Here is a 55,764-nt window from a genome sequence, read left to right on the forward strand (position 1 = left end):
CTCGCGAAGCGCCTCGACAGCCGTCAAAACACTTCCGCCCGTCGTGGATGTGTCCTCCACCGCCAACACTCGACGGCCAGCCACCTCCGGTCCCTCGATCCGTCGCTGAAGACCGTGAGCCTTGCCCGCCTTGCGCACCACAAAGGCGTCCAGGGCCCGGCCGGTCGGAGCGGCGGCGTGCAGCATCGAGAGCGCGACAGGGTCCGCGCCCAGGGTGAGGCCCCCAACGGCGTCGAACTCCCAGTCGGCGGTGAGGTCGAGCATCACCCGGCCGACCAGAGGAGCGGCCCGGTGATGGAGCGTGACGCGCCGCAGATCCACGTACCAGTCTGCCTCGCGCCCCGACGAGAGCACGACCCGCCCGTGGACCACAGCCAGGTCGGTAATGAATTTACGCAGGTCGTCGTGGTCCCCCATGGCGATAGAGGTTACTGCGCAACTCTGAACGCCGTGTGCGGGGTCCACCCTGATCAGCCCCGAGGGGAACAGATGACTGGCGATGCTCGACTACGCTCAGCAACTGGCCCGACAGCGGCGCGCCAACGCCGTCCCACCATTCACCGGGGGTCGAGGGGGCGGTCGAAGCTCAGCGCTCGTCGCGACCGATCCGGCCGCGGGTGTCCCGCGCGACCGCCTGGAGCAGCCGCCGCGGCGCGTGTCGCATGCCGGCGACGACCACCTTGTACTTCCACGCCGGGATGCTGACCATCTTGCCTTTGCGCAGGTCACGCAGGGCTTCGTCCACCACATCCTCGGCCCGCAGCCACAGCCACTCCGGCGTCTTTGACATGTTGATGCCGGCCCGCTGATGGAATTCGGTGCGGGTGTAGCCGGGGCAGAGGGCCATCACCTGAACGCCGAACGGCCGCGCGGACTGCCCGACGGACTCGCTGAAGTTGGTCACCCACGCCTTGCTGGCGGAGTACGTCGATCCGGGCATGGCCGTACCGAAACCAGCGACCGAAGAGACATTTATCACTGCCCCATTTCGCCGTTCAGTCATCGGTCGGAGCGCCGCCAGGGTCAACCGCATGACCGCGTGCACGTTGAGTCGCAACAGTCGCGCCTCGTCCTCCGCCGTGGAGCGCAGGAACGGTTTGTTCAGGCTGATCCCCGCATTGTTGACCAGCAGGTGCACCGGGCTGCCGTCGGCGAGCCGCTGCTCCACGGTGGCGCAGCCGTCGTCGGTGGACAGATCCGCCGGGATCGTCTCCACCTCGCGTCCGTACGTGGAACCCAGCTCGGTGGCCAACTCGGTCAGCCGCGCCGCGTCGCGGGCAACGAGCACCAGGTGCCAGCCGTCGGCGGCCAGCCGTCGCGTGAACGCCGCGCCGATGCCGGCGGTGGCCCCGGTGATCAGGGCTCGGCGCTCAGCAGTCGTGGGGTCGAGCGTCACGGAGTGGTCCTCACCTGGGCGGGTACGGGGGCGTGTGTGGCGCCGACGGGGGCTGGTGCGGGGCGGGCGTGAACATGGGCGGTGCGGTTGGCGCGGTCGAGCGGTGGCGGTCGAACCAGCTGTTCGCCGCCGGCAGTGCCAGCAGCGTAGCTACTACAAGGTAACCGAGCGCCTGTGCGACGGAAAGCCCGGCGTTGAGCGGGATCCACCAGGACGGGTACGCGTCGCCGATCAGACCGAGCAACTCGGCGAGAGCCTGCTCGCCCGAGCCCAGTTGCAGTGGCGCGGACCGTTCGCCGACGACCACCGCCACGCTGCAACAGCCGGCGAGCAGGCCGAGCCCGCTGACCACCCAGGTCGCCACCCGGACACCGTTGCGACCGGTCAGCAGCCCCAGGGCCAGGCCGGCGAGCACCGGCGCGGAGAGCACCGCCACCACCGCCGACAGCACCGCGGATGCGCGGAGCAGAGTCACCACGTCGTCGATCTGCTCCGGGCTCGCCGAGGTGTCGCGGGCGGCGGAGCGGAACGCGTCGACCGTCCCGCCCAGCACCACCAGGTCGACCACTGCGTACGCGAGCGCGGCGACAGCCATCACCACCAGCACGGCCGCTGCCGACACGACGGCGGCGGGCCGGCGGGCCGGTGCCGATTCCGGGTACGACACGACGAATCCCTCCGGTAGGCGTCGGGTTGCAACCTACTCGGAGGGATCGTCGGCGTCGTGCTTATCGAGCCGTCAGCTGGTCGGCGGCGGGTTTGACCCGGGCCGGTCCGTGGGCGGCGTGTCGTCCGGCCGGTTGGCGGCCGGTGGCGGCGGGTAGCTCGGCTCCCCACTCGACGGATAGCCCGGCTCACCCGACGCCTGCGGGTAGCCCGGCTGACCGGGCGCCTGCGGGTTGCCCGGGTAGCTGGCGCCCGGGGTCGGCGGCTCCCAGGCCGCGGTCTGCTTGCGGAAGAACGGGTTCGCCTTCGGCAGCGCCAGCAGGACCAGCGCCGCGATCAGCGCGATCAGGCTGAGCACGCCGAGCAGGAGGCTGACCGGGGTGACCCAGGAGGGCAGGGCCTCCTCCAGGCGGCGCTGGATCTCCTCCGGGCTCGGCCCGTCGCTGGTGTTTCCGCCACCGGTGTTGAAACCGCCGGCCGCGTTGCTGAGCAGGCCACCGCCCACGCAGCAGACCATGATGCCGCCGACGATCCAGGTGGTGATCCGGGCGCCGTTGCGGCCCTGGTTGTTGAACAGGGCCAACACGCCCAGCACGACCGCGAGCAGCAGCAGGACGATGCTGCCACCGATGCCGACGACGGCGAAGACGTCCGCCACCTGGTCACCATCGGTGTTGCTGTCCGCGTACGCCGCACGGAGCGCGTCACGCGTCTTGCCGAAGGTGCTGAGCGTGATGATCAGACTGATCACCTGGAGCGCCAGGAACAGGAAGAGCAGGTAACTGGAAATCGACACAATGGATGGCCGCTGACGGGCCGGCGTGCTCTGGGAATCGACCACGATTCTCCTTCCCTAAGATCGCGCCCACACCGTATCGACAACCGGCCAGTTCGGCATGCCGTGACGAGCCCGGCGCGTCCGCCCGTTCCGGCTCAGCGGGCCTCAGGAACGGGGCGGGCGGATCCTCAGGTCGGCGGGGTCGAGCAGGTCACCGCGGGCGACCCGCCAGCCCTCTTCGCCGTACGCCTCGAAGGAGAGCCGCGCGGCGCCACCGGACTGGTAGTCGTGGTAACGCATCGTCCCGGTCGACGGCAACTCGGTCTCTCCGGTGGCTGTGTAACGCGCCTGCCCGGTCTCGGCCCAGGTGTAGCGCCGCCCGCCGAGTTCGATGGTCGGGGCGCCCGGGGTGACGGTCGCGCCCGGTTCGGCGGTCCAGAACACCAGCTCGAGTTCGGGGCCGTCCTCCACGGAGAGCCGGTGGCGGGTGCCGGAGTCGTCGTCGAGGAGGTGCTGCACCCAACTCCAGTCGCCCTCGACCAGACGGATCGTGGCACTCACCGCGTACTCCCGCTCGCGGATCCGCACGCGGTCGCCAGGGGTCAGGCGGAGCGGACCGTCGCCCGGTGGCTCCGCTGGCTGGCCGTCCGGCCGGCCCGTCGGCCGTCGGCGGGCCCGCACGACGACCACTACCACCGCGAGTACGGCAACAGCCGCCACCAGGCACGTCACCAGCGCGTCCACCCGACCACCTCCCCAGGTACGTCGGCGCAGACGGTAACAACCCTCGGCACCAGAAAGGCCCGCGCTGTGGCCGACAGCTCAGCTGACGGAGACCGTCGGGTGGGTCCTCCGGTGGCGTCGTCGGCGGGCCGGTCGGACGCGGCGCGGTGGCCGGCGGGCTCACGGCTCGCAACGTCCGGGGCGTTGTCGGCGACCGGCACGACCAATCGGGTGGCACCGACCGGCGAATTGATCATGCTGCGGCGAGCCGCCGACTGGCGTAGGTGCCCAGGGTTTCGCGGTCCATCACGCAGCCGACGAAGGTGGTGAACTCGCTCGGGTCGTCCCGCAGCGACGTCCAGGCCGCTCGGGCCGCCTCCGGGTCGACCCGCTCCAGCAGCGTGGCCGCGTACGCCCGGCCGGCGGGTGTGCCGTCGGCCAGCACCCGGTCGAGCTGGCGGCGTACCTCCTCGGGGTGGTCGCCGAGGGCCGCCTCGACCCGGTGGTACGCCTCGGTCACCGGCAACAGCGTGCCCGCGATCCCCACCCCACCGAAGGCGAGCGTGTCAGCCGCCACCAACTCGTCGACGGCCGCGCCCAATTCGCGCTCCCAAGCCTTGCGCATCCCAAACATGCCTCCACCCTTTCCCCGTCCGCACCCACTCCACCCCGTTAATCAAGAGGTTTGCGCCATGAGCGGACTCTCTCCTGACACAGCCACCGTGTTCAGGCGCCAGGTGGTGGGGTCAGTAGCCGCGCCACTCCGTGCGGGCGTAGTCGAGGACCCTCGGTTGGAGGAGGGTGCTGGGGGGCACGTTCAGGCGGGCGCGGTCGGGGGGAAAGGCCGCCGCCGCCCGCAGCACGCCCGGGTCGAGGAAACGCAGCCGGGGCGCGTCGGCCGGCAGGTCCAGCACCGGCGGGACGGTTCCCGCCGTGGCCAGCAGGAAACCCCAGTCGCCGAAGGACGGCACGTCGACGTGGTACGGCACGGTGGCGAAGCCGGCTTCCCGCACCGACGCGTCGATCGACCAGTATGAGCGGGGCGCGAAGTACGGCGAGCCGGACTGCACCACCAGCCGTCCCTGCTCGGCGAGCACCGACCTGATCAGCGCGTAGAACTCGACGGTGTAGAGCTTGGCGGTGGCCGTCTCGTCCGGGTCGGGCAGGTCGGCGACCACCACGTCGAAGCGCTCGGCGGCGGTACGCAGCCAGCCGAACGCGTCGGTGTTCAGCACCCGTACGCGGGGGTCGTCGAGCGAGCCGCCGTTGAGCGCCCGCAGCTGCGGCACGGTGCTGGCCAGCGCCACCACCGCCGGGTCGAGGTCGACCACTGTCACCCGGCGGACGTCCGGGTACCGCAGGATCTCCCGGACGGCGAGGCCGTCGCCGGCACCGAGAACCAGGACGTCGCCGCGCGGGCCGCGCATCGCCGGATGCACCAGCGCCTCGTGGTAGCGGTACTCGTCGACCGAGCTGAACTGGAGATCACCGTTGAGGAACAACCGCAGGTCGGTGTCGGCGTGGCCGACCTCCCGCACCGACCGGGTCAGCACGATCTCCTGGTAGCGGGAGCGTTCGGCGTACACCACCGGGTCCCGGTAGAGCTGCTGGCGGGCGGTCACCTCGAAGTCGGCGGCGGTCACCCAGGCGTACCCCAGGCAGAGCGCGACCACGACAGAGCCGGCGCCGAGGACGAGCCGGGCGCGGCGGCTCAGCTCCCGCCGGAACACCGTGCAGACCAGGGCGAGACCGGCCACCGCGTTCACGGCGCCGACCACCAGGGCACCCTTGAGCTGGCCGAAGACGGGGATCAACAGGAACGGGAAGGCGAGCCCGCCGAGCAGCGCGCCGACGTAGTCGGCGGCGAACAGGTCGGCCACCGCGCTGCCGGCGGCCTGCTCGCGGATGCGCTGCAGCATCACCATCAGCAGCGGAATCTCCGCGCCGATCAGCAGGCCCAGCACGAAGGCGGTGCCGACCAGCGCCGGGCCGTACAGGTCGAGCCAGGCGAAGGCGGCGTAGAGGCCGAGCACGGACAGACCGCCGAGCAGGGCCAGGGTCAGTTCGATCACCGCGAACGCGGCGGCGGCCCGGGGCTGCAACGGCTTCGCGGCCAGCGCGCCGACCCCCATCGCGAAGACCATCACGCCGAGCACGATCGACGCCTGCCCGACGGTGTCACCGATCAGGTAGCTGCCGAGCGCGACCAGGGCCAGCTCGTAGACCAGCCCGCAGGCGGCGCAGACGAAGACCGCGACCAGCACCGCCGCGCGGGCCAGCCGCCAGTGCGGTCGGGCCTCGGTGCCGCCGTCGACCACCGGCGGCGCCCCGGTGCTCATGACCGCCCCGGGTACGGCCGGCCGGCGCCGCCCGGTCGCGGACCCCCGGTCATCAGAGGATCGCGGCGGCGATGATCGCGCCGGTGGCCAGGTGCACCACGGCCGACACCCACACGGCGGGGTGCGGCTCCGGGTCGACCAGCAGCTCGCCGAGCCGGCCCGGGGTCACCGCGTCGAGCAGCAGGAACGCGGCGGCCATGATGACCAGGCCGACGATCCCGTACGCCGCCGCGCCGACCAGCCCCAGGGCGAAGTCGTCGTCGCTGGCGACGATCGCCGCGACCACGATGGTGCCGACGCCCAGCAGGTTGGACGCGAGCAGCAGCGCCGCGTTGCGGTTGCGCTCGGTCCAGATCAGTTCGTGGAGCTTGCCAGGAGTGGTCAGGTCGACCAGCGCGTAGCCGACGCCCATGAGGACGACGCCGACCGCGCCGAAGGCGAGGGTGGCCAGCAGATCGGTGACGAGGTTCTGCACGGAAGGGCTCCAGGTGAAGGGGTCGGGCGTCGGGCTACTTGCCGGTGCCGGGGCCGCCGCCCCGAACGCTGCTGCCGCGTCCCCAGCCCCAGTACGACCCGACGGTCGAGTGGTAACGGGGGTGAGCGGTGTCCATGTCCTCGAGCAGGATCACCGAGCCGGCGGCGATCGGCAGGATCACCACCGAGTCGTCGTCGTAGCGCAGGTAGACGCCGCTGCTGTCGGCGTACCGGTCGGACGGCTTCCACGCGTCGGTCAGTTCCTTGGCGACAGTGGTCGGTGACTTGGACGAGGTGTACGCGGTCGCTTCCCGGCCGATGTCCCGGCTGGCCGCTCGCGAGTACCTGTCCTGCACGTAGGCGCGCGGGGAGAAGGTGCCGTTGACGAGCGCGAAGGCCGCGACCAGCACGCCGACCACGGCCGCCGCCGCGCCCACCACGAACCAGCGTCGGTATGTCATCGCAGTGCCACCACCGTCTCGGTCAGGACCAGCTCATTGGTCTGGGGGTACGCGTGCCAGGTACGCCAGCCGACCGAGCCGTGGGGCAGGTCGGTGCGCACGGCCAGCGCGGTGACCGCGTCCGGGTCACCGGGAAAGACTCCGACCAGGGCGTACGGGTCGTCGGCCAGGTCGGCGCGGAGGCCGGCGATCCGGGTGTGCAACTCACCGTCGGTGGGACGCAGCACGCTGGCGGTGAAGCGGTAGCCGCCCGCCTCGTCGTGCAGGGCGCCGGGCAGGTGCGGTGGCCGACCGGGCAGGCAGGCGACCGTCTCGGTGAGTCCGGCCGCACCGCCGGGTTCGGCCAGCACGACCTGGTGGGACGCGCCGAGCAGGCGCAGCCGCAGCCGGACGTCCCCGGGCAGCGTGAGGTCGCGGACGTGCAACGCGGGCCGCTCCGGGCCGCCGAGTGCCAGGCTCAGGTCGGCGGCGCAGGTGTCGACGTACGGGGTGTGGAGGCTCACCAACACGTCAGCTGGCCTCCGGCCCGGCCTGCGGGTACACCATCACGTCGGCGCGGTGCAGCTGCTCGCCCCGGGCGGCCTCCCAGCCGGCCTGGCCGTACGCCTCGAAGGAAAGCCGTTCGCCGCCCTGCGCCCGGTAGTCGTGGTATCGAACGGTGCCACTGGGGTCGAGGCCGGTGCTGCCGGTGGCCGTGAAGCGGGCCTGACCGGACTCCTCGGAGGCGTAGCGGCGGCCGGCAAAGTCGAGGGTGGACGCACCCGGGGTGATCGTGGCGGCCGGCTCGGCGGTCCAGAGCACCAGCTCCAGGTCCGGGTCCTCCTCCACGGAGAGCCAGCGCTTGTCGCCCTCGACGGTGTCCAGCAGGTGCTCGGCCCAGCTCCAGCCGCCCTCATGCAGATGCACCGAGCCTCGGACCGCGTACGACACCCGGCGGATCTCGACGATGTCTCCGGGCTTGAGGCTGCGCGGGTCGCCGCGGAGCGCGTCGCTGTCGGTGTCCCGGAACGGGTCCGCGGGTGCCGCCGGCCGGGCGGCCTTGCGGCCCTTGCGCACCGCCACCACCGCCACCACGACCCCGGCGACTCCGATCAGACACCCCAGCGTCGTCACCAGGTACGCCACTGAACCATTCATGCCGACCACCTCCCCAAGTGCGTCGGCGGGAACGGTAACAACCCCGCGCACCTGGAGAAACACATCATTGTCTGGTGATGCGGCAGCTACGGAGCGTCCCGGTGGGGCGCCGGTGGGGGCGGAGAACGGGTCGGGCCGACCCCGCCTGCGAGGCGGGATCGGCCCGGGTGCGACGGATCAGGCGGCGGTTACGGAGAGGGTGTTGGTTTCGGTGGCGCGGTCCACCTTCACCGTTTCGCCGTCGCGGATCTGACCGGACAGGAGGGCCTTCGCCAGTTGGTCTCCGATTGCGGTCTGGACCAGGCGACGGAGCGGGCGCGCACCGTAGATCGGGTCGTAGCCGTGCTCGGCCAGCCAGTCCCGGGCGGCATCGGTGATCTCCAGCCCCAGCCGGCGATCGGCCAACCGCCGCCGCATCCGGTTCAACTGGATGTCGACGATGGAGCGGAGGTCGTCCCCGCGCAGCGAGGCGAAGACCACGATGTCGTCCAGCCGGTTGAGGAACTCCGGCTTGAAGTGCGACCGGACCACGGCCAGCACGCCCTCCCGGCGCTGCTCGTCGGCGAGCGTCAGGTCGCTGATCACCGACGACCCGAGGTTGGACGTGAGGATCAGGATCGCGTTGCGGAAGTCTACGGTGCGGCCCTGGCCGTCGGTGAGCCGGCCGTCGTCGAGCACCTGGAGCAGCACGTCGAAGACGTCCGGGTGGGCCTTCTCCACCTCGTCCAGCAGCACCACCGAGTACGGCCGTCGGCGTACCGCCTCGGTGAGCTGACCACCCTCGTTGTAACCGACGTAGCCGGGCGGGGCACCGACCAGGCGAGCGACCGAGTGCTTCTCGCCGTACTCGCTCATGTCGATGCGGACCATGGCCCGCTCGTCGTCGAAGAGGAACTCGGCGAGCGCCTTGGCCAGCTCGGTCTTGCCGACGCCGGTGGGGCCGAGGAAGAGGAAGCTGCCGGTCGGGCGGTCCGGGTCGGCGATACCGGCCCGCGCACGGCGTACCGCGTCGGAGACCGCGCCCACCGCCTCGGTCTGGCCGACCACCCGGCCGCCCAGCGACTCCTCCATCCGCAGCAGCTTGGCCGTCTCACCCTCCAGCAGGCGGCCGGCGGGGATGCCGGTCCAGGAGGCGACCACTGCGGCGATGTCGTCCGCGCCGACCTCCTCCTTGAGCATCGCGCCGTCGGCCTGGAGCTGGGCCAACTCCTCCGCGGCCTGCTTCAGCTCGACCTTCAGGGCGGGGATCCGGCCGTAGCGCAGCTCGGCGGCGCGTTCCAGCTCGCCGTCGCGCTCGGCCCGCTCGGCCTCACCGCCGAGGCGTTCCAACTCCTCCTTGGCGGTGGAGAGCTTGGTGATGTGGCTCTTCTCCGTCTGCCAGCGCTCGGAGAGCACTGTGAGCTGCTCGCGCTTGTCGGCCAACTCCTTGCGGAGTCGCTCCAGCCGCTCGGCCGAGGCGGCGTCCGGCTCCTTGGCCAGGGCCATCTCCTCGATCTCCAACCGGCGGACCGCCCGCTCGATCTCGTCCACCTCGACCGGACGCGAGTCGATCTCCATTCGGAGCCGGGACGCGGACTCGTCGACCAGGTCGATCGCCTTGTCCGGCAGGAACCGGTCGGTGATGTAACGGTCGGACAGTGTCGCGGCGGCCACCAGCGCGGCGTCGGTGATCCGTACGCCGTGGTGCACCTCGTAGCGCTCCTTGAGCCCGCGCAGGATCCCGATGGTGTCCTCGATGGTCGGCTCACCGACGAGCACCGGCTGGAAACGGCGCTCCAGCGCCGGGTCCTTCTCGATGTGCTCGCGGTACTCGTCCAGCGTGGTGGCGCCCACCATCCGCAGCTCACCGCGGGCCAGCATCGGCTTGAGCATGTTGCCGGCGTCCATCGAGCCCTCGCCCTTGCCGGCGCCGACGACGGTGTGCAGCTCGTCGAGGAAGGTGATGACCTGCCCGTTGGAGTTCTTGATCTCCTCCAGGACGGACTTCAGGCGCTCCTCGAACTGGCCCCGGTACTGCGCGCCGGCGACCATCGCGCCGAGGTCCAGCGAGATCAGCTTCTTGTCGCGCAGGGACTCGGGCACGTCGCCGGTGACGATCCGCTGGGCCAGGCCCTCGACGATCGCGGTCTTGCCGACGCCGGGCTCACCGATCAGCACCGGGTTGTTCTTTGTACGCCGGGAGAGCACCTGGATGACCCGACGGATCTCGGAGTCCCGGCCGATGACCGGGTCGATCTTGCCGTCCCGGGCGCTGGCGGTGAGGTCGACGCCGTACTTGGTCAGGGCCTGGTAGGTCTGCTCGGGGTCGGCTGTGGTGACCCGACGGTCCCCACCGCGGACGGTCGGGAAGGCGGCGACCAGGGCCTCCTCGGTGGCACCGGCGATCTTCAGCGCGCCGGACACCGCTCCGCCCACCCGGGCCAGACCGGCGAGCAGGTGCTCGGTGGAGGTGTACTCGTCGCCCAGCGGCCGGGCGATCTGCTCGGCGGCGCCGATGGCGTTGACGAACTCCCGAGCCAACGTCGGCTCGGCGATGCTGGAGCCGCGGGCGGCCGGCAGGTTGTCGACAGCGCGCTGGGCGGCCTGGCGCAGCTCGGTCGGGTCCGCCCCGACGGCGCGCAGCAGGCCGGTGGCGGTCGAGCCGTCGGTGTCCAGGAGTGACAGGAGCAGGTGCCAGGGCTCCACGGTGGCGTGACCACGCTGGTTGGCCAGCGCGACAGCGCCCGTGATGGTTTCGCGGCTCTTGGTGGTGAGTCTTTCGGTGTTCATGGGCTCCCCCGGATCGGCGTTGTCCATTGGGTTGGACACAACCAGAGTTGAGCGTATTCCGCTCAACCTTAGCGCGTGACGGCCATCACTCCCGGCGCCGCCACCGCCAGTCGAACTCGCCGGCCGCCGGGGGCGGGCCAGGCAGCGGGTCCGCGTCCGGCACCGACGACAGGCCGGCCAGCAAAACCGCGAGCTGCCGGCGGCGCAGTTGGCGGGTCCGCTCCGGATCGGGTACGCGGACCGCGGCGCACGCCTCCAACAACAACCCCAGATCGTGTACGACAGCGTCGGGGCGCAGCCGCCCGCTGGCGTGGGCCCGGTCGACCAGGGCGGTGGCCAATTCGCCGGCGCGCATCGCGTCCCGGCCCATCTCCTCGGTCGGGGTGAAGGTGCCGGCCAGATGGACGGTGAGCGAGTGCACGTCGGCGTCGACCACCCGGGTCAGGAAGTTGGTGAACGCGGCCCAGTCGTCCGGCTCGTCGAGGGCGGTCTCGGCCTCCGCGACGTACCGGCGCAACCCGTCGTGGCAGAGCTGACGCAGCAGGTCCTCCTTGCCCGCGTAGCGCCGATAGAGGGCGCTGATGCCGACGCCCGCGCGCTCCGCGACGGCGGCGATCGGGGCTTTCGGGTCGTCGAGGAAGACGGCGCGGGCGGCTTCGAGGATCACCTCGTCGTTGCGGGCGGCCTGGGCGCGGCGACCGCCCAGCGTCTTGCCGGAAGTCGTTGACATGCCCCCAGCCTAACAGTGGAACGGATCGTTCCGCTCTGCTATCGTGATTGCAGAACGAAACATTCCGTTCCGAAGGAGTTCCCGCATGAGCGACACCGCGATCCGCCCGTTCCGCGTCGAGATCCCGCAGACCGCCCTCGACGACCTGGCCGACCGGCTCGGCCGCACCGTCTGGCCCGCCGACCTGCCCGGCGCCGGCGACTCGTACGGGATGAGCAACGACCGGGTGCGCGACCTCGTCGACCGGTGGCGGGGGGAGTTCGACTGGCGGGCCGTCGAGGCCCGCCTGAACGCTCACCCGCAGTTCGTCACCGAGATCGACGGCGAGCAGATCCACTTCCTGCACGTCCGGTCATCCCGGCCGGACGCCACGGCGCTGGTGCTCACCCACGGCTGGCCCGGCTCGGTGCTGGAGTACCTCGACGTGATCGCTCCGCTCACCGAGCCGACCGACCCGGACGCGCCGGCCTTCCACGTGGTCGTCCCGTCACTGCCCGGCTTCGGCTTCTCCGGCCCGACCCGCGGCGTCGGCTGGAACCGGTTCCGCATCGCCCGCGCCTGGGCCGAGCTGATGGACCGACTGGGGTACGACAGCTACGGCGCGGTCGGCAACGACGCCGGCTCGATGATCGCGCCGGAGCTGGGCCGGATCGCTCCGGAGCGGGTGCTCGGCGTACACGTCACCCAGCTCTTCTCGTTCCCCTCCGGCGACCCGGCCGAGTTCGCCGGGCTCTCCGAGGCCGACCAGGCCGCGCTCGGGCACCTCCAGTGGTTCTACGAGAACAAGTTCTCCTTCAACCAGGTGCACAGTCAGCAGCCGCAGACCCTGGCATTCGCGCTGGCCGACTCGCCGGTGGGGCTGCTCGCCTGGAACGCCCAACTCTTCGACGAGAGCCTGGACGCCGACTTCATCCTGGCCAACGTGGCGCTCTACTGGTTCACCGGCACGGCCGCCTCGGCGATCCGGCTCTACTGGGAGGACGCACACGCGGGCGATCCGCCGACCGAGCCGACCACCGCTCCGACCGCGCTGGCCATGTTCCCCGGCGACTTCCAGTCCATCCGCCGCTTCGCCGAGCGGGACCACGCGAACATCGTCCGGTGGACGGCGTACGAGACCGACGTCGACGGCCGGGGCGACGTCGGCGGCCACTACGCGGCCCACCAGGCCACCGAGGTGCTGATCACCGACATCCGCGAATTCTTCGCCAGCCTCCGCTGACCACGGCGTGCCCACGTGCCCGCACCCGCTCTGCCGGGGCGGGCACCGGCGCATCCAGCCCCGACGCCCGGTGCCGCTTGGTCGAGGGCCACCAAGGCAAGGGCACGTACGTGGCCGAGAAGTAGATCTTGGTACGAAAGTGCCCCTGGAGGGGCCGGATTCGTCCAAGATCTCTGGCGCTGACCAAGTAATCGGATCGCCGGTCGATCACGTCAGGAGGTGTCGAGGATGATCTTCGTCCAGCGGCGCTCGGCCACCCAGCCGACGCCGAGCAGGATCCCGCCGTCCCCACCGACCGCCACGAGCGTGCCGTCGGTCAGCACGGACAGGCTGCGGTCGGGGCCGATCGGCCAGGGCAGCTCGGTGTAGCGACCGCCCCCGACCGCGCCAGCGCCCGCCGGGCCGGTCACCGCGAACAGCCCGCCGCCGATTGGCGCGACGGACTGGATCTGCGGCGGATGCCCGTCGGCGCCGACCAAATTCCACCCTCGGCGCAGTCGCCACAGCGCCGGAAAGGACCTGCGGTCTGGTCGCTGCCCGACCAGCCACGCCGTCCCGTCCCGCTCGACCACCGCCCGCAACACACCGACGTGCCCGTCGGGAGCCGGCACCGGGGTCTGCTGCCAGCTCCGCCCCCGGTCGAACGAGACCGCCGCGTACGGCTTCCCGTCCTCCGATCCGGCCGCGACCACCAGCAGGCCGTCGCCCGCGTCGACAGTGCTCAATCCGGGTACGCGCGGCTGCGCGGCCAGCGGGCGCAGCCGTTGGCCGTCCCACTCGCCGACCTGACCACTGCCCTCGATGAGCTGGAATCGACTCTGCGCGCCGACCCACTGCGGCGGTGGCCCGTCCAGCCTGTGCGTGAACGAGGTGCCACCGTCGGTCGAGGTCCACCAACCGTGCGGCTCACTCCGCAACGTCAGAACCCCCGGCGCGGCGTAGAGCTGGTGGTTCTCCGCCGCCGGGTGGGGATGTCGCAACTCCCGCCAGGACCGTCCGCCGTCGTCCGTCGCGAACAGTCGCGCCGGACAGTCGTCGCCGGGCGGCGGCTCGCCGCAGTTGGCGAAGAGGGCGTAGCCGTGCTCGGCGTCGACGAACTCGACGTACGGAGGGTCGTACCGCTGTGGAACGGCGACCCGGACACGGCGTACCTCCGCGACGGCGGCCGATGGAGACGGCGTGGTGACGGCCGCTCGGGACGACGGGGTCGGCGGCTTCCGGCGGACGTCGCCGATCGAACATCCAGCCAACATGAGTACGAGCAGCAGCACCGCCCGACCTGATATCCGTCCGATCATCGGCGTCTCCGACGCAGTAGTCTTGCCCGGGTGCGAGTACGTGTCGAGCAGACCGCCTTACCCGGGATCGGGGTACGTCACGATCTGGTGACGGAGTCCGGACGTCGCCTGGGCGTCGTTTCCCACCGCAATGGCCGCCGTGATCTCGTTCTCTACGATCCCGACGACCCCGACGCCTGCCAGTCGGACATTCCGCTGACCGATGACGAGGCCGAGGCCCTGGCCGACATCCTCGGCGCGTCGCTGATGCTCGGCCAGCTCTCCGGGCTCCGCGAGCAGGCCGCCGGTCTGCTCACCGAGCAGATCGCCATCACGGCCGGTTCCCCGTACGTCAACCGGAAGCTCGGGGACACCAAGGCGCGTACCCGCACCAGCGCCTCCATCGTGGCTGTACTGCGTGAAGGCGAAGTGATCGTCTCTCCACTCCCCTCCTTCCGCTTCGCGGCCGGCGATGTGGTGGTCGTTGTCGGGACCCGTAGAGGTCTCGACGGCGTGTCCGCCATCCTCGCCGACAGTGACCCGGACGGCTGAGGCGGATGCACGATTCCACCACTCTGCTCGTCGAAGTCGGCGCGCTGCTGTTGCTGCTTGGCGTCCTCGGTCGGCTGAGCCGCCGGGTAGGCCTGTCACCCATCCCCCTCTACCTGCTCGCCGGGCTGGCCTTCGGGCACGGTGGGCTGCTCCCTCTCGCCGCCAGCGAGGAGTTCTTCGCGGTGGGCGCCGAGATCGGCGTCATCCTGCTGCTGGTGATGCTCGGCCTGGAGTACTCGGCAAACGAACTGGTCGGCAACCTCCGGTCGGCGGCCCCGGCCGGGCTGATCGACGGCGTGTTCAACGCGCTGCCCGGTGCGGCCTTCGCCCTCCTGCTCGGCTGGGACTGGGTCGCCGCCCTGGTGCTCGGCGGCATCACCTGGGTCTCCTCCTCCGGCGTGATCGCCAAGGTCCTCGCCGACCTGGGACGACTCGGTAACCGGGAAACCCCGGTGATCCTGTCGGTCCTCGTGATCGAGGACCTGGCGATGGCGCTCTACCTGCCACTGGTCACCGCCGTGCTGGCCGGCACCGGCCTGCTCGGTGGCGGCATCGCACTCGCCGTCGCGGTGGGCACGGTGCTGCTCGTGCTGGTCGTCGCCATCCGGTACGGCCACCTCATCTCCTCCGCCCTGTCGGCGAAGGACCCGGAGGCGCTGCTGCTCGGCGTACTCGGCCTGACCCTGCTGATCGCCGGGCTCGCGGCGAAGCTCCAGGTCTCGGCGGCGGTCGGCGCGTTCCTGGTCGGCATCGCGCTCTCCGGCCCGGTGGCGCACCACGCGACCGAGCTGCTCTCGCCACTGCGGGACCTGTTCGCGGCGGTGTTCTTCGTCTTCTTCGGCCTGGTCACCGACCCACGGGACATCCCGCCGGTGCTGCTGCCGGCGCTCGCGTTGGCCGTGGTCACCATGGCGACGAAGACGCTCACCGGCTACCTCGCCGCCCGCCGGGTCGGCATCGCGGAACCCGGTCGATGGCGGGCCGGCCTGGCACTCGTACCCCGAGGTGAGTTCTCCATCGTCATCGCCGGTCTCGCGGTGGCTGCCGGGAGCGTCGAGCCGCGGTTGGCAGCGCTGGCCGCGACGTACGTCCTGATCACCGTGGTGACCGGGCCGATCCTGGCTCGACTGCCCGACTTCCCGTGGTTCAAGCGGTGGCTGCGCAACCGCGCGGCGGCCCAACGGCGGGAGCCGATCCCGGTCGTCGACTCACTGCACTGAGCTCCACCTGAACGCCGCAGCGGCATGGGTCGCACCCTCGCGAAGGTAGAACCGGTGCGCCTCGGTCCGGGCGAGGCCGGACTCCAGGAAGACGTAGTCGGCACCCTGTTCGCACGCCCACGCCCTGGCCGCTGTCAGGAGGCTGGAGCCGACACCCCGGGAGCGCCACTCGGGGTGCACGGCGAGGTCCTCGATCGAAGCCCGACGGCCGAAGCGCACCGAGAGGATGTCCACGTAGACGCTGGCGATGCCAACCAACTGATCTTCATCGGATCGCGCGGCGAAGAGTGCGACGTCCTCGTGGGCGAGCAATTGTGCGGTCCGCTCGACGGCGCGGTCGCGGTCCCAATCCCCGGGACGGCTACCGGGAGGGGCGAGAAGCCACTCCAGCCCCGTGACGAACTCGGCCTCGGCGCCTCGCTGTAACCGTCGAACATGGATTGTCATAGGGGCATCATCAGCTGCGCTGTCGATGCAATGGACCCGCCCGTGCCAACGGTTGCGGAATTGCTCCCCACGGGTACTACCGCAGCACCCGACGGCGGGTTACCGTTTCGCCCCAGCAGCCAGGGTCCGCAGGCAGCGTTGCCAAACGCGGGCGAGAGCGGAAGGTTGGCCGGTGAGCGTGCAGGAGTCGACGTTCCACGGCTTCGCCAACCCCGTCGATCCGACTCCGGCGGAGTTGCGAGCTTGGGCGTACAAGCCCGATTCGGTGCCGTTGGCCTCGATGCCACCCGACTGGGACCTGCTGGTCTCCGGCGACCGACTGGTGTTGACGCTCTTCGATTTAGCGATGGATCCCACCTGCCCGGCCCGACGTTTCGCGCTGCACTGCCTCTACATCTACGCGGCCGACGGCATCCGGACGAACTTCCGCGCCCACCCCAAGCGCCGCTTCCGCAAGCTCGTCGAACAGGCCGAGCGTGACGGCGACGAGCTGATGAAGGTCTGGGCGCACAACGGCCGGGTGCTGCTGGCCCGACCGGACCTCTTCGTCTACCGGGACTGGTGCGAAGGCGGCCTCGTCCGCGAGAACCGCCGCCTCGGCTGAGCCGTATCAGCCGGCTCCCTCGTCAGCGGCTGCCCGGTGGCGTTGCTGTTCGCGGCCCAATTACGGCGAACGGGCCGGGACCCCCCGTGGGTCCCGGCCCGCACGTCGGTCACCGGTCAGTCCTGCTTACGTTCCGTCTCGGCTCGGCCCCGTTCGCCGGCGTGGTCGCCGTCCTCGGCGAACCGGCCCCCGATGATCCGGTCCCGGTAGGTCCCCTCGGTCACCTTGTCGAACTTCTCGCGGACGGTCTCGGCCAGGTTCTCCAACCGGTCCTCGGTCTGCTGGGCCACCTTCTTCGCCGGTTCCGCCATCGCTCCCCCTCGCCATGCCGGTAGGTCCGGATTAAGCCGATTGGACCCTTATCGACAGGCTAACCGAAGCGGCCCGGACCGCGCCGGGAATCCAGCGCGGTCCGGGCCGAGAAGACAGATCCGGGTGAGCGGCAGGTCAGCGATCGGGCGTCCGGCGGGGACGCCACACCACCAGGGCGGTGGACGTGCGGTTGGTCGGCACCAGATCCCGGCCCGGGAAGCGAGCCAACGACTCCAGCTCCGCCACCCGGCGGTACGCGGCGTCCAGCTCCGCCTCCAGCCGGGCCACCCGCTGCTGCGCCTGCTCCAGCAGCCGCTCCAGCCCGATGATCCGCTTGACGCCGGCCAGGTTGATCCCGTCGTCCTGGCTGAGCCGCTGCACCTCGCGCAGCAGCACCACGTCACGGACGCTGTAGCGACGCCCGCCACCAGCGGCTCGGCCGGGCTGCACCAGCCCCAGTCGGTCGTACTGGCGCAGGGTCTGCGGGTGCATCCCCGCCATCCGTGCCGCTACCGAGATCATCAGCACCTTGGCCTCGTAGGCAGGGTCGCCCGAACCGAGGAACTCGCCCGACATCCCGCTCACCTCCGCGTCCATTCCACCGGACTAACTGACTCGACGCACCCGTGCGTCGAGATGTTCCCGGGCCGCCGGCGGGGTCTGCTCGGCGAACGACTCCAGCGCCGTGCGCGCCTCGTCCGACAACCGGGCCGGCACCACCACGTCCAGCGTGACCAGCAGGTCACCGGCCTGCCCGTCGCGTCGGACCACACCCTTGCCCCGGGCCCGCAGCACCCGCCCGCTCGGCGTCCCCGGCGGCACCCGCAGGGTCATCGCACCGTCGAGCGTGGGCACCCGCAGGTCCGTGCCGAGCACGGCCTCCGCGAAGGTGACCGGCACGGTCAGCGTCAGGTCGTCCCCGGTACGCCCGAACAGCTCGTCCGGCCGAACCTTGACGTGCACGAAGAGGTCGCCAGCCGGGCCACCGCGCTCGCCCGGCTCGCCACGCCCGGCCAACCGGATGCGTTGACCGTCGGCCACACCGGCCGGGAAGCGCACGTTCATGGTGCGGGTCTTGGTGACACCGCCGCTGCCGTGGCACTCCGGGCACTTCTCCTCGACCACGGTGCCGACGCCCTGGCAGTTGCGGCACGGCTCGGAGAAGCTGAACGACCCCTGGTTGCGGGTCGTCACGCCGGCACCATGACAGACCGGGCAGGCACGCGGCTCGGTGCCGGGCTTGGCCCCGTTGCCGTGGCAGGTGTCGCAGACTCCCGGCGCGCGCAGCGTCAGGGGCAGCGTCACCCCACGCACCGCGTCGCCGAAGTCCAGCGCCACCTCGGTCTCCACGTCCCGACCACGGGCCGGGCCGCGCGGTGCGGCCTGCCCACCGGCCTGGCCGCCACTGAAGATCGAGCTGAACAGGTCCTGGAAGCCGGCGCCGCCGAAGCGACGATCACCGCCTCCGCCGCCGCCGAACATGTCGGAGACGTCGAACGGCATGCCGCCCGGTTGACCCCCACCCCGGGCGTTGCGCCGGAACGCGCCCGAGCCGAAGAGCGAACGCATCTCGTCGTACTCGCGACGGCGGCCGCTGTCCGACAGGACGTTGTACGCCTCGGACGCGGCCTTGAACCGCTCCTCGGCCTTCGGGTCGCCCGGGTTGTGGTCCGGGTGCGACTCCCGGGCCACCTTGCGGTACGCCTTCTTGATGTCATCCGCGGAGGCGGCCTTGTCCACGCCGAGCACGGCGTAGAAGTCCTTCTCGATCCAGTCCTTCGAACTCACCGGTCCACCTCCTTCCGACCCTGGTGGCCCGGCCGTCCCGCCCACCGCTGAACGGTGGGCGGGACGGCCCGGTCACTGTCTGGCACTATTCCGGATCCGCGACCGCGACCAGCGCGGGGCGCAGCAGCCGCTCACCGAGCTGGTAGCCGCGTCGCATGACCTGTACGCAGGTCGGCTCGCTGACGTCGGCCGAGGTCTGGTGCGCGACCGCCTCGTGCCGGGTCGGATCGAACGGGTCGCCCTGCTCGCCGAAGGCGTTCAGGCCGAACTTGCCCAGCGCGGTGGTGAGCTGTTCCGCCACCGTGCCGAACGGCCCGACCAGGTCGCCATGTTCCCGGGCCCGGTCCAGGTCGTCCAGGATCGGCAGCAGCGCGGCCAGCACCGAGCCGGTCGCCTGCTCCTGTACGAGACTGCGGTCGCGGTCGACCCGCTTGCGGTAGTTGGCGTACTCCGCCGACACCCGCTGCAGGTCCCTGGTCCGCTCGTCGAGCTCGGCCCGGAGCGCCTCCAGCTCGGCACCGAGCGAGGTGCCCGCGCCGCCGCCGTCCACCGGCTGCGCCGGGGCGTCCACCACCGGCGGACCGGACGGCTCCGGCCCGTCGGTGGAGTTGACCTCGACCTCGATCTCGTCGACCACGACCTCGGCGTCCTCGACCAGACCCTCGGCCGGCACACCGGTCTCCGCGTCGGCGGCGGTCCCCTCCGGCTCGGCGGTGTCGACGAGCTTGCGGTTGTTGCGGATGACGACCCGCTCCCCGTCGCCGGTCGGCTCCGTGGTCGCGGAGCCACCCGGCGCCGACCCGGTGTCGCCCGGGTCGGCGGCTCGTGGCTTCTGCGTCATGCGGCTACCTCATCCCCTTCGCGGTGGAAACGTGTCGGAGGCCGACGGTCACTTCTTGCCGTCCTCGTCCACGATTTCCGCGTCGACCACGTCGTCGGCGCCGCCGGCCTGCGCGCCGGTCGCGCCGGTCGCACCCGGGCCGGGCTCGCCACCCGGCTGCTGACCCTGCTCGGCCTGCTGCGAGTAGAGCAGCGAACCGGCCTGCTGGGAGACCTGCGCCAGCTTCTCGTGCGCCGACTTGATCTTCTCGATGTCCTGACCGCCGAGGGCGCCACGCAGCTCGCCGAGCGCCTCGTTGAGCTGCTCGCGGTTCTCACCGGGCAGCTTGTCGCCGCTCTCGGCGAGGAACTTCTCGGTCTGCCACTGGAGAGCCTCGGCCACGTTGCGGGTCTCGGCGTCGTCGCGGCGGCGCTTGTCCTCCTCCGCGTGCTCCTCGGCGTCCCGGCGCATCCGCTCGATGTCGTCCTTCGGCAGCGAGGAGCCGCCGGTGATCGTCATCTTCTGTTCCTTGCCGGTGCCCAGGTCCTTGGCGTGCACGTTGACGATGCCGTTGGCGTCGATGTCGAAGGCGACCTCGATCTGCGGCACGCCACGCGGCGCCGGCGGGAGGCCGGTCAGCTCGAAGGTGCCGAGCTTCTTGTTGTACGCCGCGATCTCCCGCTCACCCTGGAACACCTGGATCAGCACCGACGGCTGGTTGTCGTCCGCCGTGGTGAAGACCTCGGAACGCTTGGTCGGGATGGTGGTGTTGCGCTCGATCAGCTTGGTGAAGATGCCACCCTTGGTCTCGATGCCCAGGCTCAGCGGGGTCACGTCGAGCAGCAGGACGTCCTTGACCTCACCCTTGAGCACACCGGCCTGGAGAGCGGCGCCGACGGCGACCACCTCGTCCGGGTTGACGCCCTTGTTGGGGTCGCGACCGGTGAGCTGCTTGACCAGGTCGGTCACGGCGGGCATCCGGGTCGAACCGCCGACCAGGATGACGTGCTCGACGTCGGAGATCTTGATCCCGGCGTCCTTCACTGCCTGCTCGAACGGGCCCTTGCAACGGTCCAACAGGTCCTGCGTCATCCGCTGGAACTCGGCGCGGCTGAGCGTCACGTCGAGGTGCAGCGGGCCGGCCGCGCCGGCGGTGATGTACGGCAGGTTGATGTTGGTGGTGGTGGCGGCGGACAGCTCGATCTTGGCCTTCTCGGCGGCCTCACGGAGCCGCTGGAGGGCCATCTTGTCCTGGCTGAGGTCGATGCCGTGCTCACCACGGAAGGTCTTGACCAGGTGGTCGATGATCCGCTGGTCCCAGTCGTCGCCACCCAGCTGGTTGTCACCACTGGTCGACTTGACCTCCACAACACCCTCGGCCAGCTCCAGCAGGGAGACGTCGAAGGTGCCGCCGCCAAGGTCGAAGACCAGGACGGTCTGCTCCTTGGAGCCCTTGTCCAGCCCGTACGCCAGGGCAGCCGCGGTCGGCTCGTTGACGATCCGCAGCACGTTGAAACCGGCGATCTCACCGGCCTCCTTGGTGGCCTGGCGCTGGCTGTCGTTGAAGTAGGCCGGAACGGTGATCACCGCGTCGGTGATCTGCTCACCCAGGTACGCCTCGGCGTCCCGCTTGAGCTTCATCAGCGTCCGGGCCGAGATCTCCTGCGGGGTGTACTTCTTGCCGTCGATGTCGACGGACCAGTTCGTGCCGACCTCGCGCTTGACCGACCGGATCGTCCGGTCCGGGTTGGTCACCGCTTGGCGCTTGGCGACCTCACCGACGAGCACCTCGCCGTTGCGGGCGAACGCGACGATCGAAGGAGTCGTCCGCGACCCCTCAGCGTTGGCGATGACGGTGGGCTCACCGCCCTCGAGAACGCTGACGCAGGAGTTCGTCGTGCCGAGGTCGATACCGACCGCACGTGCCATCTTCGCTTCCTCGCTTCGTAAGGTTGTGCAGGTGACGGGCGTCGCCCGTGGGCTGCTGGCGAGCACCGCCCGCAGCGGGCCCCACCACAAGTTGAGTGAACTTGACTCAATAGTGCCACGCGTTGACCAATCGTCAAGTTGACTTGAGTCAACCCGACGCAACCCAGCCGTTATTACCGTCCGGTTGTCTTCCCTTGCATCGGTCGGGCACGCTTTAGCGGTGACGACGCACGGCGATCCCGCCACCCGTTCCGGTGCGCCCGCCGTCGCAGCCCGTACCGACCCGCCGGACGCCGCGGAGGAGCCGCCCGCCACCACCGGGGACGACAGCCTCCCCGGCGCACTGTCGGGCCTCCGGGAGGCGATCGGCGCGACCCGGTATCCCCTCGCGCTGCCCTCTGCCAACTCGGCCCGGCACAGCGCCACCGCACTCACCGACCAACTCGACGACTACCTGCTGCCCCGGCTCGCCCGGTTGGACGCCCCACTGCTCGTGGTGGTCGGCGGCTCCACCGGCGCGGGCAAGTCGACCCTGGTCAACAGCCTGGTCAAGGCCCGGGTCAGCGCCGCCGGCGTGCTCCGGCCGACCACCCGCTCCCCGGTGCTGGTCTGCAACCCGTCCGACGCGGCCTGGTTCCGGCAGGGTGACCTCCTGCCCGGGCTGACCCGCACCACCGAGCCGAGCGACGATCCGCGCGCCCTGCACCTCGTCACCGCCCCGGCCCTGCCCGCCGGGCTGGCCTTCCTCGACGCGCCCGACATCGACTCGGTCGTCGACGCCAACCGGGCGCTCGCCACCCAACTGCTGGCCGCCGCCGATCTGTGGCTCTTCGTCACCACCGCGGCCCGGTACGCCGACGCGGTGCCCTGGGAGCTGCTGCGCAGTGCCCGGGCGCGCGGCGCGGTGATCGCCATGGTGCTGGACCGGGTGCCCGCCGAGGCCACCGACGAGATCGCCGCGCACCTGACCGAGATGCTCGCCGAGCAGGACCTCGGGCGTGCACCGCTGTTCGTGTTGCCCGAGACCTGGGTCGACGGTCAGGGGCTGCTGCCCGAGGGAGTCACCGCCCCACTGGCCGACTGGTTCGCCCGGTTGGCCGCCGACGTGGACGCGCGGGCGGCGGTGGTCCGCCAGACCCTCGACGGGGCGTTGGCCGCACTCCACCCCGCCGTGGAGGATCTGGCCGACGCCGCCGACGAGCAGCTCGCCGCCGCCGACGGTCTGGACGAACGGGTCCGGGCCGCGTACCGGGGTGCCGAGCGCACCGTCGAGCAGGGGCTCCAGGACGGCCGGCTGCTCCGGGGTGAGGTGCTCGCCCGCTGGCAGGAGTTCGTCGGCACCGGCGAGCTGTTCCGCACGCTGGAGGCACGGATCGGCCGCCTCCGGGACCGGGTCGTGGCCGCCGTCACCGGCCGGCCGGCACCCGCAGCCGAGCTGCGCAACGCCATCGAGTCCCAACTGGTGACGCTGCTGCGCGGGGTGGCCTCGGAGGCCGCCGAGTCCGCGTACACCGGGTGGAAGGCACACCCGGCCGGTGCCGGGCTGCTCGATCCGGCGCTCGCCCACCCGAGCGCCGACCTGCCCGAACGCGCCGAGCGCATGGTCCGGGACTGGCAGCGCGGAGTGCTGGAACTGGTCCGGGTCGAGGGCGGTGACAAACGGTTCGTGGCCCGCACCGCCGCGTACGCGGTGAACGCCACCGGGCTGGCCGTGATGATCGCCGTCTTCGCCTCCACCGCGTTCATCCCGACCGGGCTGGAGCTGGCCACCGGGGCCGGCACCACTGTCGCCGCACAGGCCGTCCTCCAGGCGATCTTCGGCGACCAGGCGGTGCGTACCCTCGCCGCCAAGGCCCGCACCGACCTGCTGGACCGGGTGCGGACGCTGCTCGGCGCGGAGGCCGACCGCTTCCTGAGCCGCACCGCCGACGCGCGCCCCGCCGAGGACGCCGGCGACGGGCTGCGCCGGGCCGCCGGCCGGGTCGAGCTGGCCCGGCACCGCAGCGGCCTGTCCGCCGCCGACGAGGAGGGTTCCCGGTGAGCAACATCGCCGGCCGGGTACGCGAGGTGTTCCGCGGGGACCAGCGGGTCGACGCCGACGCGCTGATCGCCCGCCTGGACGCGGTACGCCGGTTCCTGACCGCCGTGGACGGTCTGCTGCCGGACGCCGACCTGGTGCCCGCGCACACAGTGGTCGAACGGGCCGGCACCCGGCTCGCGCTGTCCCGGGACCACACAGTGGTCGCCCTGGCCGGTGCCACGGGCAGCGGCAAGTCCAGCCTCTTCAACGCGTTGGCCCAACTGGAACTCTCGCCGGTCGGGGTCCGCCGGCCGACCACCGGCGTCACCCACGCCTGCGTGTGGGGGCCGCTGGAGGGCGCCAACCATCTGCTCGACTGGATCGGCGTACTGCCCCGACACCGCTTCGTCCGGGAGAGCGCCCTGGACGCGGACGACGAGACGGCCCTGCACGGGCTGATCCTGCTCGACCTGCCCGACTTCGACTCGGTGCAACGATCGCACCGGCTCGAGGTGGACCGACTCCTGGGCCTGGTCGACCAGGTGGTCTGGGTGGTCGACCCACAGAAGTACGCCGACCGGGTCATCCACGACAGCTACCTGCGCGAGTTCCACCGGCACCGCGAGGTCACCCTGGTCGTGCTCAACCAGGCCGACCGGCTGCCCCCGGCCGAGGTGCCCCGGGTCCTGGACGACCTGCGTCGGCTGCTCGACACCGACGGGCTGACCGGGGTGCCCCTGCTGGCCACCACCGCCATCGATCCGGCCGGGATGGTCGGGCTGCGCAACGCGCTGGAACGCACGGTCGCCGAGCGGCAGGCCGCGTTGCGCCGGCTCGCGGGTGACGTCGACACGGTCGTCGCCGGCTTGGACGAGCTGGTCGGTTCGGCCCAGCCGGCGGGCGGGCCGGACGACACCGCCGTCAACGGGCTGAACCGGGCGTTGGCCGGGGCGGCCGGGGTGCCGGCGGTGACCGAGGCCGTGGAGCGGGCGTACCGGCACCGGGCCGGCGCGGCCACCGGCTGGCCCGTGGTCCGGGGCTGGCGGCGGTTGCGACCCGACCCGCTGCGTCGGCTGCACCTGCCCGGTCCGACCGGCGACCAGGCCGACCCGGCGGAGAGCCTGGTGGCGGCCACCTCGGTACCGGACCCGACGGCCGCCCAGCGCTCGGCGCTCGGTCTCGCCATCCGCGCGGTGGCCGACCGGGCCGCCGCCGATCTGCCCGCCGCCTGGCCCGGCGCGGTGACCTCCGCCGCCCGGTCCCGCCTCGGCGACCTGCCGGACGCCCTGGATCGCACGATCGCCGGCACCGATCTCGGCCTCGACCGTCGCCCGCTGTGGTGGCGGTTCGTCGGCGGTGTGCAGTGGTTGGTCACCCTCGCCGCCGTGGTCGGGCTGGGCTGGCTGGTGCTCGGCTACGCGCTGCGGGCGCTCGGCCTGCCCGCACTGGACAACCCGATGGTCGGTCAGGTACCGCTGCCGACCGTGCTGCTGCTCGGCGGCCTGCTCGCCGGGCTGCTGGTGGCGGCGTTGACCCGGCCGGTGGTGCGCTGGGCCGCCCGGCGCGCCCGGGCCCGCGCCGACCAGCGGCTGACTGCGCGGGTCGCCCAGGTGGGCGACGAGTACGTGCTGACACCGGTACGGATCGTGCTCGGCTCGTACGCGCAGGCACGCGACGCGCTGCGGGACGCCGCGCGCCGCTGACGCTCCGCACGGCTCGCTACCGCTCTGCGTACGCCTCAGGCGGCGTAGGGTCGGAGCATGGCCACGCCTCAGACCCCCTACGACGCGGTGCTGCACGCCGCACGCGACGTGACCAAGCTGGAGTCCGCTCTCGACGCCGAGATGCTCGGCAGCGCCCTGCTGGGCAGTGTCTACGCGATCGCGGAGACCGACCGCGACGCCGCCGTACGGGAGTTCGTCACCGGCTTCCTCGCCGCCACCGCCCGCCGCAGGATCGCGGCGGCGACCACCATCCGGCAGGTCTTCGCCACGCTCGTCCCGACCGCCGAGGGCACCGATCGGGTGCGCCCGGGCAGCCAGGCGCCCACCTGGACGGCCCAGCTCGGCCGGGTGCACCTCACCGGCACCTGGGCGTACGGCGACGTGTACGGCGACCAGACCTCCTACCTCGCGACCTTCGCCTACGACGACGAGACCGGCGGCTCGGAGCACGCGCTGGTGGCCCTGGTGGACCACAACATCGGGATCACCAAGGACATCTTCGTGGGCGGGCCGGCCGAACGGATCCTGGACCAGGTCCGGCAGATGTGCGCCGACGATGAGCTGACCTGGTTCCGTACCGAAGATCCAGCCCGGTTCCGGGGCGAGGTGGCTCGCCATCTGGCGGTCACCGACGACCTGGGCGAGTTGCCCGGCGAAGGGTCACTCGCCACCGACCGGGCACTGGTCGGGGCCCGGCTGGCGATACTGCCCACAGCGGCCGACCCGACCGGTCCGGCGGAGGTCGAGCCGCTCTCCGCGGCCGAGCGCACCGACCTGGTCCGGCGGTTCCTCGCCGCGCCGGAGGCCGCCCGCTTCGGGCTGGACGCCGTCGACGGCCCGGAGTTGGCCTCCCTGCACTTCTGCCTGAGCCTGCTGCTGGACCACTCGGCGAGCTTCCCGGACGCCGATCCGATGCGCTGGAGTCCCGCGGTGTCCGGGCTCTTCCTGCTCGACTGGGTGCACCGCCGGGCCGTACTGGACATGGACGACGCGGCGATGCTTCCCCGGGTGCTGCGGGCCTGGGCGCGGTACGCGTCGCGCCAGCGCGGGCTGCCCGAGGCGGCGGCGACGCGCACCGACGAGGCGATCGAGGAGATGGTGCCGGAGTTCGCCCGCCTCTACTCGACCGGTGAGCGGCGCAGCGCGGCCACCGCCGCGGTGGCGCAGTTGATGGCCGACGGGGTGGACCCGGACGACCCCGCCGCGTTGGACGCGTGGATTGAGGCGAACCGCCACCGCCTCGCCGACGACGGCGCCTGACGGCGTTCGAGGGGTGGGCGGCTAGGCGCCGCCCACCCTGGGGCCGGCCGGCATCGCCCGCCAGGGGGCCGAGCGGCACACCGCGTGCCCTGGGCCGGGCTAGCGCAGCGGGCCGAAGATCACCGCGGCGATCAGGGCGCCGAGCGCACCTCCGGTCAGCACCTGCGCGACCGTGTGGTCCCGCAGCCGTACCCGGGACCAGCCGACCACCGCCAGCAGCGGTACGGCGACGACCAGCCGCGTCCCGAAGGTCAGCATCAGGATGACCAGCGTGCCGGCGGCCACCGCCGAGTGGATCGACATCTTCCACCAGTGGCTGACCGACACGGCCACGACGAGGCCGACGAGGCCGGACACCGCCAGTGCCAGCACCGGGCGGGGCGCGCCGAGCACGCCGAGCAGGGCGAGCCCCGCCGCGACCGAACCGAGGCCGACCAGCAGCGGCGCCCGGCGCTGCTCCCGGCGGCCGACGTGGTGGTCGGTGAGCCGGCCACGGCGGACCCCGCCGACGATGTAGGCGAACGGAATGCCGGTGACGAAGAGAGTGGCGAGCAGACCCCAGACGAGGCCCTGACCGGGGCGGCTCGCGCTGTGCCAGCTCACCGTGATGATCAGCAGCGAGACGAGCACCGCCGGGGCGGTCACCTCGGTGACCAGCCGGGCGATCCGCAACCCCGGGCCGGGCCGGGTGGTGACCGGGCGGGGTTCCGCACCGCCGCCCACGCCACCCCCTCCGGTACGCGCCTACCGCCGAACGCCGCCGTCGCCGGACGGGCCGCGCCTGATCGTCACCGTACCGCCGGCCAACCCGCAGGATACGTCGGTCCGGCCAGTGGCGCCGGCCTGACGCTGGGCGTCGAGACGACGGCCGACGGCGACGGGATCGCCGGGCTGGGTCGGCGGGTCGGCGAAGCGGGCGGGGTGGGCGTGGGGGCCGGGACGGACCGGGTGCTGGTCGGCACGGCGGTCGCGGTCGCGTCGTCGGTCGGAGTGGGTGTCGGCCCCAGCGTCGGGTCCAGTGTGGGCGTCGGGTCCACCGTCAGGGTCGGATCGGGATCGGGATCGGCCGAGCCGGTCGGGTCCGGGTCGGTGGGGTCCGGATCCGGCGGATCGGTCGGGTCCGGGTCCGGCGGATCGGTCGGGTCGGGGTCGGTCGGGTCCGGGTCGGTAGGCGGTGGCGGAACGACGGGCGGGGGTACCGGCGGCGAGGTGCTCCGCGTGGGTTTCGGTGCCACCGGCGGGGCGGTCGTCCACCGGGCGGGCCCGGGATCGGCGGCGGCGGGCCTTTCCTGTGGACGCGACGGGGCGGCCGGCAACCAGCCGCTGGTCGGGCCGACGCTGGGTGTGCCGAGCGGGGGAAGCGGTGGTTGGCTGGTCATCGGCATGGGGATCACCACCGGCCCGACGGACGGGGTCGGCATGAACGGGGTGCTGCTGTCCGGTAGGGCGGTGCTGCCAGGGGTGGCCGAGCCCGCGCTGATCGCGGCAAGGATGGGCATCGACGCCGTGCCGGCCAGCAGCGCGACGGTGAGCAGGTAACCGCGGGAGGGGCCACCGGCGCCGGGGGCCCGGTGGACACCGACCATCCGGCGGTAGCCGCCAGCCGACCGGTGCCGACCAAGCGCTGGCGTGCCGGGACCGTCACCTGGCTCGTACACCGCACACCCCTAGTCGTCGGCCGTCGGAGGACATGGATGGACGCCGCCGGGGCGTAAACCCGACAAATGACCCGATAGGCGCGATCCTGCGGGAATCAGCCTCGCGCAGTCACAGTGGGTCAGCCAACCTCCACCGCGTGTCGACACGCGGTGCTGCCCGAACGGTGACGAATCGTGCCGCATCGCATGGGAAACGCGGGCCGGCATGATGGCGACAAACGGCGTCAAAGCATGGGCGGTCGCATTGCGGGGGCAGGCGTACTGTGGGCGCGCTCACCTGCTCTGCGAATATGGAGCACGACGGCAACGCAGCCGTGACCTCCGCGCACCCTCGCGGCAGGCGCGGTTGAGCGCCGGCGCTCCCGATCCGGGTTCGGCCAGAACCCGGATCACGCCGTGCGGCAACCCCCACCGGGGCTAGGCGCGGCCGCCAGGAACCGGTCCGGCAGCAGCCGGGCAGGCGCACGAGTTGCGCGGCCGGGTGACCCCCCGGTGCCGACGCAGACACGACAGGGAGAGACCGATGGCAAAGGGCGACCCCGGGGGCACCACCCGCAGCAGGCGGGCTGCATCCCGCTCCAGGAAGGGCGCGGCCGGCGACCCCGCGCTGGTGCAGCTACTCACCCCCGAAGGCGAGCGGATCGACAGCGCCACCGGGCCGGACGGCACCGAGTACCGCGTCGACTTCACCGACGAGGAATACCGCGGTCTCTACCGCGACCTGGTGCTGGTCCGGAAGCTGGACGCCGAGGCGACCGCTCTCCAGCGTCAGGGCGAGCTGGGCCTCTGGGCCAGCCTGCTCGGCCAGGAAGCCGCCCAGGTCGGCTCCGGGCGGGCGCTGCGTACCCAGGACATGGCCTTCCCGACCTACCGGGAGCACGGCGTCCTCTACTGCCGGGGCATCGACCCGATCATGCCGCTCGGCCTGTTCCGCGGTGTCGACCAGGGCGGCTGGGACCCGAACGAGTTCAAGTTCAACATGTACACCATCGTCATCGGGGCGCAGACCCTGCACGCGACCGGCTACGCGATGGGGATCACCATCGACGGCAAGACCGGCACCGACGACGGCGAGGCGGCGATCGCCTACTTCGGCGACGGTGCCACCAGCCAGGGCGACGTGAACGAGGCGTTCGTCTGGGCCAGCGTCTTCAACGCGCCGCTGGTCTTCTTCTGCCAGAACAACCAGTACGCGATCTCCGAGCCGCTGGAGCGCCAGACCCGTGTCCCGCTCTACCAGCGGGCCGCCGGCTTCGGCTTCCCCGGCGTACGGGTGGACGGCAACGACGTGCTCGCCACGTACGCGGTCACCCGCACCGCACTGGACAACGCCCGCCTCGGGCAGGGCCCGAGCCTGATCGAGGCGTACACCTACCGGATGGGCGCGCACACGACCTCCGACGACCCGACCCGCTACCGCATCGCCAGCGAGGTCGAGGCGTGGCAGGCCAAGGACCCGATCGCCCGGGTGAAGGCCTTCCTGGAGAAGCAGCAGATCGCCGACGCGGACTTCTTCGCCGAGGTCGACGAGCAGGCCCGCCGCGAGTCGGTGCACCTGCGCGAGCGGGTGCTCGAGATGCCGAACCCGGAGCCGGTGACGATGTTCGACCACGTCTACCCCAACGGGTCTCCGCTGCTCGACGAGCAGCGCGCGAAGTTCAGCCGCTACATGGAGTCGTTCGAGGGGAGCGCCCACTGATGGCCACGGAGACGCTCACCATCGGCAAGGCCCTCAACACCGGTCTGCGCCGCGCCCTGGAGAACGACCCCAAGGTCGTCATCATGGGCGAGGACGTCGGCAAGCTCGGCGGCGTCTTCCGGATCACCGACGGTCTCCAGAAGGACTTCGGCGACCAGCGGGTGATCGACACCCCGTTGGCCGAGTCCGGCATCATCGGCACCGCGGTCGGTCTGGCCATCCGCGGCTACCGGCCGGTCTGCGAGATCCAGTTCGACGGCTTCGTCTACCCCGCGTACGACCAGATCGTGTCGCAGGTGGCGAAGATGCACTACCGCTCGGGCGGCAGGCTCAGCATCCCCATGGTGATCCGGATCCCGTTCGGCGGCGGCATCGGCGCGGTCGAGCACCACTCTGAGTCGCCGGAGGCGTACTTCGCGCACACCGCCGGCCTGAAGGTGGTGACCTGCTCCAACCCGCAGGACGCGTACGTGATGATCCAGCAGGCCATCGCCTCGGACGACCCGATCGTCTTCCTGGAGCCCAAGCGGCGCTACTGGGAGAAGGGCCAGGTCGACCTGGACGCGCCGCTGTCCGACGCGTACCCCCTGCACTCGGCCCGGGTCGTGCGGCCCGGCACCGACGTCACCGTGCTGGCCTACGGCCCGATGGTGCGGACCTGCCTGGACGCGGCGACCGCCGCCGCCGAGGACGGCCGGGAGCTGGAGGTCATCGACCTGCGCTCGCTCTCACCGCTGGACCTGACCGCGGCGTACGAGTCGGTGAAGCGCACCGGTCGTGTGGTCGTGGTGCACGAGGCGCCGTCCAACATCGGCCTCGGCGCCGAGTTGGCCGCCCGGATCACCGAGGAGTGCTTCTACTCCCTGGAGTCGCCCGTGCTGCGGGTGACCGGCTTCGACACCCCCTACCCGGCCGCCCGGGTGGAGGAGGAGTACCTGCCCGACCTCGACCGGGTGCTCGACGCCGTCGACCGCACCTTCGGCTGGTGAGCGACATGTCCCGGATCAAGACGTTCAACCTGCCCGACCTGGGCGAGGGGCTGACCGAGGGCGAGATCCTGGCCTGGCTGGTCAAGGTCGGCGACACCATCGAGCTGAACCAGCCGATCGTCGAGGTGGAGACGGCGAAGGCGGCCGTGGAGATCCCGGCGAAGTGGGCCGGGCAGGTCCAGGCGATCCACCACCCGGAGGGCACCACGGTCGAGGTCGGTACGCCGATCATCGCGATCGACACCGACCCGGGTGCCGGGCCGCTGGAGGCGCCGTCGACCACGGCCACGCCCAGCGCTGACCTGCCCACCCCGTCGGCGGCCTCGCTGGCGGCGGTGGAGGTGGCACCGGCCGAGGGCATGATCGAGCCCGGCCTGATCGGCGGTGCGGCCCCGGGTGGGCGGACGGCGGTCCTGGTCGGCTACGGCCCGCGTACCACCGCCGCGAAGCGCCGCCCCCGCAAGGGCGCGGTCCCGGCACAGGCCGTGGCGGCTCCCGCACCGGTCGCGCCGACTCCACCACCGGTGGCCACTCCGGTGGCGGCGCCGGCCCAGAACGGGCGGGCCGCGACGACCACCGGCGGTGTGCTGGCCAAGCCGCCGGTGCGCAAGCTCGCCAAGGATCTCGGCGTCGACCTTGGCACGTTGACCGGGTCGGGGCCGCTGGGCTCGATCACCCGGGAGGACGTGCAGCAGGCGGCGAGCGGTGCGAGCGTGGTGGTTGCCGAGCCGATCGCGGCGACGACCGCGCCCAGCTTCGGCGCCGACCGGGAGCAACGCATCCCGGTCAAGGGCGTCCGCAAGCTGACCGCCGAGAACATGTCCCGCTCGGCGTTCACCGCCCCGCACGTGACGGAGTTCCTGACCGTCGACGTGACCCGGGCGATGAAGGCCCTGGACCGGCTGCGCGGCCGGCGGGAGTGGCGCGACGTACGGGTCTCGCCGCTGCTGCTGGTGGCGAAGGCGGTGCTGCTGGCGGTGCAACGGCACCCGATGGTCAACTCGACCTGGGCGGGCGACGAGATCGTGGTCAAGGAGTACGTCAACCTTGGCATCGCGGCAGCCACCGAGCGCGGTCTGATCGTGCCCAACGTCAAGGACGCCGGCCGACTCTCGCTGCGGGAGTTGGCGGACGCGCTGACCGACCTGGTGCAGACGGCGAAGTCCGGCCGCACCTCGCCGGCGGCCATGTCCGGCGGCACCCTGACCATCACCAACGTCGGCGTGTTCGGGGTGGACACCGGCACACCGATCCTGCCGCCGGGTGAGTCCGCGATCCTGGCCTTCGGCGCGGTGCGGGAGATGCCCTGGGTGCACAAGGGCAAGGTCAAGGTTCGCCAGGTCACCACGCTGGGGCTGAGCTTCGACCACCGGATCATCGACGGTGAGCTGGGCTCGAAGTTCCTGCGGGACGTCGGCGACTTCCTCACGGACCCGGAGGCGGCGCTGCTCGCCTGGACCTGATCGTTCGAAAGCCAGCCACGGCCGGTGTGCCACGGGTTAACGCCCGGCACACCGGCCGTGTCCGTTGGGCGACGGAACCGTCGGCCAGATGGCCTGTTGACCTTTGATTGTTAGGCAAGTGTCTCAGCTCACCTAATAATCGATGGAATTTCGCCGGCTTCTGCTGTTGAATAGAGGCATCAGGGGCTGACAACCGAATAGCTAGGGGGACCCACCAATGAGCATGATCGAGCGAATCCGCAACCACCGCGACGCGACCCGCCGCGCCCGTGCCATCGAGCACGCGCTGCGCTCGGCGAACTCGCCGGCGGTTCGCGAGGAGATCCTCGTCATCGCCCAGCGTCACATGAGCTGACGCTCCACGACATTCCTCACCTCCTCCAGATCGATGGCCCACCCGGCCCACCGGGTGGGCCATCGGCGTTTCCCAACCACCACCACCGGGATTCCGCCCTGCCGCAGCGCCCGGTACGGTGGGCTTCGGTCGCCGCCCGCCGACCCGGCAGAGGCCGAGCCGACAGAAACTGCTCGACATCAACCGGCCACGGTGAGTGACGACCAGTGCTCCTTGGACGTGTCGTGCCACCACCCGATACCGTGCGGGGAGCCGGCACAGCGGTACGCCGGTGACGCCGGCAGCCACGCCGAGGAGACCGATCGGCACCGGCGAGCCGACATGTGATGGAGGAGGCGCACCCATGACGTCCGAGGGCCCGCACCGACCCGGCCAAGAGCCGGACGAGGTGTCAACGGGCGCCGGCGGACCGGCGCCGTACGGCGACCGCCCGGCGCAGCCGGACAACGGCCAGAACGCCGCCGGCCCCGACCTGGGCTGGGCACCCCCGCCCCCGACGCGGCCCAACCCGTCGGCGCCGGCATGGGCGACCCAGCCCGAGCAGCCGTCGGCCCCCGCCTGGGGTGCCGCCGCCGCTCCGCAGCCCAACGACCCGGCGCAGCCCGCCTGGGCCGCCGGCGGTGGCGCGAGCGAGCCGCCGCAGCAGCAGCCCGGCACGTGGCCCGGCAACGACGGCGCGCCGGCTCCGGCGCAGCCCGACCCCTGGGCCGCGCAGCAGCAGGGCTGGACGCCTGCCGAGCAGGGCACGCCCGCACCGACCTGGACCCCGAACGCCCCCGCTGAGCAGCCGGACTGGGTGCAGGCCCAGCCAGCCGCACGGGGCGCTGCGCAGGTTCCCCCGGCCACCGCCGCCTGGCCCGCCCAGGAGGACCCGGCCAGCGGCTGGGGCGGTACGGCGCAGGCCAGCCCGCCCGCCGCCGACTGGCGGGCGACCGAATCTCCGCAATCCGATGCACCGCAGGCCGCCGGCTGGTCCGGCGGTGCCCAGCAGGAGCAGGCCGCTGGCAACGGCGGCTGGCCCGCCGCCGGCGCCGCCCGCGACGACCAGCCGGTGTGGACGCCGGCGGAACAGTCGCCACCGACCTGGGGCCAGCCTGCCGAAGCGACCGAGCAGCCCGCCCCCGGCTGGGGTCAGGCCGCCCAGCCGAACCCGGCCCGTGGCGCCGCCCAGGTCCCGGCCCCGACGACGAACTGGCCCGCGCAGGACGATCCGGCCAACTCCGGCGGGTGGGCCGCGCAGCAGCAGCAGCAGGCGCAGCCCGCAGTGTGGAACGACGGCAGTGACGCGCGGCAGGACCAGCCCGCGCAGCCGGCCGCCTGGAGCGAGGCCGAGAGCCGTCCGCAGCAGCCCGACTGGGTGCTCTCCCAACCGGAGCAGCCGACCGAGCGGCCGGAGCAGGCAGGGTGGACCCCGGCGGAGCCGAGCAACCTCCCCGCCCGGGCCAGCGCCAGCGTGCCCACCAGCGGCGGCGCGCCCAACTGGGCCGCCGGCCCGGACAACGCCGCCCAGGGCAACTCCGGCGGCGTGCCCGAGGTCGAGCCGTGGGCCCCCGGTGAGGTGTGGGGTCGCGCGGAGGCCGAAGCTTCCGCCCAGTCCCGCGGCGGTTGGGAGGCGGACCGAGGCGACGAGGCACCGGCCTACCAGCCCGGGCCCGCGCCGGGCATCTCGCCGGCGAACGCGGTGCCGCTGCCCCCGCAGGAGCAGCGTGTCCCGGGTGCCAGCCTGGCTGCCGCCCCTCCGTCCGACTACGCGCCCCAGGCCCAGTTCGCTCCGGTCCCCGAGCAACCCGCGTACGCCGAGCGGGAGACCCCGGACGCCGCCGCACAGTACGGTGGCCGCCCCGAGGACGTCTCCGCGAGCGGCGCTGTGGTGCCCGCCCCGCGTACCTCTCCGGAGTCCGGAGCGGGCCGCGCGGTCGTACCGGTGTCGGACGCCGAGTCGGCAGCCGGCGCGGCGGCCCGGGCCACGGCGAGCGCTTCGGTGCCGCTGGCCAGCCGGGTGATGCCCCCGACCGACCAGGCCATCCGACCGACCGGCACGGCCACCCCGCAACCCCGGGTGTACGGCCGTCCGGCACGATCGGAGCCGGAGGCCGAGCCGGAGCCGGAGGCTTTCCAGGGCGACTCGGGCGCCGACCGCCAGGGTGCTCCGGAGTGGCAGAACGACGCGCCACGGCAGGCTGGGCCCGACTGGCAGCACGAGGGGCGGCAGATCGCTCCCGACTGGCAGAACGACGCGCAGCGGCAGCAGTCCGCACCCGACTGGCAGAACGACGCGCAGCGGCAGGCTGGGCCCGGCTGGGGCGGCGAGTCCCCGGCCGATCCGCGCTTCGACGACCGGCAGCCCGCACCGAACGCGTTCAACGAGGCCCCGTCGGCGCCGCCGGCGTTCCCACCCGGTGTGCCGTCCTTCGTCGACGCCCCGGGCAACAACAGGCCGGTGAACGGCACCCGCCCGCACTCCGGTGCCGAACCGCCGGCGGACCAGTTCGGCGGCCCCGGGTCGCCTGCCACCGGCACCGCGAACGGGACGGCGACCTTCGGTGCGCCGAACTTCGGTGGCCCGGGCTCCGGCGCGCCGGGCTTCGGCGGACCGGCGACCGAGCCGGTGCCGGGCGGCGGCTTCCCGCCGTCGTTCCCGCCACCGCCGCAGCCCGCGCCGTCCTGGGGCCAGGAGACCGGCCAGGCGGACCAGGGCCGGTTCGACGCGTTCAAGCCGGACGCCGCCGACGAGCCGAAGGTGGAGCCACCGACGCCGAAGGTACGCAACGGCCGGGTGCTGGCCGCGGTGCTGATCGCCGCGATGCTCATCCTGGCGGTGCCGCTCGGCCTGCTGCTGCTGCTCGGCAAGGTCGGCGGGAACGACGCGCCAACCTTCGACCCGGCGGTCGGCACCTGTGTGAAGCAGTCCGGGCAGGGCGGCGCCTCGGCGGCGGACTGCGGCGAGGCGGGCGCGTTCACGATCGTCTCGAAGGTGGACGCCAAGGAGAAGTGCACCGACACGACACAGCCCCACGTGGTGCTGCCGGGTGAGGGCACCAACCGGGTGCTCTGCCTGAAGCCGGCCACGAAGTAGCTGCACCGACGGCGGGGTCACGGGCAACCGGTGACCCCGCCGTCGTCGTACCCGCAGGTGGTACCGAATCTCGCCCCCTCCGGCCGGACGCGGGCCGATGGTCAGGCACGATGGGTGCATGAGCGCACGAGTACGGGCTCCCGAACTGCGCGGTCGGGGCTGGCTGAACACCGGTGGACGCGACCTCAAGCTCGCCGACCTTCGCGGCAAGATCGTCATTGCGGATTTCTGGAAGTCCTAGAAGAAGCTTGTAACTCACCCGCCGAGGGCCTAGCGTCCTCGCCATGTCCCACCATGAACACCTCGCCGATCTATACCTACGCCTGTCCCTCGACCGTGAGGGAAAGACCGCAATCGAGCGCCAAGAGGCCGACTGCCGGGCCTGGGCCACACGCGCCGGGTTGGAGGTCCGTACCGTCCACATCGACCGGGGCCGGTCCGGCTATAAGGCCGTCGACCGCGCCGGGTTCGACGCCGCCGTGTCTGCCCTCACGACCGGCACCGTCGGGACGCTGGTCGTGTGGAAGGTTGACCGCCTGTCCCGGCGTGGCATGGGCCAGGTCGGTCAGGTCCTCGACGATGTCGAGAAGGTCGGCGGGAGGATCGTCTTCGTACAGGACGGCCTCGACACGTCGCATTCTCAGGCCCGGCTCGTGCTGGCCCTCCTGTCCGAGGTCGCCCGCAGCGAATCCGCGAACATCGGACTTCGCGTCGCCAGTGCGAAGGCCCACCTTCGCGGTCTCGGCCGATGGATCGGGGGACAGCCGCCGTACGGCCTGGCCGTCGCCGAGAACGGCCGGCTAGACCACGACCCGCGCACCGCGCCGACCGCCCGCGAGATCGCCGACCGGGCCCTGTCCGGCGAGCCGCTGGTGAGGATCGCGCGCGACCTCAACGCCCGGGAGATCCCCGCGCCGCGCGGCGGTAGCTGGGCCGTCGGGACGCTGTCGACTCTGCTCAAGTCCCCCGCGTTCGCCGGGCTACTCCCGGAGACCATCAAGCGCGACGGGAAGTACACGGCGAAGGTCGTCCCGTGGCGCGACCCGGAGACCGGCGAGGCCGTCGAGGTCGGCCGGGGGATCGTCACACCGGCCGAGCAACTACAGGCCGTTCGCCTCCTCGAACAGCGGACCGCCGCCGACAAGTCGGGCCGCTCCAGGGGCGTCCGCGCGCAGGTCGCCCACCTCCTAACCGGGTACCTGCGCTGCGGGGGCTGCGCCGGCCGCATGTCCGCCGCCGGTCAGTCGTACGTCTGCCAGGCCCGCCGCCTCGGCCGCCCGTGTCCGGCGCACACCACGGCGATGATCCCCGCCGTCGACCGCGCCGTGGTCGACGCCTTCATAAACCGACTCGCCGCGACCGAGCCGGGCGACCCACTGCTAGACGCCGTCGCCGAACGATGGGTCGCCCGCCACGACCCCGCCGTGATCCGCGAGCGCGCCACCATCACAGCCGCCCTGGACGACGCTAACGCCGCCCTGGTCGACCTCGAAGACGCCCGATACCTGCGCGGCGAGTTCGTCGGCCCCGAGGCGATCCAGCGCTGGACCCGTTTACACGAACGCCTGACCGCCCGCGTCGCCGGGCTGCGTCGCAACCTCGCCGAGTTCCCGTTGCCCGAGGCCGACATCAGCCCGCTACTTGATCCGGTTCTAGCTCGCGAAGCTTGGGACGCCGCGACTCTGCCCGACCGGCGCGACCTTCTCGGCCTGGCCCTGAACGCCGTAACGATCACGCCCGCCGGGGGCCGCCGGGGCTACAGGTTCGACCCCGCCGCGCGTCTGCGCTTCACCTGGGCCGACGAGCCCGAGCCTGTGCCCGCCGACGCCTGAGACCAGCCACCACAACCGCATAAGACAGGCCCCGGCCGAGCGATTCCGCCGCCGACCAGGGCCCTAACGAACCCCAGGAGGTTCGCTATGTTCAACCCTACTGACCCCCGCGTCTACATCGCTGCTCCCGCCGAGGCCGCCGACGGGCTCGCCGCCGCCGTGGCCGCCCTGTTGGACGCCGGCTACCTGGTCGTCACCGCGACCGACGCTGATCCGACCGACGCTGACGACCTCGTCGCCCTGGTCGCCGACGACATGGACGCCGCCCGCGCGGCTGACGTCGTCGTGACCCTGCCCGGGGCCGAGGACTTCCCCGAACCCGTCTACGCCGCGCTTCACGGCGTGCCGGTCGTGACCCTGGCCGACGTTCCGGCCTATCTGCGTCGCCTGCCCACCGCATGAACCGCACCGAACGCGCCGAGGGCGCATTGCTGGTTTTGATCCTGCTCGTTGTCGGCGCTGCGGCCGGCTGGGCGAGCTTTAGCCATGTGCACGCCTGGACGATGGCAAACAGCCCTGACGGGACGCCGAATGCCTTCGGCTGGGTCAACGCCTGTGTATCCGAGTTGGTCCCGGTGGCGTCGCTGCTGGAAATCCGGCGGCGGCGTCGGGCAGGCTCGCCGACGGGGTACCCGCTCGCCCTGCTAGTCGGGGCGGCGTGCCTCTCGCTCGCCGCTCAGCTCGCCGTGGCGAACCCGGGCGTATCGGGCTGGCTGCTCTCGGCGGTGCCGGCGCTCGCCTTCATGGCGCTTGTGAAGCTTGTGTTCGCCCGGACGCCAGCGGCACCCGCCCAGCCGCTCGCCCCGGTGCCAGTACCGGCACCCGCCCCGGTGCTGGTCACCGTCCCGGCGTCCGCCCCGCCGATGCCCCGGCCCCGCCCGCGTCCGCCCGTCATCCCGCCTGGCGTACGGACGTTGCCGGTCGTCGCCCGTGGCGGCACGAGGCCGACGACGCCCGATCCGGTGGCGGCACCGCCCACGACCGCCGCCAGAGTGTCGGCAGTGCTCGCCGAGACACCGGAGGCGACGCCCGCGCAGATAGCCGCACGCCTGGGCGTGAGTGAACGAACCGTCCGGCGGTACCTGCCCGCCGACACAGTGCCGACACGGCGTCGGCGACCGGCGAAGCCGCCGGCACTCGCGACAGTCTGATTGCCTGTCGGGCCGATTAGTCAAACTCTGACCCGCTTCAGCCGCAGCGCGAGCCGGAGGCGGCAAAGCTGCCGCCCCCGGCTCGGGCTAGGCGTCCGGACAAGAAATCTCCGTCACGCTGACTGCCATATCTCGCACTCGGTGTAGGTCTAGACCTACACTCGTTGTATCGTCCGCTCCGTTACAACTCGTTACAACTTGTTGCGACGAGGCGGCGCGATACGAAGGCCGACGCCGAGTTTGCAGGCTGCGGGCGGCGGCTTGATCCTGTTGGAGCGGGTCTGCCTGACTGTTGGTCTAGGTAGGCCCGCCCCCAGATGAGTCGGTCAGGATGACGACCAACATCACCAGGTAGTAGAAGATCTTCAATGCGGTTGCTGCTACTTCGCCCGCTCTCCGGCACCAGTCGGTGTTGAATCGCAGACCGTGGCCCGATGGACGGGCCGAGTGTTTTCCCACCTACCACCCCTTCAGGTAAGGGGGACCACGGACCTCTTCGTCGTCCCCGCGGCCGCTGGGGACGTGTTGTGAGGCGTAGGGGGTTGTGTCTCCGGGTCGGCGGGCGATGGCCGCCAAACCCTTGTATCGCCTCGATGCACCTCCTTCATCCTTAGTGGAAACGCTACAGCCGCTGGGCCGGCAGTCGAACCCAAGCTGTAGCGAACTACAGCGCTGCAGCTACTACATATACGGTCCGCCCTGCGGCGAGCCGGGTCAAGTTGGCCAGTTTGTCCTGCCTATTGCCGCGTGTTGGACCGCGACACGCGCTATGCGGCTCGTTCGCTAGCAGAAGTGGGGCAATCGGTCAACCGCCTGTTGTCGTCCGGCCGGATAGCGCGCAGGACGCCTGACGGCTAAATCCTGGTCGGTGTCCACCATCGAGTCGTGCACTCAAACAGACGTCGCCCGTCCGCTCGTCCGCCGTCACGCTCCGAACGTTACGGGGACGCGGGCGGTTGTGTCGCAAGCCCCGTAGCGCTATAGCTCACGCTGCGTCTACCTACTATTGCAGTCTGTAGCCGTTCCTAACGGACTGTGCATGACTGTGCCAGTCAGTGCAGTTGATCTATCCAATCGGCGGATGCTTTAACTCACCCGAATGTCAAACAGACTGTGCAGATTCGGGCACGCGTAGCGCTGTGCCTGGCGCGTCGTTCCGCACAACGTAAAGCGCCCGCCCCCTGTCTCGGGGCGGACGCTCTCGCGCGTCTGGCGCTGGTTACGCCCGCTCGGCGACCTGGCCGACGAACGCGACCCATGCGGCCGGAGGGAAGGTCAGCGCCGGACCCGCTGGGTCCTTTGAGTCGCGCACCGCGACGACGCCCGGAAGGTTGTCGGCAACCTCGACGCAGTCGCCGCCGTTGGAGCTACTGCGGGTGCTCTTGCGCCAGAGGGCGCCGGTCAGGTCAGCCATGATCTTGCCTCTAGGTAGTCGATGGTTTGGCGGCGTGGGAGAGCCACTGAGCGCAGCGTATCCCAGGTCGCCCAAAGGGCGGCGGTGTCGTTGGTCAGCCGTCCGGCAGCCTGATCATCGAGGTAAGCGACATCGCCGTCTTCAGTGGTGGCGATGACGAACGGCCCCGCTTGCCCGGCATGAAGGCCCGCGTCCAGCGGCAACACGTGAACAAACACATTCGGCCGCTGGGCCATCTTTACCAGGTGGTCTAGCTGCGGGTTCATGATCTCGGGGTCACCACGACGAAGAGCGAATTCGTCAACCACCGCGACGAAGAGCGGGGGCTTGCGCCGGTCGAGCACCGCCGTTTGCCGGCGTAGCCGGGTCTCGACGTAGTCCGCGACCTCGTCCGGGCCGAGCATCCCGCTGGCGAGCACCGCCGAGGCGTAATCGGGGGTCTGCAACAAGCCGGGAATGACCGCCACCTGAAAGGCGCGCAGGGCAGACGCCTGAAGCTCGGTCTCCACCCACGGGCGTAGCCACGCCGGTTCCCGCCGCTTCAAGACGTCCGGCCAAATGTCCTCAGCCTCACGGCCGAGCGCAGCGGCTGCGGCTGCGCGGTGGCGTGGGTGTGGGACTCGGCCGGGGTTGACCCAGCGCGCCACCGTCTTCGGGTCGACGCCGACCTGCTCGGCGAGGCTTTCGACGGTCTCACCCGTGTCGGCCAAGGCCGCTCGTAGCGCCTGGTTCATGCCCGCCTCCGAATGGACGTCTTCAACGTCTCTAGAACGTATAGCTACGTGGTGTAACCGTCCAGCTCCATTAGGCAAGGTGCTTTGTAGACGGCGCGGCCGGTAGGGACCCCAACCCAGCGGACGCGTTCGTACCGGGGCCGCCCCTGCGGGCGAGCAACTTACGGGGGCGGCCCCTTCCCAGAGCTACGAGCAGGGGGAGCGCGCGTGCCGGACAAGCCAGCCGAACCGAAGGCCGAGCCGAAGCCTGAGCCTGAGCCGAATCCTGAGCGGGTGCCGCGCCCGCCCGTGCCCTGGCCGCCGGGGACGGTCGTCCCGCCGTGGCCGGTTAACCGGGCCCCCGCCCGCCGCTGGACGACGCGGACCACCGTCCCGCACTTCCCGATGCGCCCGGCGTGGCTGTGCCGCAACTGTGCCGCCGCGTGGCCGTGTGGTCCGGCCCAGCTTCACCTAGTGACTGAGTTCTACGGCCATTCGATCGCCCTGGCTTTCTACCTGTCCTCGAACATGCATGACGCGATCGAAGACCTGTACGCCCTCGGGGGCCGCCCTGACGTGCAGGCTCTTCACGCCCGCTTCCTCGGCTGGCTGTCCTTGTCGGTCCGCCCGCGCCGCGTCGAGAGCCTTTGACGCTGGCCCCCTGATCGCCCGCCCTGGGTCCGCCCTCTTCCCCCGTGGAGGACGGCCCGGGGCGGGTCTTTGCGTTGAGTGGTTCCGGCGTCACGCGGGTGCGGAAGGGCGCCGCCGGGTGACGAAGTGACCCCCGTTTCGTCACTCCCCTATTACTACTACTGAAGAGAAGAAGAAGAAGACTTAGACATAGATACGGGAGTGACGAAACGTGCGTCACTGCGTCACTCAAAAAGACCCGCCTCCGTCTCGGGCCGCGCAAACCCGCCGTCCCACGCCCGGCGTCCCGCAACGTGGGACAGGTGAACAGCTAGGACCTCGTAGGCCCACTCCCCTTGTAACGGGCGCGGCGTCTCCTGGCGCTGCGTCACTCAATTGCGAAACCAGACCGAGCCTGCCTTATGTGGCGTGGGCAGGCTCGGTCTGGTTTTCCTTTGCCACTTATTCGCATCACACCGAAAGGGGCCGTCTTTGTGACCTGGTGTAGCGAATGCACGACGGCGACGGCGCAGACCCCGAGGGGCCGCGCCCGCCTCACGTGTTCCAACCGATGCCGAATCCGAAGGTCAGTCCGTCCGCGCGGACGGAGAAGCGCGCTCCCGAACCGCCGCCGTCTCCGTGCTGGTGCGCCAGATCAACGCCGTGATCGCGAACGACCGCGACGCCCTGGACGCGATCGAGCGTGAAGCGGCACGCCTGTTTGGCACCGAGCCGACCGGAAAGGCGGCCTGATGGGCCTGCCTTTCGAGCCTGACACGGCGGTTGCCCATCTGATTGCCGAGAAGGTGCTAGCCGGGCGCGGCGAATACATCGTCACGACCGCCGAGCTGCACGCGGTTGTGTGCCGCCGGCTGCCCAGTAGTTCAGCGACGAAGAATCCCGCCGCGACCGCTTGGCACGTCCGCCACCTCGCCGCCGATCTCGGCACGCTCGGCATTTCCGCCAGAACCAGGCGCACCCGCTCGGATAGCCGCCCTTGGTTCTTCCGACTGGTCTAGACACGTCCTCAGAGGGCCTGAGCCGCCCGAGCCTTCCCCTGACACCGACCCGCACCTGATCGCCCGCCAGAACACGTCTGGCGGGGGTCTTACCGCACGAAAGAGAGCCCATGACGACCACCGCCCAGCCATTCGACCCGAACGCCGTCGCCGCCGCAGCCCGGGGCGATGAACCGACGGCCGAGGTGCGCAAAGGGACCGAGCTTTCCGGCGCGGATACCCGGCTTATCCTCGCCAACATGAGCGGCGCGTCGGAAGTGCCCCGACCCCGGTACCGGCTGTTTCCTGAGTCGTTCGACCGGCCCGAGTTCGCCGCCCTGGCCGCCGCCGTCGCCGCCCTGGACGCAGCGACCAGCCGCCGCGAGGACGCCCAGGACGTCTACCAGGACGCCGAGGACGCCTACCGCGTCGACCTCGGCGCGTGGGAGCGGGCGCAAGCTGAGACCGCGAAGAAGATCGCGGCGGGTGCCAAGATCCCCGCGAAGATTGAGCCGCGCCCCACGCCGGCCCAGTACGAGGCGAAGGCCGAACTTCTGGCCCGCGTCGCTGGTGAGGCGGTCAAGGCCGAAGCCAGGGCCGCCGAAGCGGTGAACACCGAGTGCCGGAAAGTCGGGGCCGAGGTCACTCGCTACGCCGCCGCCCGGCAGCGCGCGATGGCGGAGGCGGTACGGCCGAAGTTGGCCGAGGTATTGGCCGAGGTGCAAGAACTGATCGAGGCCCACCAGGACGCTTACGGCGCACGGACGTGCGAGACGTCGGACCGCCTGGCCGCCGCGCAAGGATGGAGCCCGAGCCGGGCCTACCAGGTGCAGAACCGGGAGAATGCGGCTTTCCTGGTCGCGTCCGCGCTTTACTCCCGCGAGGTTGACCGGCACGAGGACGCCGGTAAGCGCGGGATGGCTTCCCTCCGCACCCTGGTCGACGCCCTGGCGGTCGAGGACTTCGCGGCCCCGTGGCCGACCGGGAAGGATCCGGTCGACGCCGTCTGCGACCGGCCCGCCCGGGACCGGCCCGACACCACGCCCGGCGTGTCGCCCGTCGCCTTCTCTAAGGGGGTCTGACGTGACAGCCGACAAGGTCGCGCGAGCCGTGACGGCTGCCCAGGAGGCCGAGCGGGCGAAGGCTGAGCCGCAGCCCCGGGCGGACCGAGATTGGCTCGTCGCCGACGCCGCTCGGCGTTATGGGCTCGGTGACGCCCTGGCCGCAATGATCAAGGGGGACACCGCCGCCGAGATCCAGCGGGACGCCCGCCGCCTGACCGTCGAGCGGTCGACACTCCTCGCCGCTGAGGCCGAGGCCCAGCCGGAAGCCCCGAGGCCCGCCCCGGTGTCTGGCCGGGCCCCGGCCGATCAAAGCCTGTACGACTTCGATCCGACCGACGTGGTCCGACAGGTTCGCCAGCCCTACTAGCGACACGGACCGGAGGGCCCTCGGAAACCCGGGGGCCCTCGCGCACACCTGCCCCCATCGCGAGAGGCCCCCGCCCCTGATCAAAGCCCCGCCCGCCTGATCCGCCGCCGACCCGGCGGGCCTACCGCGACGAGCAGTCGTTCCGCGTCCGCTGGCGGTACGGGCGAATTGCCCGAGTGACGTGCACCCTCGGGATCAGAGCCGGGGTCCGCGACTGTTCCGCTCCCCTACCGGGCCCCGGTACCGCCCCGCCCCGGCCATTGCCACGCCCGGAAGACGGCAGGCGCGGCGGCCGAGGCTCGCACGCGACGACCAACGCGAAGGCGCAAGCCTGAGTCGCATCCTGGCTCACTCTGATTGTTGTCACACTGAGTGACCCTGGGGGAGGGCCCCCCTCGGCCTCGCTCCCTCACCTAAGCGGCATAGCGCCGCCCTGTCTGTACGGGCATAGAGGTCGTCTTGCCCGACCACTCGTGCAAGTGAACGCGTTAAAGAATTCCGTTCGAAGTCTGCTATTCATCATTGGGACGCTCAGGACCAGGCGTGCCCGTCATCTCCACATACCGGATCGGTACAAGGGCCAGAGTCTCGACGGCTCGGTGAGCGCTGCGGCTATCAAACTCAGTCGGTAGTGCTCGGCCGCTCTCGGCGCTAGTCAGATCCGCGACTATGGCCGTCGCGATGACTCCGGTTCCAACCCACTGCGCAACAGTGTGGTCTAGTGGGATTGGCTCCTGAATCTCCTTGCGGTGACGTTGCCATTCCATGAGAAGCTTTACCGCGCGCTCAAGCAGGAACATTGCTGTGACCGCGTACGCGACCGGAGCCGCCTTGCCTGACGCTGCGGTCAACACCACCTCTAATGGACTGGCAAGTCGGATTCCGTCGACTCTGAGGTCCAGCGAGGACAGCCGTACGTCATGCCTCACCTGATGCGCTTGCCAAGCCGCGATATCGCGCGCAAACCCACAGAGGTCGTCGAGCGCGTCAAAGTATTTTCGCACGTACGGGAGTGATGGTTTTTCTCCAAGATCTACTACGAGTCGCAGTGTCGGCGCGAGCGTGGACGTAGCGGCGTCTCCCTGAGCCATGCGGGGATTGAAGCACGAGCCAGCCGCAGCGCTCGAGAGCCGACTGGCCAATTCGGCCGCCTGCTAGGCCGTACAACGCTTCCGGAGGCGTGGCGCTGTGCGGCCTCCGACCTCTCCTCGCTGTCCCGGCCGCGCACCCTCTGACCGCCCGCAGGTTGCTCAGGGGATGCGATGCTTAGATCCATTGTGGTTAGATCGCCGCATGACATCCCTCGGTGCCGGCGTGACTACAGAGGCACCTACTCTGCTGGTAGTTGCCGATCTTGGGGACATCGTGCCATTCGGCGCGGTTCGCGAATACACCGAGGCGCTTGACGACGTAAGAAGAGTCGCGGAGGCCCTTGTTGCCCTTCAAAGGAATAGGAGCTTTCGCCGCCCGAGAGCTCCCGGCGGATCATCTCCAGTCTTAAATATTGTCAAGGCCATGCGATTGGCCTCTGGCCGTGGGCCCGGACACTACGGCACGCTGCGTGTGGCGAGGATGCGGCTTGAGAGTCCTTTCGAGGTGGTATTGACGACGGTTGCCAACCAGTACTCGCCGATTGCATTCGGGGTAACGGGCATTGTCATCGTTGAGCGGCTTGTCCGACTCGTCATGGAATGGCAAAAGCATAGATTGGAAATATTTCAGGGGATGGACGGCGCGCGCGCAAGTTTAGGTGGCCCACACCATGAGGAAGCGGCCGACAGCATCGCGCGGCAGGTAATTGAACCGATCCATCGGCGAGAAACCTGGCAGCCAGAAGTATCCGATGACGAAATTGAGGAGGCGGTCCAAAGCGCCGCCGGACCAATCAACCGTCTATCGCGATTTCAGCTTACGCGGGTAACTTCCTCTAACACGGGTGAGCGCGAATAGCATTCAGGAGCTGGCCAGAGGTCCTGGCCGCCTAGATCGCCCGCGTACGGCCTTCCCTGGGAGTGTCGCCGGCTGTCCTAGCAGCACCCGCACGACTTCTCAAACGACTCGCGCGCTCTGCCCAAGGGTCGTAGGGTTGCTCGACGTTTCACCCGGTGAAGCCCTCGGCCGCCGGAGTAATCCAGTCAACCGAGGGCTTCATCCAAGGGCTACTCCTGGTCCGGGTCCCTATCCCGCCGGACAAGCTGGTTCAGCACCGTGAGAACGGCCACGGCGACGAGGGCCGGGGTTGCAGCCTTCGGGTACTCCATGACTACGTAGCCAGCGAGAACGGCCGCCACCAGCAGCGCAAGACCTCTGGGCGACACGTCACGGTTTCCAGGGGCCTTCTTAACCTCATCCGTGTTACGACGTACTCTGCTCACAGGCGAGCCTCCTTGTTTCTTCTTCGTCGGAAGGGCTTGGTGATCTCGTTACCTGCACTCGTTGACGCGAGTGCTGCTCACGACGGCACCCGTTGGCGCGGGTGCCGTCGTCGTACTAGCCGGCGTCCTGGCCGCCCTCGGCGTCGGTCGACGCAGGCACGTCGTCCGGGGCCGCGAATCGGGTCCACGCGATCAACTTGACCTGGGGCTGCACCATTTCCGGCATGCCTCGGACTGTAATGGCGCGATGCCTCCCGGCCCAAGCCAGGCGCGCCCCGTGCAATGTCGGTCACCCAGGTCGATGTAAACACCCGCCGAGACAGCCCAGTTAAGTCCTACCGGGACGGTCCGAACTGGCGGACCAGCGGGATCACCGCCCGGTGATTCCCAGGAGTCATCAACAGCTTGAACGCCCCGCCCTCGGCAGTGCCGAGAGGCGGGGCGCTTCGTCGTTGTCGTGGGGCTAGTCGGACTCTTCTGCCATGATCTCGGCGAGTCGCTGTGCCTCGGGGTCGTCGAAGATGCCCATGTCGAAGATGACGTCAGCCGGCCCCCCGCGCCGTCGACGTCCCGGCCCCGTTGGAGACGTTGACCGTCGGCCGAATCTGGGACGCGGTCGAGGTCCGCGAGTACGCCGCGAAGCGTCGGGAACGTAACCGAAGGCGGCGCGGGCTAAGACTCCTCGACGCTTTCTGTCGTCCGGGTCACGACGACCGATACGGAAAAGCCTCGCCGTGGCAGGCTGACAGGCATGGCAACGACAGCGCGTGTACGTGCGCCCGAACTACGGGGCCGGCAGTGGCTTAATACGGGTGGACAAAACCTGACATTGCAGGACCTTCGAAGTCGTTGCGTCATCTTAGATTTCTGGACGTTCTGCTGTATCAACTGCCTGCACGTGCTCGACGAGCTGCGCCCGCTGGAGGAGAAGTACGGCGACGTGCTCGTCGTGATCGGCGTGCACTCGCCGAAGTTCGAGCACGAGAAGGACGCCGACGCGCTCGCCGCTGCGGTGGAGCGGTACGGGGTGCACCACCCCGTACTCGACGATCCTGAGCTGGACATGTGGCAGCAGTACGCGGCCCGGGCCTGGCCGACCCTGTCGGTGATCGACCCCGAGGGTTACGTGGTGGCCACCATGGCCGGCGAGGGGCACGCCGAGGGGCTGGCCCGACTGATCGACGAGTTGATCGCCACCCACGAGGCCAAGGGCACCCTGCACCGGGGGAACGGCCCGTACGTCCCGCCGCCGGCACCGGAGACCGCGCTGCGCTTCCCGGGCAAGGCGGTGCTGCTGCCGAACGGCAACCTGCTGGTCTCGGACTCGGCCCGGCACTCCCTGGTCGAGATCGACCCGGACGGCGAGACGCCGGTACGTCGGATCGGCTCGGGCGAGCGCGGCCGGGCGGACGGGCCGGCCGCCGCGGCGACGTTCTCCGAGCCGCAGGGAGTGTGTCTGCTGCCCACGCACGTCGCCGAGGTGGCCGGTTACGACCTGGTGGTGGCCGACACGGTCAACCACCTGCTGCGCGGCGTACGGCTGGAGTCCGGCGAGGTGGTCACAGTGGCCGGCAGTGGGCGGCAGTGGCGCGCCGAGGTCGACGACCACGCCCACGACGCGTTCGCCGTCGACCTCTCGTCGCCGTGGGACCTGGCCTGGTACGACGACAAGCTGATCATCGCGATGGCCGGCATCCACCAGCTCTGGTGGTTCGACCCGATCAAGCGGACCGCCGGCATGTACGCCGGCACCACGGTGGAGGCGTTGCGCGACGGCCCGCTGGCCGAGGCGTGGATGGCCCAGCCGTCGGGGCTCTCCGTCTCTGCCGACGGCACCCGGCTCTGGGTGGCCGACAGCGAGTCCAGCGCCGTCCGGTACGTCGAGAACGGTGTGCTGGGCACCGCCGTCGGGCAGGGCCTGTTCGACTTCGGTCACGTGGACGGTCCGGCGGAGTCGGCGCTGCTCCAGCATCCGCTGGGCGTGTGCGCGCTGCCGGACGGGTCGGTGCTGATCGCGGACACGTACAACGGCGCCGTGCGCCGCTTCGACCCGGCCAGCAACCAGGTCTCCACCGTCGCCGACGGGTTGGCGGAACCGAGCGACCTGGTGCTCACCCCGTCCGGTGAGGTGCTGGTGGTGGAGTCCGCCGCGCACCGGTTGACCCGGCTCGCCCCCGGTGCCCTGTCGGCAGCGGGTGCCAGCACGGTGGACGGGCCTCGGCACCGCACCGAGCGCAAGCCGACCGACGTCGCGGCCGGCGAGGTCACCCTGGACATCGTCTTCACCCCGGCGCCGGGGCAGAAGCTGGACGAGACGTACGGACCGTCGACCCGGCTGGTGGTTTCCGCCTCCCCGCCGGAGCTGCTGGTGGACGGTGCCGGCACGGGCACCGAACTGTCCCGCCGGCTGGTGCTCAACGGCGAGGTCACCGCGGGGGTGCTTCAGGTGACCGCGCAGGCGGCGACCTGTGACGCGGACGTCGAGCACGCGGCGTGCCACCTGACCCGGCAGGACTGGGGCGTACCGGTCCGGGTGGTCGACGGCGCCGTGACCCGGCTGCCGCTGGTGCTCCGGGGCCTGGACGCCTGACGCGATCGGAGGGGCCCGCTGGGCCCCTCCGATCAGGCGAAGGGGGCCAGGGTGATGTCCGCGTCGATCAGGGTGGCGCGGACGAGTTCGGCGGCGGAGACCGCGCCCGGGGTGTCGCCGTGCACGCAGATCGAGTCGACCGAGCACGGGATGACGGTGCCGTCGACCGCCACCACGCTGCGTTCGGTGGCCATCCGCGCCGCCCGTTCGGCGACCTGCTCGGGGTCGGTGATCACCGCGCCGGGGGTGCCGCGCGGCACCAGCGCCCCGTTGGGCAGGTAGGCACGGTCGGCGAACGCCTCGGCAACCACCGGCAGGCCCGCACCCACGGCGAGTTGGGCGAGCGTCGAGCCGGGAAGGCAGAGTACGGGCAGCTCGGGGTCGTAACCGCTGACGGCGGCGACCACCGCCGCCGCCTGGGACTCGTCGGTGCTGGCCGCGTGGTAGAGCGCGCCGTGCGGCTTGAGGTAGCGGACCCTGGTGCGGAACAACCGGCAGAACGCGTCCAGCGCCCCCAACTGGTAGGTCACCTCGTCGCGTAGCTCGGCGAAGTCGTACGCGATGTGCCGCCGGCCGAAGCCGGCCAGGTCTCGGTAGCCGACCTGCGCGCCCACCGCGACCCCGCGGCGCGCGGCGCCCTCGCAGACCCGCCGCATGGTGGACGGGTCGCCGCCGTGGAAGCCGCAGGCGACGTTGGCGGAGGTGACGAGGCTCAGCAGCGCCTCGTCGTCGCCGAGTCGCCAGATGCCGAATCCCTCGCCCAGGTCAGCGTTGAGGTCCATGGAATCTGACGGTAGTACCTGGCCGGGCCTGCGCGAGCGGGGTCACGTCGGTGACCACCCCGATGACGGGGTATCCACCGGTGGTCGGATGGTCCGCGAGGAAGATCAGGGGTTGTCCGTCCGCCGGCACCTGCACCGCGCCGAGCACGATGCCCTCGCTGGGGAGTTCGCCGGCCACCGCGCGGGGCAGCGCCGCGCCGGCGAGCCGCGCGCCGACCCGGTTGCTCACCGGGCTGATGGTGTACGCGCTGCCGAAGAGCCGGTCGAACGCGGTCGGCGTGAACCAGTCCCGGCGAGGACCCGGGCCCAACGTCAGGTGCAGTTCCTCAGGCGGCGTGGGGCACACGGTCAGGTCCACCGGTGCGGGGGTGCCGACCGGATCACCGAGCGGCAACAGGTCACCGTCCCGCAGCCGGGGCGGGCCGAGCCCGGAGAGGGTGTCGGTGGCCCGGCTACCGAGCACCGGTGACACGTCGATGCCGCCCGTCACCGCCAGCCAACTCCGTACGCCCCGTCGGGCGGGACCGATCCGCAGCACCGTCCCGGCCGGCACGGTGAGCGGGCGTCCGGTGTCACCGGGCCGGACACCCGCCTGGACGGGGACCTCGGCGCCGGTGACCGCCACCGTGGCGGCCCGCGTCAACCGCAGTGTGCAGCCGGTCAGGGTGATCTCCAGGCCGGCCGCGTGCTCCGGATTGCCGACCAGTCGGTTGGCCAACCGCAGGGCACCCGGGTCGAGGGCACCGGACCGGGGTACGCCCAGGTGCGCCCAGCCGGGCCGGCCCAGGTCCTGCACTGTGGTGAGCGCACCGGCGCGGAGCACCTCGATGGTGGCCGGGTGGGTCACGCCACCACCATCCGGACCGTGGTGCCCGGACCGAGCCGGGCCGGCGGGTCGGCGGCCACGTCGAACAGCACCAGGTCGGTCCGACCGACCAGCAGCCAGCCGCCCGGGGAAGCGCCCGGGTAGATGCCGGCGTACGGGCCGGCCAACGCGACTGAGCCGGCCGGCACCCGGGGACGGGGCGTGGCCAGTCGGGGCAGCGCCAACTCGGCGGGCAGCCCGGTCAGGTAGGGAAATCCGGGGGCGAAGCCGCAGAAGGCGACCCGGAACCGGGTGCTGGTCAACCGGTGCCGCACTGCCGGCACGTCCACGCCCCAGTGCTCCGCCACCGCCGGCAGGTCCGGCCCGTCGAAGGTGACCGGTACGACCACGTCCGCCGCGTCGTCGGCCCTGTCTTCGGCTGTGGCGTTGTGGGCATGGGCGTCGGCGGCGGCGTGGGATTTGGCTTCCGCCTCGGCGTGGGCGTGGTCTTGGGCGTCGTTGTGGGCTTTGGCGTCGGTCTGGTTGGGGCGGGTGATCGCGGCGGTGACGGCGGACGCCCAACGGGTCAACTGCTCGGCCGTGGCGGTCGGGTCGGGCAGGCCGTCGAGCAGCACGGTCCGGGCCGCCGGCACGATCTCCACGGCGATCAGGTCGCCCCGCTCCCGACGCCGCCACAGCTCGGCCCGCCACGCTTCGACAAACGCGGCCTCCGGGATGTCGGCCACGGCTTCGGGGGTGTCGGTGGGGGCGGTGCAGTCGAGTAGCAGGGCGTGCGCCCCGACGGGTCGGATCCGCATCCGCTCATCCTCGCCGATGTCGCGCCAATCCGGTGTTCACGTTGACGGTGCCGGGTGTCACCAACGCCACTACTTACAAGTAACCTACGGTGCCGTAACCTGATGGGGTGACCACCTCCGCCCCGCTTCGCCTGAAGCCGGTCGACATCGGTAAGCCCCGGATGCGCGGCTGGCTACACACGTACGCCTTCTTCGTCGCCGTGGTCTGCGGCATCGTGCTCTGCTCGATCGCCGCCACCCGGCCGGGGTGGGCACCCCTGGTGAGTTGCCTCATCTACAGCCTGACGGTCTGCGGGCTCTTCGGCACGAGCGCGCTGTACCACCGTCGTGTGTGGTCAGAGCGCGGCTACCAGGTGATGCGCCGAATGGACCACTCGATGATCTTCGTGTTCATCGCCGGCACGTACACACCGCTCTGCGCGATGCTGCTCGCGCCCCGGCCGGCCACCGTGATGCTGGCCCTGGTCTGGGGCGGCGCGCTGGCCGGCGTGGCGGTCAAGGTGATCTGGCCGCACGCGCCGCGCTGGGTCTCCGCGCCGCTCTACCTGGCGCTGGGCTGGGTGGCGGTGGCCATGCTGCCGGAGATCCTGCACGGGGGCGGCGTCGCCGCGCTGGTGCTGCTGATCGTCGGCGGCGCGATCTACAGCGTCGGGGCGATCTTCTACGCGTTGCGTCGACCCAATCCGTGGCCGACCGTCTTCGGCCACCACGAGTTCTTCCACGCCTGCACACTGCTGGCGGCGCTCTGTCACCACATCGCGATCTACTTCGCGCTGTTCGCCTGACCCAAACGGCCAGGACGCAGGCCGGCCCGAACCCGCCACGGCGCAGGGCACGGCCCGAAACGGCCGGGACGCAGGGCACGGCCCGAAACGGCCAGGACGCAGGCGCGCCCGAAACCGCCACGACCCAGGCGGCCCGGCGAACGCACTCCGGCCTCCCGGTCCCGGCAGCGCCGCTCGGCGGGAACGCCACGGCCGCAGGCCGCCATGATCGTGCTCGATCATGGATGTAGTGGCCTCGCTCGCATCCGAAAGCCCTATTTCCTGGATCGAGCACGATCTTGATCCGATCACCGCTCCCGGGATCGGTCCCACCCCTCAAGATCCGCACAACTTCAGGGAAACTGCTGCCTCGACGCGCCCTCAGGCAGCAGTTTCCCCGAAAGTGTGCGGATCTTGGCAGGGGTAGCGGGGTACCGGCGGTCCCGTCGCACACGCACGACCCGGGCGCAGACGCGAGCCGGGGCCCCGCGACGCTGCGGGACCCCGGAGTGTGTGGGCGAGGATCAGACCGGTCGGCCCGGCCGACGAACCTCGCGGTACTCCTGCACGACCTGGTTGTCCTGGACCGGCACGACCCGGTCGGCCACCACGCGCTCCTCGCGTACCGGCGCGGCCACCGCCGGGCGGCGGCGGCTGTTCCAGAAGTAGAGGGTGGTGAGCAGGCCGGCGACGCCGGCGAGCATCAGCACCCAGCCGACCACGGCCAGGTCCAGCCAGCCCAGGTCGGCCTCCACTGCGAACGCGAATATCGCGCCTAATGCGATCAAGAAGATGCTGCCACCAATGCCCATGTCTCGCTCCTCGGCTCTAACCTGGCGTACGTCGCGCCGCGGCCGTCGGTAGGGGTGCGGCATCCATCGACTTACCCAGGCACGGAGATCGCCAATCGGGCAAGCTGGGGGCATGACGGACGTCGACCCCGACACACGGACACTGGTGTTGCTGCGGCACGCGAAGGCCGAGCAGGGCAGCGACGCGGCGGACGACGCGGAGCGGCCGCTGAGCGCACGCGGGAACGCCGACGCGGCTGCGGCTGGGGCCTGGCTGGCGCACCAAGGGCTGCTGCCCGACGTGGTCATCTGCTCGACGGCCCGACGGACCCGGCAGACCTGGCACGGGGTGGCGATGGGGATGACCGGTTCACCGCCTGAGGGTGGCCCGACCGGTCCTCGCCCGACCGTCCGTTATGAGCCGGGTGCGTACGACGCGCACCCCGAGGAGTTGTTGTCGCTGGTCCGCACGGTGGACCCGGCGGCCCGCACGGCGTTGCTCATTGCCCACAATCCGGGCATCTCGCTGCTCTCCGCGCTCCTCGACCCCGAGGGAGTGGACGACGAGGGTTTGCGCACCGCCGAGCTGGCGGTGCACCGCTGCCCGTCCGGCTGGATGGAATTGAGCAGGGCGGGAGCACCGCTCACGGCGCGGCACACGGCACGCGGCTGAGCCACCCGCCGATCCGACGGGTGGCTCAGGGGTACGCGTTGTGCGGGGATCAGGACGGCGGCGCCGTTGGTGGCGGCGGGTCCGGCGGTGGCGGCATCATCGCCGTCGGATGAGACAGCCGGTTCTCCTCCACGATGAGGGTCCGAGCCCGCTTGCGCCGGTCCTGCCAGAACCAGACCGTGGTCAGTAGTACGGCCAGCCCGGCCAGGATGAACACCCAGCCGACCGCGCGTACGTCGATCCACCAGACGTTGGCTCTCAGCGCGAAGGTCAGGATCGCGCCGATCGCGATGAGAAAAATGCCGCTTCCTACACCCATGTGCGCTGCACTCCCCCGTGCGGTGGCTCTGGGCGTTCCCTTTCGAGGTCACGCGACGGTTACCCGCCACGCCAGCGGCATACCCGACCGGGCTCGGCCAATACGTGCCGCGGTCAGGGTGAGACGGCGACGGCCGGCGGGGCAGAAGCCCCACCGGCCGTTGCGGTGCCGGGTGGTGCGACCCAGCACGTCAAACCTGTCTTGGCCTGCTCAGAAGGCCTCCTCCGGGAGGTCCATGATGTCGAGGTCGGCACCCTCGATGATCCGCCGGTCGGCACCGATGCGGGGCAGCACCTCACGGGCGAAGAAGCGGGCGGCGGCCACCTTGCCGGTGTAGAACGCCTTGTCGCTGGCGGAGACCTCGCCGGCCAGCGCCTTCAGCGCCACTTCGGCCTGCCGCTGCAGCAGCCAGCCGACCACCAGGTCGCCGATCGCCAGCAGGAACCGCCGGCTGCTCAGCCCGACCTTGTAGAGGGCGCGGGTGTCGCCGCCCTGCGCCTCGCCCAGCCAGCCGGTCATCACACCGAGGATGTTCTGCACCTCGCCGAGCGCCTTGCCGAGCGCCTGCCGCTCCTCCTTGAGCTGGCCGTTGCCCGCCTCGGAGGAGATGAACTCCTGGATCTCGCCGGCGACCGCCATGAGGGCCTTGCCGTTGTCCCGAACGATCTTGCGGAAGATCAGGTCCAGGCTCTGGATGGCGGTGGTGCCCTCGTACAGGGTGTCGATCTTGGCATCCCGGACGTACTGCTCCAGCGGGTAGTCCTGGAGGAAGCCGGACCCGCCGAAGGTCTGCAGGGCCTCGTGCCCGAGCATCTCGTACGCCCGCTCCGAACCGACGCCCTTGACCAGCGGCAGCAGCAGGTCGTTGACCCGCTTGGCCAGCTTGGTGGCCTTCTCGTCGCCGGCCGCCTCGGCGATGGCGACCTTGTCCTGCCAGGTGGCGGTGTAGAGAACCAGGGCACGCAGGCCCTCGGCGTACGACTTCTGCAGCAGCAGCGAGCGGCGCACGTCCGGGTGGTGGGTGATGGTGACCCGCGGCGCGGTCTTGTCCGCCTGCTGGATCAGGTCGGCGCCCTGCACCCGGTTCTTCGCGTACTCCAGGGCGTTGAGGTAGCCGGTGGAGAGGGTGGCGATGGCCTTGGTGCCGACCAGCATCCGGGCGTACTCGATGATCATGAACATCTGCCGGATGCCGTCGTGCTTGTCGCCCAGCAGCCAGCCCTTGGCCGGTACGCCGTGCTCGCCGAAGGTCAGCTCGCAGGTGTTGGAGACCTTCAGGCCCATCTTGTGCTCGACGTTGGTGGTGTAGACGCCGTTGCGCTCACCCAGCTCGCCGGTGGTCTCGTCGAAGTGGAACTTCGGCACCACGAAGAGCGACAGACCCTTGGTGCCGGGGCCACCGACGCCCTCCACGCCCACAGGGCGGGCCAGCACGTAGTGCACGATGTTGTCGCTGAGGTCGTGCTCACCCGAGGTGATGAAGCGCTTGACGCCCTCGATGTGCCAGGTGCCGTCCGGCTGCTGGATGGCGCGGGTGCGGCCGGCGCCAACGTCCGAGCCGGCGTCCGGCTCGGTGAGCACCATTGTGGAGCCCCACTGCTTGTCGATGAAGAGCTTGGCCCACCGCTTCTGCTGCTCGGTGCCCTCGACGTGCAGCACGTGCGCGAAGGACGGACCGGACGCGTACATCCAGATCGGGGCGTTCGAGCCGAGCACCAGCTCGGCGAGGGCCCACCAGAGGGCGCGCGGCGCGTTGGTGCCGCCCAGGTGCGGTGGCAGGTCCAGGCGCC

The 55,764-nt window shown here is 71.1% G+C and carries 55 protein-coding genes and 1 pseudogene (2 of these 56 cut by a window edge); 24 read left to right on the top strand and 32 right to left on the bottom strand.

From position 1 onward, the window contains the following. From pyrE to GA0070561_RS06225, 13 genes are all read right to left on the bottom strand, one after another. Positions 1–417, bottom strand: the 5' portion of a protein-coding gene (gene pyrE / locus GA0070561_RS06165) for an orotate phosphoribosyltransferase (protein ID WP_091396156.1). 123 nt of this gene lie to the left of the window's left edge; only the first 417 of its 540 coding nucleotides appear in the window; its start codon is at positions 415–417; its stop codon lies off the left edge, out of view. 169 nt (positions 418–586) lie between these two features. Beyond that, a complete protein-coding gene (locus tag GA0070561_RS06170) occupies positions 587–1,396 on the bottom strand; it encodes an SDR family NAD(P)-dependent oxidoreductase (protein WP_091396159.1) in 810 nt (269 codons plus the stop codon). A 10-nt stretch (positions 1,397–1,406) separates the two neighbouring features. Further along, positions 1,407–2,063 carry a hypothetical protein gene (locus tag GA0070561_RS06175; protein WP_091396162.1) on the bottom strand — a complete coding sequence of 219 codons (657 nt, stop codon included), beginning with the start codon at positions 2,061–2,063 and terminating at the stop codon, positions 1,407–1,409. Between the two features lie 72 nt (positions 2,064–2,135). Beyond that, positions 2,136–2,903 (bottom strand): hypothetical protein, encoded by a 768-nt coding sequence (locus tag GA0070561_RS06180; RefSeq protein ID WP_091396164.1) that lies wholly within the window; start codon positions 2,901–2,903, stop codon positions 2,136–2,138. Between the two features lie 102 nt (positions 2,904–3,005). Continuing rightward, positions 3,006–3,584 (bottom strand): DUF4178 domain-containing protein, encoded by a 579-nt coding sequence (locus GA0070561_RS06185; protein WP_091396165.1) that lies wholly within the window; start codon positions 3,582–3,584, stop codon positions 3,006–3,008. A 232-nt stretch (positions 3,585–3,816) separates the two neighbouring features. Further along, positions 3,817–4,197 (bottom strand): hypothetical protein, encoded by a 381-nt coding sequence (locus GA0070561_RS06190; RefSeq protein WP_091396168.1) that lies wholly within the window; start codon positions 4,195–4,197, stop codon positions 3,817–3,819. A gap of 112 nt (positions 4,198–4,309) precedes the next feature. Beyond that, positions 4,310–5,902 carry a polyamine aminopropyltransferase gene (locus tag GA0070561_RS06195; RefSeq protein WP_091396171.1) on the bottom strand — a complete coding sequence of 531 codons (1,593 nt, stop codon included), beginning with the start codon at positions 5,900–5,902 and terminating at the stop codon, positions 4,310–4,312. Positions 5,903–5,954: 52 nt separating this feature from the next. Then, the gene (locus GA0070561_RS06200; RefSeq protein ID WP_088950911.1) at positions 5,955–6,377 is read right to left on the bottom strand and encodes a DUF350 domain-containing protein; all 423 of its coding nucleotides are present in this window, start codon (positions 6,375–6,377) and stop codon (positions 5,955–5,957) included. A gap of 34 nt (positions 6,378–6,411) precedes the next feature. Continuing rightward, the gene (locus tag GA0070561_RS06205; protein ID WP_091396174.1) at positions 6,412–6,837 is read right to left on the bottom strand and encodes a DUF4247 domain-containing protein; all 426 of its coding nucleotides are present in this window, start codon (positions 6,835–6,837) and stop codon (positions 6,412–6,414) included. After that, a complete protein-coding gene (locus tag GA0070561_RS06210; RefSeq protein WP_091396177.1) occupies positions 6,834–7,346 on the bottom strand; it encodes a DUF2617 family protein in 513 nt (170 codons plus the stop codon). Before GA0070561_RS06210 ends, GA0070561_RS06205 begins: the two co-directional genes overlap by 4 nt. Before the next feature lies 1 nt (position 7,347). After that, positions 7,348–7,974 (bottom strand): DUF4178 domain-containing protein, encoded by a 627-nt coding sequence (locus tag GA0070561_RS06215; protein ID WP_091397479.1) that lies wholly within the window; start codon positions 7,972–7,974, stop codon positions 7,348–7,350. A 177-nt stretch (positions 7,975–8,151) separates the two neighbouring features. Then, positions 8,152–10,743: an ATP-dependent chaperone ClpB gene (gene clpB / locus GA0070561_RS06220; RefSeq protein ID WP_091397481.1), complete on the bottom strand. Its 2,592-nt coding sequence runs from the start codon at positions 10,741–10,743 to the stop codon at positions 8,152–8,154. A gap of 85 nt (positions 10,744–10,828) precedes the next feature. Then, entirely contained in the window at positions 10,829–11,473 is a 645-nt protein-coding gene (locus GA0070561_RS06225) for a TetR/AcrR family transcriptional regulator (RefSeq protein WP_091396179.1), read from the bottom strand. An 85-nt stretch (positions 11,474–11,558) separates the two neighbouring features. Between GA0070561_RS06225 and GA0070561_RS06230 the strand changes: the two genes are divergently transcribed. Further along, entirely contained in the window at positions 11,559–12,695 is a 1,137-nt protein-coding gene (locus GA0070561_RS06230; protein ID WP_091396182.1) for an epoxide hydrolase family protein, read from the top strand. A gap of 212 nt (positions 12,696–12,907) precedes the next feature. On the opposite strand, the gene GA0070561_RS06235 is transcribed toward GA0070561_RS06230, so the two are convergent. After that, positions 12,908–13,993, bottom strand: a complete 1,086-nt coding sequence (locus GA0070561_RS06235) for a beta propeller repeat protein (protein ID WP_141710321.1) — start codon at positions 13,991–13,993, stop codon at positions 12,908–12,910. Positions 13,994–14,023: 30 nt separating this feature from the next. Between GA0070561_RS06235 and GA0070561_RS06240 the strand changes: the two genes are divergently transcribed. Both GA0070561_RS06240 and GA0070561_RS06245 read left to right on the top strand, forming a co-directional pair. Beyond that, positions 14,024–14,524, top strand: coding sequence for a cation:proton antiporter regulatory subunit (locus GA0070561_RS06240; RefSeq protein WP_030332098.1), 501 nt, complete (start codon positions 14,024–14,026; stop codon positions 14,522–14,524). 5 nt (positions 14,525–14,529) lie between these two features. Continuing rightward, on the top strand, positions 14,530–15,744 hold the full coding sequence (locus GA0070561_RS06245) for a cation:proton antiporter (RefSeq protein ID WP_091396187.1): 1,215 nt from the start codon (positions 14,530–14,532) through the stop codon (positions 15,742–15,744). Here GA0070561_RS06245 and GA0070561_RS06250 read toward each other — a convergent pair. Beyond that, complete coding sequence (locus tag GA0070561_RS06250) at positions 15,733–16,191, bottom strand: GNAT family N-acetyltransferase (protein ID WP_091396190.1); 459 nt, start codon at positions 16,189–16,191, stop codon at positions 15,733–15,735. The two genes, GA0070561_RS06245 and GA0070561_RS06250, sit on opposite strands and share 12 nt — an antisense overlap. A gap of 172 nt (positions 16,192–16,363) precedes the next feature. Here GA0070561_RS06250 and GA0070561_RS06255 point away from each other — a divergent pair, with 172 nt between their 5' ends. Beyond that, on the top strand, positions 16,364–16,795 hold the full coding sequence (locus tag GA0070561_RS06255) for a hypothetical protein (protein ID WP_091396193.1): 432 nt from the start codon (positions 16,364–16,366) through the stop codon (positions 16,793–16,795). A gap of 116 nt (positions 16,796–16,911) precedes the next feature. Here GA0070561_RS06255 and GA0070561_RS06260 read toward each other — a convergent pair whose 3' ends face one another. The 5 genes from GA0070561_RS06260 to dnaK form a co-directional block, all read right to left on the bottom strand. Next, positions 16,912–17,106 carry a hypothetical protein gene (locus tag GA0070561_RS06260; protein WP_091396197.1) on the bottom strand — a complete coding sequence of 65 codons (195 nt, stop codon included), beginning with the start codon at positions 17,104–17,106 and terminating at the stop codon, positions 16,912–16,914. A 136-nt stretch (positions 17,107–17,242) separates the two neighbouring features. Then, positions 17,243–17,683 carry a heat shock protein transcriptional repressor HspR gene (locus tag GA0070561_RS06265; protein WP_030332087.1) on the bottom strand — a complete coding sequence of 147 codons (441 nt, stop codon included), beginning with the start codon at positions 17,681–17,683 and terminating at the stop codon, positions 17,243–17,245. Between the two features lie 30 nt (positions 17,684–17,713). Then, a complete protein-coding gene (gene dnaJ, locus GA0070561_RS06270) occupies positions 17,714–18,895 on the bottom strand; it encodes a molecular chaperone DnaJ (protein ID WP_091396200.1) in 1,182 nt (393 codons plus the stop codon). An 85-nt stretch (positions 18,896–18,980) separates the two neighbouring features. Further along, positions 18,981–19,736, bottom strand: a complete 756-nt coding sequence (grpE, locus tag GA0070561_RS06275; RefSeq protein ID WP_091396204.1) for a nucleotide exchange factor GrpE — start codon at positions 19,734–19,736, stop codon at positions 18,981–18,983. Between the two features lie 48 nt (positions 19,737–19,784). Next, positions 19,785–21,644, bottom strand: coding sequence for a molecular chaperone DnaK (gene dnaK / locus GA0070561_RS06280; RefSeq protein WP_091396207.1), 1,860 nt, complete (start codon positions 21,642–21,644; stop codon positions 19,785–19,787). A gap of 220 nt (positions 21,645–21,864) precedes the next feature. Here dnaK and GA0070561_RS06285 point away from each other — a divergent pair, with 220 nt between their 5' ends. The 3 genes from GA0070561_RS06285 to GA0070561_RS06295 are packed head-to-tail and all read left to right on the top strand — an operon-like array spanning position 21,865 to position 26,648. Beyond that, complete coding sequence (locus tag GA0070561_RS06285) at positions 21,865–23,685, top strand: GTPase domain-containing protein (protein ID WP_091396210.1); 1,821 nt, start codon at positions 21,865–21,867, stop codon at positions 23,683–23,685. Further along, the gene (locus tag GA0070561_RS06290) at positions 23,682–25,367 is read left to right on the top strand and encodes a GTPase (protein ID WP_091396213.1); all 1,686 of its coding nucleotides are present in this window, start codon (positions 23,682–23,684) and stop codon (positions 25,365–25,367) included. Before GA0070561_RS06285 ends, GA0070561_RS06290 begins: the two co-directional genes overlap by 4 nt. A gap of 57 nt (positions 25,368–25,424) precedes the next feature. After that, the gene (locus GA0070561_RS06295) at positions 25,425–26,648 is read left to right on the top strand and encodes a hypothetical protein (protein ID WP_091396217.1); all 1,224 of its coding nucleotides are present in this window, start codon (positions 25,425–25,427) and stop codon (positions 26,646–26,648) included. A gap of 99 nt (positions 26,649–26,747) precedes the next feature. Here the strand turns inward: GA0070561_RS06295 and GA0070561_RS06300 are convergent, their stop codons facing one another. Next, positions 26,748–27,371 (bottom strand): phosphatase PAP2 family protein, encoded by a 624-nt coding sequence (locus tag GA0070561_RS06300; protein WP_091396220.1) that lies wholly within the window; start codon positions 27,369–27,371, stop codon positions 26,748–26,750. A gap of 65 nt (positions 27,372–27,436) precedes the next feature. Continuing rightward, positions 27,437–28,306 carry a hypothetical protein gene (locus GA0070561_RS06305; protein ID WP_091396223.1) on the bottom strand — a complete coding sequence of 290 codons (870 nt, stop codon included), beginning with the start codon at positions 28,304–28,306 and terminating at the stop codon, positions 27,437–27,439. A gap of 523 nt (positions 28,307–28,829) precedes the next feature. Here GA0070561_RS06305 and pdhA point away from each other — a divergent pair. From pdhA to GA0070561_RS33905, 9 genes are all read left to right on the top strand, one after another. Continuing rightward, positions 28,830–30,005, top strand: coding sequence for a pyruvate dehydrogenase (acetyl-transferring) E1 component subunit alpha (gene pdhA / locus GA0070561_RS06310; protein ID WP_091396226.1), 1,176 nt, complete (start codon positions 28,830–28,832; stop codon positions 30,003–30,005). Continuing rightward, on the top strand, positions 30,005–30,994 hold the full coding sequence (locus GA0070561_RS06315; RefSeq protein WP_091396229.1) for an alpha-ketoacid dehydrogenase subunit beta: 990 nt from the start codon (positions 30,005–30,007) through the stop codon (positions 30,992–30,994). Before pdhA ends, GA0070561_RS06315 begins: the two co-directional genes overlap by 1 nt. A 5-nt stretch (positions 30,995–30,999) precedes the next feature. Continuing rightward, positions 31,000–32,457: a dihydrolipoamide acetyltransferase family protein gene (locus GA0070561_RS06320; protein ID WP_091397484.1), complete on the top strand. Its 1,458-nt coding sequence runs from the start codon at positions 31,000–31,002 to the stop codon at positions 32,455–32,457. A gap of 217 nt (positions 32,458–32,674) precedes the next feature. After that, a complete protein-coding gene (locus tag GA0070561_RS33495; RefSeq protein WP_165435866.1) occupies positions 32,675–32,812 on the top strand; it encodes a hypothetical protein in 138 nt (45 codons plus the stop codon). A gap of 343 nt (positions 32,813–33,155) precedes the next feature. Next, entirely contained in the window at positions 33,156–35,888 is a 2,733-nt protein-coding gene (locus GA0070561_RS34480; protein WP_091396232.1) for an LppU/SCO3897 family protein, read from the top strand. Positions 35,889–36,006: 118 nt separating this feature from the next. After that, positions 36,007–36,129 carry a thioredoxin domain-containing protein gene (locus GA0070561_RS34485; protein ID WP_279616340.1) on the top strand — a complete coding sequence of 41 codons (123 nt, stop codon included), beginning with the start codon at positions 36,007–36,009 and terminating at the stop codon, positions 36,127–36,129. Between the two features lie 43 nt (positions 36,130–36,172). Beyond that, complete coding sequence (locus GA0070561_RS06330) at positions 36,173–37,720, top strand: recombinase family protein (RefSeq protein ID WP_091396235.1); 1,548 nt, start codon at positions 36,173–36,175, stop codon at positions 37,718–37,720. Positions 37,721–37,807: 87 nt separating this feature from the next. Beyond that, positions 37,808–38,122: a hypothetical protein gene (locus tag GA0070561_RS06335; RefSeq protein WP_091396238.1), complete on the top strand. Its 315-nt coding sequence runs from the start codon at positions 37,808–37,810 to the stop codon at positions 38,120–38,122. Then, positions 38,119–38,871, top strand: coding sequence for a hypothetical protein (locus GA0070561_RS33905; protein WP_208603689.1), 753 nt, complete (start codon positions 38,119–38,121; stop codon positions 38,869–38,871). Before GA0070561_RS06335 ends, GA0070561_RS33905 begins: the two co-directional genes overlap by 4 nt. A gap of 1,219 nt (positions 38,872–40,090) precedes the next feature. On the opposite strand, the gene GA0070561_RS06345 is transcribed toward GA0070561_RS33905, so the two are convergent. Next, positions 40,091–40,285 (bottom strand): DUF397 domain-containing protein, encoded by a 195-nt coding sequence (locus GA0070561_RS06345; RefSeq protein WP_091396241.1) that lies wholly within the window; start codon positions 40,283–40,285, stop codon positions 40,091–40,093. Then, entirely contained in the window at positions 40,273–41,019 is a 747-nt protein-coding gene (locus GA0070561_RS06350; protein WP_091396244.1) for a DUF5753 domain-containing protein, read from the bottom strand. Before GA0070561_RS06350 ends, GA0070561_RS06345 begins: the two co-directional genes overlap by 13 nt. 453 nt (positions 41,020–41,472) lie before the next feature. On the opposite strand from GA0070561_RS06350, the gene GA0070561_RS06355 reads away from it, so the two are divergent. The 5 genes from GA0070561_RS06355 (at position 41,473) to GA0070561_RS32955 (ending at position 46,007) form a co-directional block, all read left to right on the top strand. Continuing rightward, positions 41,473–41,649, top strand: coding sequence for a hypothetical protein (locus tag GA0070561_RS06355; RefSeq protein WP_244166074.1), 177 nt, complete (start codon positions 41,473–41,475; stop codon positions 41,647–41,649). A gap of 731 nt (positions 41,650–42,380) precedes the next feature. Next, the gene (locus GA0070561_RS06360) at positions 42,381–42,647 is read left to right on the top strand and encodes a hypothetical protein (protein ID WP_091396249.1); all 267 of its coding nucleotides are present in this window, start codon (positions 42,381–42,383) and stop codon (positions 42,645–42,647) included. Between the two features lie 110 nt (positions 42,648–42,757). Then, positions 42,758–43,708, top strand: a complete 951-nt coding sequence (locus GA0070561_RS06365) for a hypothetical protein (RefSeq protein WP_091396252.1) — start codon at positions 42,758–42,760, stop codon at positions 43,706–43,708. A 1-nt stretch (position 43,709) separates the two neighbouring features. Next, positions 43,710–44,057 carry a hypothetical protein gene (locus tag GA0070561_RS06370; RefSeq protein WP_141710322.1) on the top strand — a complete coding sequence of 116 codons (348 nt, stop codon included), beginning with the start codon at positions 43,710–43,712 and terminating at the stop codon, positions 44,055–44,057. A 1,572-nt stretch (positions 44,058–45,629) separates the two neighbouring features. Then, on the top strand, positions 45,630–46,007 hold the full coding sequence (locus GA0070561_RS32955; RefSeq protein ID WP_141710323.1) for a hypothetical protein: 378 nt from the start codon (positions 45,630–45,632) through the stop codon (positions 46,005–46,007). A 209-nt stretch (positions 46,008–46,216) separates the two neighbouring features. Here the strand turns inward: GA0070561_RS32955 and GA0070561_RS32960 are convergent, their stop codons facing one another. Next, complete coding sequence (locus GA0070561_RS32960; protein WP_141710324.1) at positions 46,217–46,432, bottom strand: hypothetical protein; 216 nt, start codon at positions 46,430–46,432, stop codon at positions 46,217–46,219. A gap of 127 nt (positions 46,433–46,559) precedes the next feature. Further along, positions 46,560–46,649, bottom strand: a pseudogene (gene thyX / locus GA0070561_RS32965) (FAD-dependent thymidylate synthase); the annotation flags it as partial. A 534-nt stretch (positions 46,650–47,183) separates the two neighbouring features. Between thyX and GA0070561_RS06375 the strand changes: the two are divergent. After that, complete coding sequence (locus GA0070561_RS06375; RefSeq protein WP_091396257.1) at positions 47,184–49,022, top strand: NHL domain-containing thioredoxin family protein; 1,839 nt, start codon at positions 47,184–47,186, stop codon at positions 49,020–49,022. A 32-nt stretch (positions 49,023–49,054) separates the two neighbouring features. On the opposite strand, the gene GA0070561_RS06380 is transcribed toward GA0070561_RS06375, so the two are convergent. The 3 genes from GA0070561_RS06380 to GA0070561_RS06390 are packed head-to-tail and all read right to left on the bottom strand — an operon-like array spanning position 49,055 to position 51,427. Beyond that, on the bottom strand, positions 49,055–49,804 hold the full coding sequence (locus GA0070561_RS06380) for a LamB/YcsF family protein (RefSeq protein WP_091396260.1): 750 nt from the start codon (positions 49,802–49,804) through the stop codon (positions 49,055–49,057). Beyond that, on the bottom strand, positions 49,788–50,750 hold the full coding sequence (locus GA0070561_RS06385) for a 5-oxoprolinase subunit C family protein (protein ID WP_425255887.1): 963 nt from the start codon (positions 50,748–50,750) through the stop codon (positions 49,788–49,790). Before GA0070561_RS06385 ends, GA0070561_RS06380 begins: the two co-directional genes overlap by 17 nt. Beyond that, positions 50,648–51,427: a 5-oxoprolinase subunit B family protein gene (locus tag GA0070561_RS06390; protein ID WP_091396266.1), complete on the bottom strand. Its 780-nt coding sequence runs from the start codon at positions 51,425–51,427 to the stop codon at positions 50,648–50,650. Before GA0070561_RS06390 ends, GA0070561_RS06385 begins: the two co-directional genes overlap by 103 nt. A 107-nt stretch (positions 51,428–51,534) precedes the next feature. Here GA0070561_RS06390 and trhA point away from each other — a divergent pair, with 107 nt between their 5' ends. After that, positions 51,535–52,212 (top strand): PAQR family membrane homeostasis protein TrhA, encoded by a 678-nt coding sequence (trhA, locus tag GA0070561_RS06395; RefSeq protein WP_091396268.1) that lies wholly within the window; start codon positions 51,535–51,537, stop codon positions 52,210–52,212. Positions 52,213–52,715: 503 nt separating this feature from the next. On the opposite strand, the gene GA0070561_RS06400 is transcribed toward trhA, so the two are convergent. Further along, positions 52,716–53,003, bottom strand: coding sequence for a DUF6458 family protein (locus GA0070561_RS06400; protein ID WP_091396272.1), 288 nt, complete (start codon positions 53,001–53,003; stop codon positions 52,716–52,718). Positions 53,004–53,115: 112 nt separating this feature from the next. Between GA0070561_RS06400 and GA0070561_RS06405 the strand changes: the two genes are divergently transcribed. Beyond that, positions 53,116–53,655: a SixA phosphatase family protein gene (locus tag GA0070561_RS06405; RefSeq protein ID WP_091396274.1), complete on the top strand. Its 540-nt coding sequence runs from the start codon at positions 53,116–53,118 to the stop codon at positions 53,653–53,655. Between the two features lie 49 nt (positions 53,656–53,704). On the opposite strand, the gene GA0070561_RS06410 is transcribed toward GA0070561_RS06405, so the two are convergent. Together GA0070561_RS06410 and GA0070561_RS06415 are read right to left on the bottom strand one after the other, a co-directional pair. Next, positions 53,705–53,974, bottom strand: coding sequence for a DUF6458 family protein (locus tag GA0070561_RS06410; protein WP_030487564.1), 270 nt, complete (start codon positions 53,972–53,974; stop codon positions 53,705–53,707). Positions 53,975–54,184: 210 nt separating this feature from the next. Continuing rightward, positions 54,185–55,764, bottom strand: partial view of an acyl-CoA dehydrogenase gene (locus GA0070561_RS06415; protein ID WP_091396277.1) — the 3' portion only. The gene runs 277 nt beyond the window's last position; 1,580 of the gene's 1,857 nt are visible here — the last part of the coding sequence; its start codon lies beyond the right edge, outside the window; the stop codon is at positions 54,185–54,187.

Origin of the sequence: Micromonospora saelicesensis (assembly GCF_900091575.1) — a bacterium.
Lineage (GTDB): Bacteria > Actinomycetota > Actinomycetes > Mycobacteriales > Micromonosporaceae > Micromonospora > Micromonospora saelicesensis.

Bases quoted from the DNA above. Each gene is read 5' to 3' on its own strand.
- GA0070561_RS06190 (WP_091396168.1), bottom strand. From the start codon at position 4,197: ATGTTTGGGATGCGCAAGGCTTGGGAGCGCGAATTGGGCGCGGCCGTC.
- GA0070561_RS06195 (WP_091396171.1), bottom strand. From the start codon at position 5,902: ATGAGCACCGGGGCGCCGCCGGTGGTCGACGGCGGCACCGAGGCCCGA.
- GA0070561_RS06205 (WP_091396174.1), bottom strand. From the start codon at position 6,837: ATGACATACCGACGCTGGTTCGTGGTGGGCGCGGCGGCGGCCGTGGTC.
- GA0070561_RS06215 (WP_091397479.1), bottom strand. From the start codon at position 7,974: ATGAATGGTTCAGTGGCGTACCTGGTGACGACGCTGGGGTGTCTGATC.
- clpB (WP_091397481.1), bottom strand. From the start codon at position 10,743: ATGAACACCGAAAGACTCACCACCAAGAGCCGCGAAACCATCACGGGC.
- GA0070561_RS06225 (WP_091396179.1), bottom strand. From the start codon at position 11,473: ATGTCAACGACTTCCGGCAAGACGCTGGGCGGTCGCCGCGCCCAGGCC.
- GA0070561_RS06230 (WP_091396182.1), top strand. From the start codon at position 11,559: ATGAGCGACACCGCGATCCGCCCGTTCCGCGTCGAGATCCCGCAGACC.
- GA0070561_RS06235 (WP_141710321.1), bottom strand. From the start codon at position 13,993: ATGATCGGACGGATATCAGGTCGGGCGGTGCTGCTGCTCGTACTCATG.
- GA0070561_RS06245 (WP_091396187.1), top strand. From the start codon at position 14,530: ATGCACGATTCCACCACTCTGCTCGTCGAAGTCGGCGCGCTGCTGTTG.
- GA0070561_RS06250 (WP_091396190.1), bottom strand. From the start codon at position 16,191: ATGACAATCCATGTTCGACGGTTACAGCGAGGCGCCGAGGCCGAGTTC.
- GA0070561_RS06260 (WP_091396197.1), bottom strand. From the start codon at position 17,106: ATGGCGGAACCGGCGAAGAAGGTGGCCCAGCAGACCGAGGACCGGTTG.
- GA0070561_RS06265 (WP_030332087.1), bottom strand. From the start codon at position 17,683: ATGTCGGGCGAGTTCCTCGGTTCGGGCGACCCTGCCTACGAGGCCAAG.
- grpE (WP_091396204.1), bottom strand. From the start codon at position 19,736: ATGACGCAGAAGCCACGAGCCGCCGACCCGGGCGACACCGGGTCGGCG.
- dnaK (WP_091396207.1), bottom strand. From the start codon at position 21,644: ATGGCACGTGCGGTCGGTATCGACCTCGGCACGACGAACTCCTGCGTC.
- GA0070561_RS06295 (WP_091396217.1), top strand. From the start codon at position 25,425: ATGGCCACGCCTCAGACCCCCTACGACGCGGTGCTGCACGCCGCACGC.
- pdhA (WP_091396226.1), top strand. From the start codon at position 28,830: ATGGCAAAGGGCGACCCCGGGGGCACCACCCGCAGCAGGCGGGCTGCA.
- GA0070561_RS06315 (WP_091396229.1), top strand. From the start codon at position 30,005: ATGGCCACGGAGACGCTCACCATCGGCAAGGCCCTCAACACCGGTCTG.
- GA0070561_RS06320 (WP_091397484.1), top strand. From the start codon at position 31,000: ATGTCCCGGATCAAGACGTTCAACCTGCCCGACCTGGGCGAGGGGCTG.
- GA0070561_RS33495 (WP_165435866.1), top strand. From the start codon at position 32,675: ATGAGCATGATCGAGCGAATCCGCAACCACCGCGACGCGACCCGCCGC.
- GA0070561_RS34480 (WP_091396232.1), top strand. From the start codon at position 33,156: ATGACGTCCGAGGGCCCGCACCGACCCGGCCAAGAGCCGGACGAGGTG.
- GA0070561_RS34485 (WP_279616340.1), top strand. From the start codon at position 36,007: ATGAGCGCACGAGTACGGGCTCCCGAACTGCGCGGTCGGGGCTGGCTG.
- GA0070561_RS06330 (WP_091396235.1), top strand. From the start codon at position 36,173: ATGTCCCACCATGAACACCTCGCCGATCTATACCTACGCCTGTCCCTC.
- GA0070561_RS06335 (WP_091396238.1), top strand. From the start codon at position 37,808: ATGTTCAACCCTACTGACCCCCGCGTCTACATCGCTGCTCCCGCCGAG.
- GA0070561_RS33905 (WP_208603689.1), top strand. From the start codon at position 38,119: ATGAACCGCACCGAACGCGCCGAGGGCGCATTGCTGGTTTTGATCCTG.
- GA0070561_RS06345 (WP_091396241.1), bottom strand. From the start codon at position 40,285: ATGGCTGACCTGACCGGCGCCCTCTGGCGCAAGAGCACCCGCAGTAGC.
- GA0070561_RS06350 (WP_091396244.1), bottom strand. From the start codon at position 41,019: ATGAACCAGGCGCTACGAGCGGCCTTGGCCGACACGGGTGAGACCGTC.
- GA0070561_RS06360 (WP_091396249.1), top strand. From the start codon at position 42,381: ATGGGCCTGCCTTTCGAGCCTGACACGGCGGTTGCCCATCTGATTGCC.
- GA0070561_RS06365 (WP_091396252.1), top strand. From the start codon at position 42,758: ATGACGACCACCGCCCAGCCATTCGACCCGAACGCCGTCGCCGCCGCA.
- GA0070561_RS32955 (WP_141710323.1), top strand. From the start codon at position 45,630: ATGCGGCTTGAGAGTCCTTTCGAGGTGGTATTGACGACGGTTGCCAAC.
- GA0070561_RS06375 (WP_091396257.1), top strand. From the start codon at position 47,184: ATGGCAACGACAGCGCGTGTACGTGCGCCCGAACTACGGGGCCGGCAG.
- GA0070561_RS06380 (WP_091396260.1), bottom strand. From the start codon at position 49,804: ATGGACCTCAACGCTGACCTGGGCGAGGGATTCGGCATCTGGCGACTC.
- GA0070561_RS06390 (WP_091396266.1), bottom strand. From the start codon at position 51,427: ATGCGGATCCGACCCGTCGGGGCGCACGCCCTGCTACTCGACTGCACC.
- GA0070561_RS06400 (WP_091396272.1), bottom strand. From the start codon at position 53,003: ATGGGCATTGGTGGCAGCATCTTCTTGATCGCATTAGGCGCGATATTC.
- GA0070561_RS06405 (WP_091396274.1), top strand. From the start codon at position 53,116: ATGACGGACGTCGACCCCGACACACGGACACTGGTGTTGCTGCGGCAC.
- GA0070561_RS06410 (WP_030487564.1), bottom strand. From the start codon at position 53,974: ATGGGTGTAGGAAGCGGCATTTTTCTCATCGCGATCGGCGCGATCCTG.